Genomic DNA, 44518 nt, shown 5'->3' with positions numbered 1-44518 from the left:
CGCCGATGGTACTGCACCCGAGAGAGTGTGGGAGAGTAGGACACCGCCGGACCACCCGTACCAGTCGCAGGCCCCACCACCGGTGGGGCCTGCACTGCGTTAACCACCCCAACACGCCCAGCCAAACGCTCCCACCTGCACCGGTAGAGTCGGGGGCCCGAAGGACCGCCCCACAGGCGCCCCCAGCGGCACGGAGCTGCCACCAGGCTGCAGGCGCACCGCGCCGGCAGGGCCCGGACCGCGGCAGCGGCACAGCGTCCCGCCGGAGGGCAGGCGCCGGGGATCCATCGACCGGCGCCGTGCGGCGGGTCGAAGGCGTCCGTGGAACGTGATTGCATTGAAGCAAACGACTTATAGAACAATAGGGAACAGCGGAACGCGAGATGCGGCCGCTGTAGATGAGAGGATCTTCGCCGCCATGGCTGAGCAGGAACGCACGCACGGGGGCACCCCGGATAACGGAAGGCCGGCAGGCGAAGGAAGCCCGGGTAAATCCCAGGCCGCCGGCAAGCGGCATTCGTGGGGTTCGAAGGGGGCCGCCCCGCGGTCGTCGGCCGACGCCGGTGGCCGTGCCGAGGATTCCGGCGCCCCCAGGAGCAGCTCACCGCAGCGGCGGGGCCCCGTTTCCTCCCCGGGCAGCTCCGGCAACAGGTTTGGCGGGACAGCGCGGGGCCGTGACGGCGCCCGCGAGGGCCAGCGCGGATCGGATGACCGCGGGGGATACCGTGATGGAAACCGTGATGGAAACCGTGATGGAAACCGTGATGGAAACCGGGCTGGGGGCCGCGGGGAATACCGCGCAGGCGGCCGCCGGAATGCCGATGCGCCGTCGACCGGCGGCCGCTACGCTGACCGGCCCGGGCTCCGCCCGGAGGCTGGCAGTGAGGGGCGGAGCGGCACCCAGCGCGGTGCGGCAGGCCGCGGTACCGGCGAACAGCGCTCGGGTGGGGGCTACCGGGGAGGCGATTCCCGCGGTGCTCAGCTGAGGGGCGCGGCCTCACGGGGTGGTGCCTCCTCCGGAAACGCCTCAGACCGCCCCCGCAGCGGAGGTGCCGCAGGAGGGCGCGGCAGTGGCACGGCCGACCGCCCGTCATGGGCCAAGCGCACCGGCCAGGGTGAGGACCGGCGCCCCAGCGGGCCGCGGGAGGCTCCGCGCGGTGAGGGCCGGACCGGATCCCGCTTTGAGGACCGGCGGAATGGCCCCCGGGACGAGCGCGGCGGGAGCCGCGGTGCCGGTGCCCGGGGTGCCGACGAACGCGGCGGCGCACCCCGGCGGAGCTTCGGGGCCGGGGAGGGTGCCCGAAGCGGTCCGCCTGCAGGACCGCGCCCGCACAACGCCCGTGATCTGCGCAGCGCCAACCGGCCCGACCGGGAACGGTCGCCGGAAATCGACGAGGACGTCAAGGGGGACGAACTGGACCGGGTCACCCGCGCCCAGATCCGGAACCTTGAGGAGCGCAGCGCGCTGTGGGTCTCCCGCCACCTGGTGATGGCCGGACGCCTCCTCGCGGATGATCCCGAACTGGCGTTCCAGCATGCCCTTGCGGCAAGCAGGCGGGGTGGGCGGCTCGCGGCGGTGCGGGAGGCTGTAGGTCTCACGGCCTATGCCGCAGGCCACTATGGCGAGGCGCTGCGCGAATTCCGGACGTTCCGCCGGATCAGTGGTTCGAACGCCCACCTTCCCGTCATGGCGGACTGCGAACGCGGCCTCGGCCGGCCGGACCGGGCGCTTGACCTCGCCCGAAGCGAGGAGGCCGAGACCCTCGACGCGGCGGGCAAGGCCGAGCTCGCCATGGTCGTCTCCGGTGCGCGGGCCGATCTCGGTCAGCTCGACGCGGCCGTGGCCGCCCTGGAGATCCCGCAGTTGGATCTGCACCGCGCCTTCTCGTTCAGCCCGCGGCTGTTCCGGGCGTATGCGGACGCCCTGGATGCCGCCGGCCGCACCGGAGAGTCGGAAAAGTGGCGCAGGCAGGCCAAGGTGGCCGAATCCGCACTCGGGCTCGAGGATCCCGCCGAGCCCGACATCATCGATTTGCTGGGCGATGACGACAGTGAAGCCGTTGCCCGGCCGGTACCGACGGTGGCCGAGGTGCTCGGTCGGCCGCAGGGCCAGGCGGCCTCGGCGGATGGAACAGCAGGGGCACCCGATTCCGCGGACGAAACCGCGGACGAAACCGCGGACGTGACCGGGGATGTCTCCGGTGGGGGCCCGGGAGCATCCGATCGTGAGGGGGAGGATGTCCCGCCCGCTGCGGACAACGATTCCGCCAACGATCCCGACAGCGATTCGGACGGCGGCGAAGGTCCCGCACTGCCCGCTGCGGACAACGACGCGGACAACGACGCCGATAGCGACGCCGCCGACCCCGCTGGTGCAGCTCCGGGGGACGCGGCGGCCCCTTCGGGCACCGCAACGGGCGCTGGAGCTCCCAGCGGTTCCGCTCCGGTCCAGGCGGCCGAGGACTCCGTTGGAGGCTGACAAGGCACTGATCGGTTCCTATGACGCCGTGTTGTCGGACCTCGATGGCGTTGTCTACACGGGCCCCCACGCCCTCGGGGGCGCCGTGGAGGCGCTCACGAAGCTGGAGGAGGTGGGCGTCAAGCTCGCCTACATCACCAACAACGCGTCGCGTTCGGCCGAGGATGTCGCCGAGCACCTGCGCAGCCTCGGGGCGCCGGCCCGGGGCGACCAGGTCTTCGGTTCAGCCCTCGCCGGCGCCGAGCTTTTGGCCGGGCTCGTCCCGGCGGGGGCGAAGGTGCTGGTGACCGGCAGCAGGACCCTCGCCGAGGCGGTGCGCAGCCAGCACCTCCTGCCGGTCGCCTCCGCCGAGGATGGGCCCGACGCCGTCATTCAGGGCTTTTCCCCGGAGCTCGGCTGGAAGGACCTCGCGGAGGCCTCCTACGCCATCGCGGCCGGAGCGGTCTGGGTGGCGACGAACACGGACATGTCGATCCCGCAGGCCCGCGGCATCGCCCCCGGCAATGGATCGCTCGTAGCCGCCGTCGCGGCCGCCACCGGCAAAGTGCCGGTGGTGGCCGGGAAGCCCGAGGCTCCGCTGTTCACCACGGCGGCACGCCACCTTGGGTCCGAGCGCCCGCTCGTCGTCGGCGACCGCCTCGACACCGACATCCTCGGCGGGAACCGGGCAGGCATGGACACGGCACTGATCCTGACGGGCGTGGACTCGGTGCGCACCGCGCTTGCCGCGACCGCAGCCGAACGGCCCACTTTCCTGCTGGCCGACCTGGGTGGGCTGTACGAGGCGTACCCTCCCGTGACGGCCGCCGACGGCGCCTACGCCTGCGGCAGCGCATCGGCCCGGGTCGAGTCAGGCTCAGTCCGGGTCGATGGAAGCGAAGCCAGCCTCGACGCCTGGCGTGCCGCCTGCGCCGCCTGGTGGGCGGCCGCCCCCGGGCTGGAGACGGCGCGGATGCCGGAGATCCGCTTCACCGGCGCCGCAGGCTGACCGCGGGGGAGCGCCGATGAGGTCAGAACCGACGAAGGGAACAGGTGTGCACGAAGAGACCGGCGGAGTGTCCGCCGATTCAGCCCAGGGTGCCCGGGAACACCCGGCCGGCGATCCGGGGGAAGCCTCCGGTACCCGTACCGGGGCCGCCGCGCCGCCGGAGGTGCCCCCGACCGGTGATGCCGGCGTCGACGCCGTACTCGGCCGGCTCGCCGACCTCGACGGGCAGCCGGTGGGCGCCCACGCGGGGTTCTACACCTCGGTGCATGACGCCCTGCTCACCGAACTCAACCCGGAGGGCTGAACCCTGGGACGCCTCGACCAGGAACTCGTCGCCCGCGGGCTGGCACGCTCACGGTCCCACGCCGCCCAGCTCATCGCCGCCCGGCGGGTCTTCCGCGCCGGCGAGGTGATGCTCAAGGCCTCCGCCGCCGTCTCCGGGAGCCAGGACCTCACGGTGGCCGATGCCGGACCCGAGTTCGTGAGCCGTGCCGGCCACAAGCTCGCCGGGGCGCTCTCCGCCTTCCCGGACGTCCTGGTCGCCGGCCGGCGCTGCCTGGATGCCGGAGCCTCAACCGGAGGATTCACCGACGTGCTCCTGCGGGCCGGCGCCCGCGAGGTGGCCGCGGTGGACGTCGGCCACGGGCAGCTGGTGCAGGTGCTGCGGGAGGATCCCCGCGTCCACGTGTTCGAAGGGCTGAACGTCCGTTACCTCGACCCCGGGGACATCGGCGGACCGGCCGAGCTCACGGTGGCCGACCTGTCCTTCATCTCCCTGAGGCTGGTGATCCGCCCGCTCGCCGCGGCGACGGTGCCCGGCGGAGACCTGGTAGTGATGATCAAGCCCCAGTTCGAGGTCGGCCGCAGCGCCCTGAACGGCCAGGGCGTGGTGACCTCCGACGTCCACCGGAGGCGCGGCGTGCACGGCGTGGTCCGCGAAGCGCTGGCCTGCGGGCTCGAGGTGCAGGGCCTTGAGCAGAGCTCCCTGCCGGGCCAGGACGGAAATCTCGAGTACTTCCTGTGGGCAAGGGTGCCCCATCGGGCAATCGACCCTAGGATCGAAGAGGACCTGGACCGCCTGACCGACGGGCTGCTCGCCTCGAGCGCCGCATTCAGGGCGAAAGACAACGACGGAGCTGAATGACTAGGAAAATTCTGGTGCTCGCGCATACCGGCAGGCAGGACGCCATCGCGGCCGCCCAGCAGGCATGCACACGGCTCTCGGCCCTCGGGCTCACCCCCGTCATGCGGCCCGAGGAGATCGCCGGGCTGCGCACCGCCTACGGCGCCCTCGCGGCACCGGCCGAAACCCTGGGCGACGACGTCGCCCTCGACGGCATCGAGCTTGTCATGGTCCTTGGCGGTGACGGCACCATCCTGCGCGCGGCCGAACTGGTGCGCGCCGTCGAGATCCCGCTCCTGGGCGTGAACCTCGGCCACGTCGGCTTCCTCGCGGAGAGCGAACGCGCCGACCTCGACGAAGCGGTCCGCTGGGTCGCCGAACGCGACTACAGCGTCGAGGAACGGATGACAATCGAGGTCGCCGCCTGGCAGGGGGACACCCTGCTCGGGGAGACCTGGGCGCTCAATGAAGCCGCCATCGAAAAGGCGAACCGGGAGCGCATGATCGAGGTCGTCATCGAGGTCGACGGCCTGCCCGTCAGCTCCTTCGGATGCGACGGCATCGTGCTCGCAACCCCCACCGGGTCCACCGCCTACGCCTTCTCCGCCGGGGGCCCCATCGTCTGGCCCGAGGTTGAGGCGCTGTTGATGGCCCCCATCAGCGCCCACGCGCTCTTCGCGAAACCGCTGGTCGTGGCCCCGACGTCGGTGCTGGCGGTCGAGCTCTTGACGCGCACCGACGCCTGGGGCGTGCTCTGGTGCGACGGGCGCCGCAGCATCGACCTTCCACCCGGCGCCAGGGTGGAGGTCCGGCGCTCCGAGCACCCCGTCCGGCTCGCCCGGACCCGCCAGACCCCCTTCTCGGAACGGCTCGTCCAGAAGTTCCAGCTGCCCATCCAGGGGTGGCGCGGCCCCGTCGCCCACAGCGGAGGACGGCTCCCATGATCGAGGAGATGCGCATCCGCGACCTCGGGGTCATCAGCGACGCGACGCTGACCCTCGGCCCGGGACTCACCGTCGTCACCGGCGAGACCGGCGCGGGAAAGACAATGGTCATCACCGCCCTGGGCCTCCTGCTCGGTGCGCGCTCGGACGCCGGCTCCGTCCGCCTGGGGGCGAAGTCGGCCTCGGCCGAAGCCATCGTGCGGCTCGAACGGGGCAGCCCGATCGCCGAGCGGGCGGTGGAGGCCGGGGCGGTCCTCGAGGAATTCGACGGAGGCGCCGAACTGATCCTGGCGCGCACGGTGACCAGCGAGGGCCGCAGCCGGGCCTATGTGGGCGGCAGGACCGCCCCGGTGGGGGTGCTGGCCGAGCTCGGCGAGCACCTCGTCGTCGTGCACGGGCAGTCCGACCAGCTGCGGCTCAAGGGCGCCGCAGCCCAGCGCGGGGCCCTCGACAAGTTCGGCGGGCCCGGGCTCGCGGCCGCACTCGAAACCTATGCAGCGAACTACCACCGGTGGCGCGGCGCCATCGCGGAACGGAACCGGCTCCAGAGCGAGGCGCGGGAGCGGGCGCGGGAGGCCGAAAACCTGACGGCCGCCCTGGCGGAGATCGACGAGGTCGACCCCCAGCCGGGGGAGGACGTTGCGCTGAAGGCCGACTCGATGCGCCTTGGCAACGTTGAGGAACTGCGGACAGCGGCCATGACCGCCCACGCCGCGCTCGTCTCCGAGGACTTCGGGGCGGCCGTGGACGCCGTCTCCCTGGTCGACGAGGCCAAACGCCAGCTTGAGGGCGTGGCCGAGCACGACCAGGAGCTCGAGACCCTCGCCGGCCGGCTGGCCGAGGTGGGGTACCTGCTCGCCGACATCTCCGGGGAGCTCGCCGCGTATGGCACGGCCCTTGAGGGCGAGGGCCCGGCCCGGCTGGCCGAGGTGGAGGCCCGCCGCGCCGCGCTTGCCGTGCTCGTGCGGAAGTACGCGCCGAGCATCGACGAGGTGCTGCAGTGGCGCCAGGACAGCGCCCTGCGCCTCGAGGAACTCACCGGGGATTCCTCCCGCGTCGAGGAGCTCGAAGCGGAAATCGAGGAGCTCGACGCCGTGGTGCGCGCCGGCGCGGCCGCCGTTTCCGCGCTGCGGCAGGAGGCGGCGCAGCGGCTCGCGGAGCGGGTCAGCGATGAGTTAAGCGCCCTCGCCATGCCCAACGCCACCCTGCTCATCGAGGTTTCCCCGGCGGATTCGCTGTCGGCCCACGGCGGCGACGACATCACCTTCAACCTCCGCCCGCATCCAGGATCGGCGCCCCGGCCGCTGGGGAAGGGCGCCTCCGGCGGCGAGCTTTCCCGTGTGATGCTCGCCATCGAGGTGGTGCTGGCCGCCGTCGACCCGGTGCCCACGTTCGTCTTCGACGAGGTGGACGCCGGTGTGGGCGGAAAGGCGGCGGTGGAGATCGGCCGGCGGCTGGCGATGCTCGCTCAGCACGTCCAGGTCATCGTCGTGACCCACCTGCCGCAGGTGGCGGCGTTCGCCGCACGCCATGTCCGCGTGACGAAGAACGTCCATTCGGCCGGCGGCGACGGGGAGGACGGCGGGTTCACGGCAAGCGATGTGCAGGTGCTGCCCGAGGCCGAGCGCGTGCGCGAACTCGCCCGAATGCTTGCGGGCCAGGAGGACTCAGCCTCCGCCCGCGCCCATGCCGAGGAACTCCTCGCGGATGCGGCGCGGACCACTTCCAGATGATAGGCTCGAACTCCGTGGTGCAGCAAACAAACTCCCGGTTCCCAAAGTCCGCCAAGACGACCAAGCACATCTTCGTGACTGGTGGCGTCGCCTCCTCCCTCGGTAAGGGACTGACGGCGTCAAGCCTCGGTCACCTGCTTCGGGCACGGGGACTCGCCGTCACCATGCAGAAGCTTGATCCCTACCTCAATGTCGATCCCGGCACGATGAACCCGTTCCAGCACGGGGAGGTCTTCGTCACCGAGGACGGCGCCGAAACCGACCTCGACATCGGCCATTACGAGCGGTTCCTCGACGAGAACCTCGACGGCTCGGCGAACGTGACCACGGGCCAGGTCTACTCGAGCGTCATCGCCAAGGAACGCCGCGGCGAATACCTCGGCGACACCGTGCAGGTCATCCCGCACATCACCGACGAGATCAAGCGGCGCATGCGCCTGCCGGCCGAACCGGTGGCCCTGAAGAAGGTGCCCGACGTCATCATCACCGAGATCGGCGGCACGGTCGGCGACATCGAATCCCAGCCGTTCCTCGAATCGGCCCGCCAGGTCCGCCAGGACATCGGGCGCAACAACGTCTTCTTCCTCCACGTCTCGCTGGTTCCGTACATCGGGCCCTCCCAGGAGCTGAAGACCAAGCCGACCCAGCACTCGGTGGCGATGCTGCGCTCCATCGGCATCCAGCCCGACGCCATCGTGATCCGCTCGGACCGCGAGGTGCCGCTGGCGATGCGCGAGAAGATCGGGCGCATGTGCGACGTCGACATCGACGCCGTCGTCAACGCCGCCGACGCCCCCAGCATCTACGACATCCCCAAGACCCTTCACAAGCAGGGCCTCGACGCGTACATCGTCCAGGCGCTCGACCTGAAGTTCAAGGACGTCAACTGGACCAAGTGGAACAAGCTCCTCGACGCGGTGCACAACCCCAAGCACCAGGTCGAGGTGGCCCTGGTCGGCAAGTACATCGACCTGCCCGACGCCTACCTGTCGGTCACCGAGGCGCTGCGTGCCGGCGGCTTCGCCAACAAGGCCAAGGTCAACATCCGCTGGGTTCCCTCGGATGAGTGCGACACCCCGGCGGGCGCCAAGAAGGCACTGGCGGGCGTGGACGCCATCTGCGTCCCGGGCGGCTTCGGCATCCGCGGGCTCGAGGGCAAGCTGGGCGCCCTGCTGTACGCCCGGGAAAACAAGATCCCCACCCTGGGCCTGTGCCTCGGGCTGCAGTGCATGGTGATCGAATACGCCCGCAACGTCGTGGGCCTCGAGAACGCATCCTCCAGCGAATTCGAACCCGACACCAAGTTCCCCGTAATCGCGACGATGGCCGAGCAGCTTTCCATCGTGGCGGGGGAGGGCGACATGGGCGGCACCATGCGCCTTGGCCTCTGGGAGGCGCGCCTCGACGAGGGGTCCGTCGTCGCGGAAACCTACGGCAGGACCACGGTGACCGAGCGCCACCGCCACCGCTACGAGGTGAACAACGAATACCGCGCCCAGATCGCCGAGGCCGGGCTTGTCTTCTCGGGCACCTCGCCGGACGGCAAGCTGGTGGAGTTCGCCGAACTCCCGCGGGAGGTCCACCCGTACTACGTCTCCACCCAGGCCCACCCCGAGCTGAGCTCGCGGCCCACCCGGCCGCACCCGCTCTTCGCGGGCCTGGTGAAGGCCGCGCTCGACCTCCGGGGTGCCAAGGCCTGACATGAGCGATTCCCCCGCGGCCGGCCGCTTCTCCGATGCACAGAGCCCGCGCAGGCTCCACGGCTCCGCCGTGGTCCACCGCGGGTACGTCTGGGACGTCGTCCAGGAGACCTTCAGCCTTGACGACGGCGGGGAGCGGATCACCCGGGAGTACCTCGACCACCCCGGTGCGGTGGCGGTGCTGGCCATGGATGAGCAGGACCGCATCCTGCTCATCCGCCAGTACCGCCATCCGGCCCGGATGGTGCTGTGGGAAATTCCCGCCGGGCTGCTCGATGAGCCCGGGGAGGACTTCGTGGAGGCCGCGGCGCGGGAACTTGCGGAGGAGGCCGACCTGACCGCCGGCCGGTGGAACGTGCTGGCCGACATCTTCATGTCCCCCGGGTCCTCGAGCGAGGCCCTGCGGATCTACCTGGCCCGCGGCATCGGCTCCGTGCCCGACGCCGACCGGCACACCCGCACCCACGAGGAGGCGGAGATCGAGCTGCTGTGGGTCGGCCTCGACGACGCCGTCGCGGCGGTCCTCGAGGGCCGCATGCACAGCCCGTCGGCTGCGGCAGCCGTCCTGGCGGCCCACGCCGCCCGCGCCGACGGCTACTCACGCCTCCGGCCCGCGGACGCGCCCTGGCCGGAACACCCAAGCCAGCACCGCACCTGGCCGCACGGTGCGGTCCTGCGGGACTGAACGTGCCGGCAGCAGCGGAGAAAACCGCAGGGGACGAGTTCCAGGCCACCCGGCCGGGCCGGCGGATCAACGAATACCTCCAGCACATGGCCGTGGAGCGCGGCCTCTCCGCGAACACCCTCGCCGCCTACCGGCGTGACCTGCTGCGCTACCACCGCTTCCTGCAGGCCAACGGCATCGACGAGATCTCACGCATCACCCGCCAGGATGTGACCGGTTTCGCCCAGGCCGTCGCGACCGGCTCGGACGGCCAGTCGCCGCTGAGCCCGAGGTCGGCGGCCCGCACGGTCGTGGCCGTGCGCGGGCTGCACCGCTTCTGGGCCCTGGAGGGGATGAGCGAGGCCGACCCCGCCCGGGACGTCCATCCACCGGCCGCCGGGCAGCGCCTCCCCAAGGCCATCTCGGTCGACGAAGTCTTCCGCATCCTGGAGGCTGTCGACACCTCGACCCCCTCGGGCCAGCGCGACCGGGCCCTGCTCGAATTCCTCTATTCGACCGGGGCGCGGATCAGCGAGGCGGTCGGGCTCGACGTCGACGACGTGTCGGTCGATCAGGCGCTCAGCGGCCCCGCCGTCGTGCGGCTGTTCGGCAAGGGATCCAAGGAACGGCTCGTGCCGCTGGGCTCCTACGCGGCCAAGGCCATCGACTCCTACCTGGTGCGGGGACGGCCGGCCCTGTCCGCCAAGGGCAAGGGCGGGCCGGGCCTGTTCCTGAACATGCGCGGCGGCCGGCTGAGCCGGCAGAGCGCGTGGTCCATCCTGAAGGCCGCGGCCGAGAAGGCCCAGGTCACCCGGGAGGTCTCACCGCACACCCTGCGGCACTCCTTCGCAACCCACCTGCTCGAAGGCGGTGCCGACGTCCGCGTGGTGCAGGAGCTGCTCGGCCACGCCTCCGTGACCACCACGCAGGTCTACACGCTCGTGACCGCCGAGACGCTGCGCGAAGTGTACGCGGCCTCCCACCCCCGGGCCTTCGGCTGAACGGGGCGCCGGTGCCTTCAATCCGGGGTTCTGCCGCCCTGCCACCCGACCGCCTGCCAGCCGCGTCCGCCCCTGAGGTGCCGGTGCCCGGCGAGCCCCTGCCGGCCGGCGCCTTCCGCCCGGTGGCCCTGTGCTTCCTGTTCCGGACCGCCAGCGGGCGCCCCGAGGTGCTGCTGGGACTGAAGCAGCAGGGGTTCGGCACCGGGCGCATCGTGGCCCTCGGCGGCAAGCTCGAACCCGGGGAGACCCCCGCCCAGGCCGCCGTGCGCGAGGTGGCCGAGGAATCCGGGCTCTCGGTGGAGGAGGCCGACCTCGGCTTCCTCGGCGAGGTGACCTGGGATTTCCCCGCGAACCCGGCCTGGAACATGCGGGCCTGGATCTTCACGGCCGAACGGTTCACCGGCGAGGCCGGCGCCAGCGACGAAATCACCCCCGAATGGTTCCCCGTGGCCGCCCCGCCGTGGGACGCGATGTGGGAGGACGCCGCCTACTGGCTGCCGCACGTGCTCGCCCGGGAGTCCTTCCGCGCCGACATCGTGCTCGACGCACACAGCGTCGGCGTGGCCTCCGCCGCCGTCACCCCCGCACTGAACGGCCGGCCGGCGGAGGCGCAGGACGGGCAGCGCCCCTAGGGGACGTGGCGTTCCTCCGGCCCGTTGTAGGCGCTCAGCGGCCGGATCAGTGAGTTGGACTCGAGCTGCTCCATGATGTGGGCGGTCCATCCGGTGATGCGGGCGGCGATGAACAGGGGAGTGAACATCTCCGTGTCGAACCCCATCAGGTGGTAGGTGGGTCCGGCCGGATAGTCGAGGTTCGGCTTGATCCCCTTGGCTTCATCCATGGCGACCTCGAGTCCGCGGTAGAGGCCGAGGATCTCCTCCCGGCCGTAGAAGCGGATCATGGCATCGAGCGAGGCCTTCATCGTCGGGACGCGCGAGTCGCCGTTCTTGTACACGCGGTGGCCGAAGCCCATCACCTTCTTTTTCTGGGCCAGGGCGTCCTCCATCCACGCCTTCGCCCGCGCCGCCGCGGACTCCGCCGGCTCGTCCTTGCGGATCCCGATCTCCTCGAAGGTGTGCATGACGGCTTCGTTCGCGCCGCCGTGCAGCGGGCCCTTCAGGGCGCCGATCGCACCGGTGACCGCCGAGTGCAGGTCCGAGAGGGTGGAGGTGATGACCCGGGCGGTGAAGGTCGAGGCGTTGAAGGAATGCTCGGCGTAGAGCACCATCGACACGTTGAAGGCCTCCACCACCTCGGGGGGCGCCTCCTCGCCGAAGGTCATCCACAGGAAATTCGCGGCGTAGCCGAGGTCGTCCCGCGGCTCCACCACGTCCAGCCCGCGCCGGCGCCGCTGGTCGTAGGCGACGACGGCGGGGAAGGCGGCGAACAGCGCGGCGGACTTCGCGAGGTTCGCCTCGCGGGAGTTGTCCCCGGCCAGCGGGTGCCCGGCGCCGAGGACCGACACCGCCGTCCGCCCGACGTCCATCGGGTGGCTGGTCAGCGGCAGCAGGTCGATGACCTTCCGGACGTTCCCGGGCAGGGCCCGGCCCGCGCGCTCAAGCACCGTGAACCCGGCCAGTTCGTCCCGGCCGGGCAGCTCACCGTGCCACAGCAGCCACGCGACCTCCTCGAAGGAGCACTTCGCGGCGAGCTCCTGCACCGGGTACCCCCGGTACAGCAGGGAGTTGGTCTCCGGGTTCACCTTCGAGACGGACGTGGTGTCGACAGTCACCCCGGCCAGGCCCTTGTGGATCTCGGGCGCGGCCGGCGGAGCTGGCTGGGTGCTGGTCAAATCGGACTCCTTCGGGTGGGGCGGGCGCTGGGCGGAACCTCCGCTAGGGCCCGTCGGGAACCTGGAAATTGAAGACAGAAGAATCAAACCGGTTGTAGCCCTCGTAGTCCACCAGTTCGTACAGGCGGGCGCGGGTCTGCATCCGGGGAACGGCCTGCTGCTGCGTGCCGTCGGCCCGGATGGTGTCCAGCGTACGCTCCGCGGCCCCCATGGCACTGCGCAGCAATGTCACCGGATAGATAACAATATTGACCCCCGCCGCCTGGAGCTGGTCGGCGGTGAACAGCGCGCTCTTGCCGAACTCGGTCATGTTGGCGAGGATCGGCACGTCGACGGCCGCCCGGATGGCGCTGAACTCCGCCAGGTCGCGCATGGCCTCGGGGAAGATCGCATCGGCGCCGGCGTCCACCAGCGCCCGGGCACGGTCCTGGGCGGCCCGGAGGGAGTCCGTGCCGCGGATATCGGTGCGGGCCATGACCAGGAAGTTCGGGTCGCGGCGCGCATCGGCCGCCGCCCGGATCCGTTTGGCGGCGGTGTCCAGGTCGACGACCTGCTTCCCGTCGAGGTGCCCGCACCGCTTGGGGTTGAACTGGTCCTCGATATGGCAGCCGGCCAGGCCGGCGTTCTCGAGCTCCTGCACGGTGCGTGCGACGTTCATGGGTTCTCCGAAGCCGGTGTCGGCGTCCACGATGGCCGGAAGGTCGGTCATCCGGGCGATCTGTCCGGCGCGCTGGGCCACCTCCGTGAGGGTGGTGAGGCCGATATCGGGAAGCCCGAGGTCGGCCGCGAGGACCGCCCCGGAGATGTAGACCCCCTGGAAGCCCTTGTCTTCGATCAGGCGCGCCGAGAGCGGGTTGAAGGCGCCGGGGAACTGCTGGAGGGTGCCGGAGGCGAGCCCGGCCCGCAATGCGGCCCGCTTCGCCTCGGGGGTGGTGGCTGAATACAGCACGGGGGTTCCTCCTAGAACAGGCCGGCGGGCGCGGCGGTGGTCTCGAGCAGGCCCGGGCGGGCCCGCAGGTTGAGCGAGTGCAGCGAGCCGGCGGGCAGGTCGGGGAGCTGCTCGACGACGCCCAGGAAGCGTTCGACCTCGGCCTCCTCGGCGACGCCGGCCGCCAGGGTGCGGAATTTCTCGATGTACTGGGCCCTGCCGAAGGGGCGGGCCCCCAGCGGGTGGGCATCGGCCACCGCGATCTCGTCGGTGACCACCCGGCCGTCAGCCAGGGTGATGTCGACGCGCCCGCCGAAGGCCTTCTCGCTGATGTCCAGGGAGTGGTAGCGGCGGGTCCACTCGGGGTCCTCGGTCGTCTCGACCTTCCGCCACAGCTCGACGGTGTCGGGCCGGTTGGCGCGCTCCGGGGCGTAGGAGCGCTCGTGGTGCCAGGCGCCGTCCTGGAGCGCCACGGCGAAGATGTACGGGATGGAGTGGTCGAGCGTCTCCCGGGAGGCCGCCGGGTCGTACTTCTGCGGGTCGTTGGCGCCCGAGCCGATGACATAGTGGGTGTGGTGGGAGGTGCTGAGGAGGATGCTGCGCACGTTGGCCGGGTCGGCGAGCTCCGGGTGGGCGGCGGAGAGGCGCCGGGCCAGGTCGATCCAGGCCTGCGCCTGGTATTCGGCGGAGTGTTCCTTGGTGTAGGTGTCGAGGATGGCCCGCTTCGGCTCGCCCAGGGAAGGCAGGGGCACCTCGTAGCGGGCGTCGGGCCCGTCGAGGAGCCAGGCGATCACGCCGTCCTCGCCCTCGTAGATGGGGGTGGGGGAGGTCTGCCCGCGCATCGCGCGGTCCACGGCCTCGATGGCCATCTTCCCGGCGAAGGCCGGCGCGTAGGCCTTCCACGTCGAAATCTCGCCCTTCCGGGACTGGCGCGTGGCGGTGGTTGTGTGCAGGGCCTGCCCGACGGCGTGGAAGATGGTGTCCGGGTCGAGCCCAAGGAGGGTGCCCAGCCCCGCGGCGGCCGCCGGGCCCAGGTGGGCCACATGGTCGATCTTGTGCCGGTGCAGGCTGATGGCCTTCACCAGGTCGACCTGGATCTCATACCCGGTCACGATGCCGCGCAGCAGCGCCTCCCCGGAGGCCCCGGTGTGCTGGGCCGCGGCGAGCAGGGGCGGGATGTTGTCCCCGGGGTGGGAGTAGTCGGCGGCCAGGAAGGTGTCATGGTAGTCGAGCTCGCGCACCGCCACCCCGTTGGCCCAGGCGGCCCATTCGGGGGAGGAGGGGGTGTCCACCCCGAACACCGAGGCGCCGTGTCCCGAGGCGGGAGCGCTGTGGCTGGCCGCCTGGGCCCGGGCGGCGGCCACCGGTGCCCGGGTGAGGGAGGCAAGCGCCACCGAGGCGTTGTCGATGATCCGGTTGATCACCATGTCGGTGGCCTCCGGGGTCACCGCCACCGGGTCGGCGGCGACCTGCGCGATCCGGTAGGCGAGCTGGCCCTCCTTGGGAAGGTTCTCTTCGCTGCGGTGGACCCGAACGGGGTGGAGCTCCATCGTTGTGTTCCTTTCGACGTTTCAGGCGGTACCCGGCCCGGAGTCCCGGAGCTGGTGAAGGCTGTTGTGCAGGTGGATCGTGACGGCCGCTTCGGCCAGGTCGGGGTTGCCCCGGGCCACCGCCTCGGCGATCTGGCGGTGTTCGGCGGCGGAGGCGAGCAGCCGGTGCGGATTGTCGCGGGCCAGCCGGCGCGTGCGCAGCAGATGCGTGCGGAGCTGGCGCTGGGCCTGCACGAGGTAGGGGTTGCCCGCCGCCTCATCGACGGCGGCGTCGAGGTCGGCGACCAGCCGGTAATAGGCCCCCTGGTCGGTGCCGCCGGAGGAGATCAGCGCCCCTGCGGCCCCGAAGCGTTCCGCGAGCGCGTCGAAGACCGCCGGGTCGCGCCGGGCTGCGGCGAGCCGGACGGCGGCGCATTCGAGGGGGAGCCGGACGTCGAAGAGGTCGCCGATGCCGGCCAGGGAGACCTCGGTCACCACCACCCCGCGCCCCGCGTGCGGGGCCGCCAGCCCCTCGGCCACGAGCCGCGAGAGGGCCTCCCGGAGCGGGGTGCGCGAGATGCCGAGCCGGCGGGCCTGTTCGACCTCGGCCAGCAGGGTGCCGGGGGTGAGGCGCCACTCAAGGATGTCCGTGCGCAGCGACCCGTAGGCCCTGTCACTGGCGCGCATCGGCTTCCCTCCAGGTGTTCCGGCGGCGGGTGCCACCTCCGCACAATGTATACATAGGCGAGGTCGAACGGCAAGGAGGGGCGATCCAGGCCCGATTCCGGCGCGCCTATGTATACAGCGGCGCCGTTACCGGGCCCAGCGGTACTCGAACTCGGGCCGGCCGCGGGTTCCGTAGCGCTGGCTGCGCCGGACCGACCGGCCGTCCGCCAGGTATTCGAGGTAGCGGCGGGCCGTCACCCTGGACAGGGCAAGGGTCTGTGCCACCTCGGCGGCCGAGATCGGGTCCTCCAACGATTTCAGCCGCGCGACGATGGCCCCGAGGGTTTCCTCCGACAGCCCCTTCGGCAGGCTTGTCGGGGCGGGCCGGCGCAGCGTGGCGAACGCCTGGTCGACCTCCGACTGCGTGGTGGAGGCGGCCTGGCCGGTGAGGTTGAGGCGGAACTCGCGGTAGGCGCCGAGCTTGTCATGGAACGCCGAATAGGTGAACGGTTTGATGAGGTACTGGACGATCCCCGCCGAAATGGCCGAGCGCACCACCTGCAGCTCCCGCACGGCGGTGATGGCGATGACATCGGTGGGAAGGCCGAGCCCGCGGATGCGGCGGAGGAGGTCGAGCCCGTGGGCGTCCGGGAGGTTCATGTCGAGCAGGATCAGGTCGATGCGGGGCCCGGGGCCCTCCGGGCTTCCGCCGCCGGTCGAGAGCAGGGCCATGGCTTCGGCGCCCGAGCGGGCAACCCCGGCCAGGGCGAAGCCGTCGAGGCGCCGGACATACTCGGCATGGGCGTCGGCGGCGATCGGGTCGTCCTCCACCACGAGGACGGCGATGGGTTCCATCATGGCTGGGTTTCCTTCGCGGGAGCGGGCGTGCCGGCCGGAGCCGGGAGGAACACCGTGAACCGGGCCCCGCCGTCGTTGTCGACCTCGAGGCTTCCCCCACGGCGCAGGACGGCCTGGCGCACGAGGGCGAGTCCGATGCCCCGGCTGCGGGCACCCGGATCCTTGGTGCTGAATCCCAGCTCGAAGATGCGGGAGCGCTCGCCGTCGGTGAGGCCCGGACCGCTGTCGTGGACGACGATCCGGACGCCCCCGGGCCCGGTCCCGGGATTGCCCAGGGTGAGGCGGACCCGGCGGCGGGTCGAGGCCGCCGCGGCGTCGATGGCGTTGTCGAGCAGGTTCCCGATGATCGTAATCAGGTCCCCCGGGTCGAGGCCCTGCGGGTCCACCGGGCCGTCGACGCCGATGTCCAGTTCCACGCCGCGCTCATTGGCCTGCGCCGCCTTGCCCACCAGGAGCGCGGCGATGAACGGTTCATCGACCGCCGCCACGACGGAATCCGTGAGCTGCTGGGACTGCTGGAGGTCGCGGGTGGCGAACTCGAGGGCCTCCGCCCGCCGGTCGAGTTCGATCAGGGACACGATGGTGTGCAGCCGGTTCGAATGCTCGTGGGTCTGGGCCCGCAGCGCGTCGGTCAGGGTGTGCATGGTCTGCAGCTCGCCGGTCAGGGACTCGATTTCGGTATGGTCCCTCAGCGTCGTCACCGTGCCCAGGGGCTGCCGTGCGGCCGGGTTCCCGCCGGTGGGCGGCACCGCCGGTTCCTGGTTGACGACAAGGACCCTGTCGGCGGTGGCGTGGACCTCGTCCCTGGCCTGCCGGCCGCTGGCCAGCAGGTCGCGCAGGGACCCCGGCACGGGGAGCTTCGCCGCATCCACCGGCGCCGTCGGCCTGGGCTCGGGCAGGTGCAGCAGGCGCGCTGCCTGGTCGTTATAGAGCACGAGCCGGCCCTGGCGGTCGGTCAGCAGCAGCCCCTCCCGGACCGAGTGGAGCACCGAGTCGTAGAACACGAACATGCGCGCGAGCTCATCGGTACCCATCCCCAGGGTCGCCTTCCGAAGCCGGCGGCTGAGCAGGTAGGACACGAGCGAGCCGAAGAGGAGCGAGGCGAGCGCTATCAGCACCACCAGCGGGAGCTGGGCATTGCGGGCGATCGCCACCCGGTCGAGGGTGACCCCCGCGGCGACCATCGCCACCACCGTGCCGCGCCGGTCCTCGACGGGTGCGATGGCGCGCACCGACGGCCCAAGGGTGCCCGTCGAGGTTTCGGTGTGGCTGCGGCCCGCCAGGGCCTGGTCCACCGAACCGATGTAGTGCCGGCCGATCTGGTCCGGGTTCCGGTGCGTGTACCGCGTGCGGTCCGGCGCCATGATGGTGATGAAGTCGATGCGCAGCTCGTCCATCAGCGACACCGCGTAGGGCTGCAGGACGGTGGTGGGGTCCGGCCGGTCCAGGGACTCCAGCACCGCCGGGTCCCGGGCGAGGGTTGACGCCACGGCAAGCATCCGCTCCGCCGAGGCGTCGTAGGCATCGCGTTCGGCGTCCATGTACAGCACGAAGGAGAGGCAGGTGGTCAGGGCCGCGATAAAGACAAGCTGGCCGAGAAAGAACTGCCGGGCGAGGCTCCACCGCTTCACTGGGTCACCAGACTCCTTCTCGACATCCGTCCGAGTCTAGCCCCGACGCCGCGACCAGTATGAACGCAAGGGTGACGCCTGTCACTTACGGGTCCACGATGGGGGGACAGAATTTTACCTACGGCCACCTGGCCCGAACACCGCGCGGCGAAGAACGGACTTCCCGCACGGTAGCGGCGGGGCGCCGCGACCGAACCAGGAGCAGACCATGGCTATGGCGACACCCTCGACCAGCGCTGAACCGGCAGCGCCGCGCAAACCGGCCGATCGGACCCACTTCCTCTACATCGCCGTCATCGCGGCGGTGATCCTCGGCGCGATCCTCGGCCTCGCCGCACCCGAATTCGCCAAGTCCCTCAAACCCCTCGGCACCGGCTTCATCGCCCTGATCAAGATGATGATCGCCCCCATCATCTTCTGCACGATCGTGCTGGGCATCGGTTCGATCGCCAAGGCGGCCACCGTCGGCAAGGTGGGCGGCCTCGCCCTGGGCTACTTCCTCCTGATGTCGACCTTCGCCCTGGCCATCGGCCTGGTGGTGGGCAACCTCATCGATCCGGGCGAGGGGCTCGACCTCGCCGGCGCCGCCTACGAGGCACCCGAGGGAGCGGAGGAAGCCTCCGGAACCGTCGACTTCCTGCTGGGTATCATTCCTCCGACCCTGCTTGCCTCGCTCACCGGCGAAAGCATCCTCCAGACCCTGTTCGTCGCGCTGCTCGTCGGCTTCGCACTGCAGAAGATGGGCGCCGCGGGCAAGCCGGTGCTCCGCGGCATCGGCCACATCCAGGCCCTGGTGTTCCGGATCCTCATCATGATTATGTGGCTTGCGCCCATCGGGGCGTTCGGAGCCATCGCGGCCGTGGTGGGGGAGACCGGCGTCCAGGCGATCATCAGCATGTTCACCCTCATGATCGCCTTCTACATCACCTGCGCCCTGTTCATCGTGGTCATCCTCGGGGGGCTCCTCAAGGTGGTCACCGGGGTCAATATCTTCAAGCTCATGCGCTACCTCGGCCGGGAGTACCTGCTGATCTTCTCGACCTCGTCCTCGGAGGCGGCCCTTCCCCGCCTGATCGCCAAGATGGAGCACCTTGGAGTGTCCCGGCCGGTGGTCGGTGTCACCGTGCCGACCGGCTACTCCTTCAACCTCGACGGCACCGCGATCTACCTCACCATGGCCGCCCTGTTCGTCGCCGAGGCGCTCGGCAAGCCGTTGGCCCTGGGTGAGCAGATCTCCCTGCTCGTCTTCATGATCATCGCCTCGAAGGGAGCGGCCGGCGTCACCGGCGCGGGCCTTGCCACCCTGGCCGGGGGGCTCCAGTCGCACCGCCCGGACCTCGTGGAGGGCGTCGGGCTCATCGTGGGCATCGACCGCTTCATGTCCGAGGCGCGCGCGCTGACCAACTTCACCGGCAACGCTGTGGCCACCGTGCTCATCGGCACCTGGACCCGCGAGATCGACCGCGCCCGGGTGGATGAGGTCCTCGAGAAGAGGCTGCCCTTCGACGAGGCCACCATGAACGCCAACCCGCACGCCTTCGATGACGAGGACGACGTCGAGGACGGTGTCGCCGTGGTGACGGCGCAGGCCGGCGCCGGCGACGCGGCGGCCCGGACCATCCGGTAATCAGAGGCGCCCGCCGCGTCCTCCGGGAGCACGACCCACCAGGAAGGCCTGTCCCACCGGGGCGGGCCTTCCCGCCGTCCGGGTGGTGTTCCAGGGCGGGGGCCGGGGAGCGGCACCGCCCGGGAACAACTCTCGACCTCAGGTTGAACCTCAAGGCTCGCGCCCCTCCGGCGTCTTGGTGCACCGGGGGCACGCCGGCCGGTTGTAACGTTGACCAGAGGATTAGTTTCGAAGCAAATGTAGAGATACAAACGGAAGCGTGGAGAAATACGTGAGTAGCGAACAGGGTTCCACAACTCTGCAGAACGCCACCCCCGAACTAGGGCCGACCGGACGTCCGGTGACCTTATTTCCCGAGCCGGCGGTTCTGGAGTCCCACGGCCCGGCCCGCATCATCGCCATGGTGAACCAGAAGGGCGGTGTCGGCAAGACGACGTCCACGATCAACCTCGGCGCAGCGCTCGCTGAGGCCGGCAGGCGCGTGCTGCTCGTCGACTTCGACCCCCAGGGGGCACTGTCCGCCGGCCTGGGAACCAATCCGCATGAACTCGACGTGACCGTGTACAACGTCCTGATGGACCGCAAGGTCGACATCCGGGACGCCATCCACGCCACGGCCTTCGACAACGTGGACCTGCTGCCGGCGAACATCGACCTCTCGGCGGCCGAGGTGCAGCTGGTCAACGAGGTCGCCCGTGAACAGGTGCTCGACCGGGCCCTGCGCAAGGTGTCTGACGATTACGACGTCATCCTGATCGACTGCCAGCCCTCGCTCGGGCTGCTCACCGTCAATGCGCTGACCGCCGCCCACGGCGTGATCATCCCGCTGATCTGTGAATTCTTCGCCCTCCGCGCCGTCGCACTGCTGGTGGAGACAATCGAGAAGGTCCAGGACCGGCTCAACCCGAGGCTGCAGGTGGACGGGGTGCTCGCGACCATGTACGACGCGCGGACCCTCCACAGCCGGGAGGTCATCGCGCGGCTCGTCGAGGCCTTCGGCGAGAAGGTCTTCGAGACCGTCATCAAGCGCACCATCAAGTTCGCGGACGCCACGGTGGCCGCCGAGCCGATCACCACCTATGCCGGCAACCATCCGGGGGCCGACGCCTACCGCAGGCTGGCCAAGGAGCTCATCGCCAGGGGCGGCGCTCCCTGATGATCCGCCGCCATGGGCAGCGCGGCTGAGGGCATGCAGCAGGCTCCGCCGCTGACCGCGGGGCCGCCGGACACCGCGCCGGCGGCAGGAAAGCCGGTCTTCGAGGTCCGCCTCACGAACTTCACCGGGCCCTTCGACCTGCTGCTGGGACTGATCGGCAAACGTGAACTCGACATCACGGAGATCGCCCTCGCGGAGGTCACCGACGAGTTCATCGCCCACATCCGCCGGATGCAGGCCGAGCACGGTTCCTGGGCGCTCGATGAGGCGAGCGAGTTCCTCGTTGTGGCCGCCACCCTGCTCGACCTCAAGGCGGCACGGCTGCTTCCGCGCGGCGAGGTGGAGGACGATGAGGACATCGCCCTGCTCGAGGCCCGCGACCTGCTCTTCGCGCGCCTGCTCCAGTACCGGGCGTTCAAGGAGATCTCGCGGCAGCTCGCCGAACGGTTCGAGGTCGAAGGCGACCGGTATCCGCGCGACACGCCGCTGGAGCCGCAGTTCGCCGCAATGCTGCCCGAACTGATCTGGACGACCACGGCCGAGGACCTCGCGGCACTGGCGGCGGTGGCACTGCGGCCCCGCGAGGCGGTTCCGACGGGTGTGCGGGTTGACCACCTCCATGGGTCGGCCGTCAGCGTCCGGGAGCAGGCGGGCCTGTTGGAGGCCCACCTGCGGAACGCCGGATCGCTGTCCTTCGGGGAGCTCATCGCCGACGCCGAGGAGACCCTCGTGGTTGTCGCACGGTTTTTGGCCCTCCTCGAGATGTTCCGGGACGGGGTGATTTCCTTCGACCAGGATGCACCGCTCGGGGAGCTCCGCGTGCAGTGGTCGGGCGGGGACACGGCCTGGTCCGGGATCCGCGCCGCCGACGAATACGGACCGGAGTCACCGGGACCCGGTACCGTGGAGCCGGCGCCGGCTGTGGGCGGCGGTCCCCTTGAGCCGGATGGGGCCCCCCGAACGTGACGCTCCCACCCCCGGCACGCCCACCGGGAAGCCCGACAAGAAAGGAAAGCCAGTGACCAGCCAGGATCTCGACGAGGCCGCGGCCCCCGGGCCCAGCGCCCTGGCGGCCGATGCCTTCCACGCCGCCGCGCAGCCCGGCGGGCTGAAGGGCGCCCTGGAGGCGGTGCTGATGGTCGTGGAAAAGCCCGTGGGCGAGCAGGAGCTGGCGGCGGCGCTCGCCGTGACCGCCGAGGAGGTCCACGGAATGCTCGTGGAACTCCAGCACGAGTACGACGGTTATACTGGGGATGGCCCGAAGAGTGGCGATGATCCTCGACCCCGTGGCTTCGAACTGCGCAACGTTGGCGGCGGGTGGCGCATCTACTCCCGAAACTGGTTCGCTCCGGTGGTCTCGGCCTTCGTGCTGGGAGGCCAGTCATCACGGCTTTCGCAGGCGGCGCTGGAGACCCTCGCGGTGATCGCCTACCGCCAGCCCGTATCGCGGGCGCGGGTTTCGGCAATCCGCGCGGTGAACGTCGATTCGGTGGTGCGCACGTTGACCCAGCGTGCGCTGATCGCCGCCGTCGGAACCGATCCGGAGACCGGGGCGGTCCTTTATGGGACCACCCCGTACTTTCTGGAAAGATTGGGACTCGGCAGCGTCGCCGAGCTGCCGCGGCTCTCGCCCCACCTGCCCGGCCTCGAAAACCTTGGGGACTATGAAGACACAACGTACTAAGAACGCTGACCAGAAGGACTTTTAATGACACAGGCGCCAGGATCCGGCTCCGGACGGAACGACGCTCGACGTGGCGGCAAGTCCACTGGAAGGCCGTCCAGCGGAACGGGCCGCGGCAGGCCCGGCGGAGGCACCTCCGGCGGAGGCTACGACCGGTCCGCCGGTTCAGGCCGCCCGCAGCGCGACGACCGCCCGCAGCGCGACGACCGCCCGCAGCGCGACGACCGCTCCCAGCGCGATGACCGTCCGGCCCGCTCCGGAACCGGAGCCGGCCGCGGGCGCTCCACCGAGGGACGCCACGCTGCCGGACGCCCTGCACAGGGCCGTCCGACGGGTGAGCGTTCGGGCCGTCCGACGGGTGAGCGTGCCGGCCGTCCGACGGGTGAGCGTGCCGGCCGTCCGACGGGTGAGCGTGCCGGCCGTCCGACGGGCGAGCGTGCCGGCCGTCCGACGGGCGAGGCGCGGCGCGACTCCGGTTACCGGGGCACCGGGAACCCCGCCGCGGACCGGTACGCGGCCAAGAAGTCGGCAGCCGGAAAGCCGACGCGGCAGAAGCCGTCGGGCCCCCGGGCCTTCGGCGGTGAACGCTTCGGGAAGGACCTGGGGCCGGTGCGCCGTCCCAAGGCGGCCCGTGCCACCCGGCCCGCCGACGAACTCGACATGCACAACCCCGACGGCGTCCGGCTCCAGAAGGTCATGGCCTCCGCGGGAGTGGCCTCCCGCCGGGTCTGCGAAGAGATGATCCTCGACGGCAGGGTCGAAGTCGACGGCACCATCGTGCGCGAACTCGGCGTCCGGGTTGTCCCGTCCGAGGTGTCAATCCACGTCGACGGCATGCGCCTGCAGCTCAATGAGGACCTGAAGTACTACGTCTTCAACAAGCCGCGCGGCGTCATCTCCACCATGGAGGACCCCGAGGGCCGTCCGAGCATCGGGAACTTCCTCAAGAACAAGAACAGGAACGAGCGGCTGTTCCACGTCGGCCGGCTCGACGCCGAAACCGAGGGCCTGCTGCTCCTCACCAACGACGGCGAGCTCACCAACCGGCTCACCCACCCGTCCTACGAAGTGCCCAAGACGTACTACGTGCAGGTCCGCGGCCCAATGGGCCCGGGAATCGGCGCCCAGATGAAGGAGGGAATCGAACTGGAGGACGGTATCTCCAAGGTGGATTCCTTCAAGCTCATCGACTCCACGCCCGGACACATCCTCGTCGAGGTGGTGCTGCACTCGGGGAAGAACCGCGTGGTGCGCCGCCTGTTCGACGCCGTCGGGCATCCCGTTGAGCGTCTCGTCCGCACCCAGATCGGCCCGATCCGCCTGAACGACCAGCGGCAGGGAAGCATCCGCGTCCTGGGCCGCCAGGAGGTCGGCCACCTCCTCGCATCGGTGGGCCTCTAGCGGATGGAACCTGCAAGGGACAACGGAACACATCTCGCCGGTCCGGTGCTCGTCATCGGCACCGGACTGCTGGGGGCGAGCATCGGCCTGGGCCTTCGCGCCCGCGGTGTCGATGTTGCCCTGTCGGACATCTCGCCGTCCACCCAGGCGGTGGCCGTCGACATCGGCGCCGGCCGCGCCCTCGGTGAGGTGCCCGGCTTTCTGCCCGAACTCGTCGTCGTGGCGGCCCCGCCTGACGTCGCGGCGGCGCTCGCGGCCTCGGCCCTCGCCGACTACCCCGGCGCCGTCGTCGTCGATATCGCCAGCGTCAAGTCGGCCGTCCTGCAGGGGGTCGAGGCAGCAGTGGCGGACCGCGCGCACCTTGAGCGGTATGTCGGCACCCATCCGATGGCGGGCCGCGAACGCTCCGGCCCGGTGGCCGCAACCGCCGAACTGTTCACCGGCATGCCCTGGGTCCTGTGCCCCGGACCGGCCAGTTCACCCGCCGCGGTGCGCTGCGCCGAAGCGCTCGCCGTCGACCTCGGCGCGGTGCCGGCGCGCATGTCCCCGGAGGAGCACGACGAGACCGTCGCGCTGATCTCGCACCTTCCGCAGGTGCTCTCCTCCCTCGTCGCCAGCCGGCTCGCCGACACCCCGGCCCATTCGCTCGCCCTCGCGGGGAACGGGCTCCGGGACGTGACCCGCATCGCCGCCAGCGACCCGCGCCTGTGGGTGCAGATCCTCTCGGCGAACGCCGAGAAGCTCGTCCGCATCCTGTACGGCGTCCGGGAGGACCTCAACCGGCTCATCGGCACCCTCGAAAACCCGGTCGCCGCCGGCGCGCGCCTAAACATGGCGCAGCTGATGGCCGAGGGCAACGCCGGGCAGGCGCGCATCCCGGGCAAGCACGGCACCCCGCCGGGCTCCTTCGCCCGGCTCACCGTGCTGGTGGAGGACGTGCCGGGCCAGATCGCGCGCCTCCTCGCCGACATCGGCGACATCGGCGTCAACGTCGAGGACCTGCGCCTCGAACACTCACCCGGCCGGCAGGTCGGCATGGCAGAGGTCTGGGTTGTCCCCGGCCGTCGGAACGAGCTGGCGGAGTCACTGACCGGCCGCGGCTGGAAGGTCGTCCAATGAGCGAATCCACAATCCACTCCCACTTCCGGCTCGGCAAGTCGCTGGTGGTGGCCATCGACGGGCCCTCCGGGTCGGGCAAGTCGAGCGTCAGCCGCGAAGCCGCCCGCCGGCTCCGCGCCGCCTACCTCGACACCGGAGCCATGTACCGCGCGGTGACGCTCCACTGCCTCTCGACCGGCATCGACCTCAAGGACGCCGCCGCCGTCGAATCCGCAGCCCGCACCATCGAGCTGTACATCAGCACCAATCCCGACCGCGAGCTGGTCACCCTGGGCGGCGTCGACGTCACCACGGCGATCCGCGAACCCCGGGTCTCCTCGGCCGTCAGCGCCGTCGCCACGACCCTCGGTGCGCGGGCCGAACTGATCCGGCGGCAGCGGGCGCTGATCGCCGGCGCCGGGCACCGGATCGTCGCCGAGGGCAGGGACATCACCACCGTCGTCGCCCCCGACGCGGAGGTCCGGATCCTGCTCACCGCCAGCGAAACGGCGCGCCTGCGCCGGCGCGGCGACCAGCTCGGCGGAACCCAGTCCTCGTCCCAGCTGCAGCAGCAGGTGCTCGAGCGGGACGCCAAGGATTCGACGGTCGTCAATTTCCAGCAGGCCGCAGACGGGGTCGTTACCGTTGACTCATCCGAGCTTGACTTCGAGCAGACGGTCGCAGCCGTACTGGACGTCGTCCACACCGTCGCCCACTAGCAGTTAAGACTGAATTAAGGAAAACACTCATGAGCGGGAACCTCTCGCCCCAGGACCCGACCGGGCCCGACACCGATTTTGAACCCACCGGCGACGACCAGGTCGCCGAACGCCTCGAAGCGATCGACGACGCCGAAGCCGAGGTGCGCGCGGCCTCGCTGCGCGCCGGGCTGGCCGACTACGAGCTCGACGAAGAGGACGCCGCCCTGCTCGCGCAGGGGGACGAAGAGTACGACGAGGACGCCGAGCAGCGCCTCAACCCGGTGCTCGCCATCGTGGGCCGGCCCAACGTCGGCAAGTCGACCCTCGTGAACCGCATCCTCGGCCGCCGTGAGGCCGTCGTCGAGGACACCCCCGGGGTCACCCGCGACCGCGTGTCCTACCCCGCGCAGTGGAACGGGCGGAACTTCACCCTCGTGGACACCGGCGGATGGGAAGTCGACGCCAAGGGCATCGCCGCGCGCGTCGCCGACCAGGCCGAGATCGCCGTCGACATGGCCGACGCCGTCCTGCTCGTCGTCGACGCCACGGTCGGTGCCACCGCCACCGACGAGGCGGTCGTGAAGATGCTGCGCCGGAAGAAGAAGCCGGTCATCCTGGTGGCCAACAAGGTCGACGACATCCAGAACGAGGCCGACGCCTCCTTCCTGTGGGGCCTCGGCTTCGGCCAGCCCTGGCCGGTCTCGGCCCTGCACGGCCGGGGCACGGCCGACATGCTGGACCAGGTCATCGAGATCCTGCCCGAGTTCTCCGAGCACGGCGGCATCGAACGCTCCGGCGGCCCGCGCAGGGTGGCCCTGATCGGCCGTCCCAACGTCGGCAAGTCCTCGCTGCTGAACAAGCTCGCCGGCTCCAACCGGGTCGTCGTCGACCCGCTGGCCGGCACCACCCGGGACCCTGTTGACGAGATGATCGAACTCGGCGGGCGCACCTGGCGCTTCGTCGACACCGCCGGCATCCGGCGCCGGGTGCACATGCAGCAGGGTGCCGACTTCTACGCCTCGCTGCGCACCCAGTCGGCGCTGGAGAAGGCCGAGGTCGCCGTCGTACTCCTGGCCGTCGACGAGGTCCTCAGCGAGCAGGACGTCCGCGTCCTGAACATGGCCATCGAATCAGGCCGCGCCCTGGTGCTGGCCTTCAACAAGTGGGACCTGCTCGACGACGAACGGCGGCGGTACCTCGAGCGTGAGATCGAGCAGGACCTCGCCCACGTCGACTGGGCGCCGCGGGTGAACATCTCGGCCCTGACCGGATGGCACAAGGACCGCCTGGTGCCGGCCCTGGACACCGCCTTGGAGTCCTGGGACCGCCGCATCCCCACCGGACGCCTCAACGCCTTCCTGGGCGAGCTCGTGGCCGCGCACCCCCACCCGGTGCGCGGCGGCAAGCAGCCGCGGATCCTCTTCGGCACCCAGGCCTCGAGCCGCCCGCCCAAGTTCGTGCTGTTCACCACCGGGTTCCTCGATCCCGGGTACCGGCGCTTCATCACCCGCCGCCTCCGGGAAACCTTCGGTTTCGAGGGCACCCCGATCGAGGTCAACATGCGCGTGAGGGAAAAACGCGGACGCAAACGCTGAGCGTTGTCCGAAGCTCCCCGGAAAATGCTGTACAGTAATTGAGGTGGTTTGACCGGCTGGTCAAACCGATCGGGATGTGGCGCAGCTTGGTAGCGCACTTGACTGGGGGTCAAGGGGTCGCAGGTTCAAATCCTGTCATCCCGACAGAGAAATCAAAGGCCAGGGGCCGTTTCCGGAAGATTCCGGAAACGGCCCCTGCCGCGTTAATGCCCGACCGGTCGGCCGCGCCGGCCGGAAGCGCTCGGCAGCCCGGCTGCCGTTATCCGCCGCCGGTGCCCTCCTCGTTGCCGTCGGGCCCGGCCGTCTCCGGCCCGCTCCCTTCACCTTCGGTGCCGGTGCCCCCGCCGCCGGTGTTGTCGGTCCCGGTCGCCCCGGCGTCCGTCGCAGTGTCCGTCGGCTCGCAGGCGTCGGCGCCCCGGCCCGTGCCGGTCCCGCCGGCCGCCCCGGTTTCGGTGCCCGTGGCTCCGGTTTCGCCGCCGCCGGCCGCCCCGGTTTCGGTGCCCGTGGCTCCGGTTTCGCCGCCGCCGGCCGCCCCGGTTTCGCCGCCGCCGGCCGCCCCGGTTTCGCCGCCGCCGGGGCTGGTGGCCCCGATCGAGGGTTGAACGCTCTCGGAGTCCGTGGCGCCCGTCCCTTCGGTTTCGGTGCCCGTCCCGCCGGTTCCGCCGCCTTCGCCGCCGCGCGGCTCGCAGGACGGCGTGGTCCCGGCCGTGGCGGACTCCGCTGCAGGTACGGTCGGATCCTGGGTCACCTCTTCGACGGGGTTCTCCGGGCCCGGACCGCCGAGGCCCTCGCTGCACCCGACGAGGAGCAGCGCACTCACGCCGAGCGCCGCCGGAAGAGCCCTCAGATTTGTGGGGATCATGATTCTCACCTTCCGCCCTGATTCCGTGATTAACGGTAGGCAGGAGGAAATCGGGCGGGCAACAAAGTCAATAGCGCAGGGTTAACTTTCATGCCTTCGGCGCGGCGCGTATAAGTCATCCGATCGACCCGCCCGCGCGGTCGACGGATGTGATTTATGCCTATACTCGATCAGTATCGGCTGGGCGCTGCCGCCCCCTCCTCCACGTGGAAAGCACAACGAAAGGCAATCATGAGCAACGTCCCCGAAGGCCTCTACTACACTGCCGAGCATGAGTGGGTCACCGAGCCCAACGCCGCCGGCATCGTCCGCGTGGGTATCACCGACTTCGCCCAGGACGCCCTCGGCGACGTCGTGTACGTCCAGATGCCCGAGGTCGGCACCTCGGTCACCGGCGCCGACGTCGTGGGGGAGGTCGAGTCGACGAAGAGCGTCAGTGACATCTACGCTCCGGTCACCGGCGAGGTCGTTGCACGCAATGAAGGGCTCGACGACGATCCCGCGCTCATCAACTCCGATCCCTACGGTGAGGGCTGGCTGATGGAAATCAAGGTCGAGAGCGCCGCGGTGGTCGAGGACCTGCTGAGTTCAACGGAATACTCACAGCAGGTAGGCTAGACACACCGGCCCTGGCAGTACTTCACGGCCAACCGGCATTGTCCGGTTGGCCGCCTAATGCGGGAGGAAACACCAATGGTTGGCGACGACAACGCAGCCGTAAACGAAGGAGGGCACCAGATGCAGTCTCCGGAAACGACGTCCATCGGCCTGCCCCCGCAGGCGGTCTTCGCGGAGGTCGAGCGACACCTCACCAAGGAGGAACAGTCGTCCGTTGCGGCGCTGCCAGCAGGATCCGCCCTCCTCGTGGCCCACTCCGGGCCCAACGCAGGCGCGCGGTTCCTCCTCGATGAGGACGTCACCAAGGCCGGGCGCCACCCCAACGCCGACATTTTCCTCGACGATGTCACCGTCTCCCGGCAGCACGCGGAGTTCCGCCGCACCCCCAACGGGTTCATGGTCGTCGACACCCGGAGCCTCAACGGCACCTACGTGAACAACGACCGCGTCGACAGCGTGGTGCTGCGCAGCGGCAACGAGGTCCAGATCGGGAAGTTCCGGCTCACCTTCTACGCCGCCCGCGCCACCACCACCGGCCAGGCCCCTTCCGAGCCCGCGGCGCAGGCCTGATCCACTTCATGCCGACATCCCAGCCCAGCCGGCGAACCGTCGGTATCGCCCCGGCCCATCCCAGCCCCGGAGTCCTCAATATCGGGGAAGTCCTCCGGGAGCTGGCGGCGGAGTTCCCCCAGGTCACCGCGTCGAAGATCCGGTTCCTCGAGGAGAAGGGCCTGATCAGCCCGCAGCGCACCCGGGCTGGGTACCGCAAGTACGCCCCGACCGACGTCGAACGCCTCCGCTTCGTCCTGGCCCTCCAGCGCGACCAGTACCTGCCGCTGAAGGTCATCAAGGACTACGTCGATGCGATCGACCGGGGCGAGCGGCCCGAGTCACTGCCCGGGGGCATGAGCCTTTCCCCGCGCATGGTCTCGGACCAGCTGGCCCGGGAACTCAGCTCCCACGCCCGCAGGCTCACCGCGGAGACCCTCGCGGCCGAGGCGAAGGCCCCGCGCCGCCTCGTGGACGACCTGGTCAGCTTCGGGCTGATCGCCCCGGTGGAGGGCCGGTTCGACGAGCACGCGCTGAAGGTCACGCAGGCCTGCGTCCAGCTCGAGAGCCACGGCATCGAACCGCGCCACCTGCGCCCCTTCCGGGCGGCCGCCGACCGGGAGTTGGGCCTCGTCGAACGGGTCGTCGCCCCGGTGGCCTCCCGCCGCGACGTGGCCTCCAAGGCCCGGGCGGCCGAGACCGCCCGGGAGATCAGCGAATTGTGCCTTAACCTTCACAGCGCCCTGGTTTACTCTCAGATAGCCAGGATGGACAGTTAGGCCGGCCATGATCGAAGTGGAAGTTGTCGGGGTTCGAATCGAACTGCCCTCCAACCAGCCCCTTGTGCTGCTCAAGGAACTGGCGGGGGAGCGGCACATTCCGATCTGGATCGGGGCGCCGGAGGCCAGCGCCATCGCGTTCGTCCAGCAGGGGATCGTTCCGCCCCGGCCGATGACCCACGACCTCCTGGTCAGCGTCGTCGCCGCAGCCGGGCGCGCGATCTCCGAGGTCCGCATCGTGGCCGTGCAGGACACCGTCTTCCACGCTGAGCTGGTGCTCGACGACGGCACGAGGGTCAGCTCCCGTGCCTCCGACGCCCTCGCGGTGGCCCTGCGCGTCCCGTGCAGCATCTACTGCGCCGAGCAGGTCCTCGACGCCGCGGGCGTCGAAATCGCCGACCCGGACGTCGATGACGAGGAAGCCGGCGACCAGCAGGAAACCGCCGAAAAGGAACTGAAGCAGTTCCGCGAATTCCTCGCCGACGTCGAACCCGAGGATTTTGAGCCCTGACGGCTCGACACGCCAATCTTTGAGGGCCCGCATCTTTGACCTTGTGTCCCGGGCGATCTAACGTCAAAGCATACGGTTCCCATTGCAACGGAGAGGAACTCGGGGCACACTGGAAATGAGCCCTGAGATCCGGCCTCCCGAGGCTACTTCCCCGGGAACCCAATGAGGAGGCACGCGTGAGTCCGAAGGGTGACGCCGGCAAGCTGAAAAGCCCGGCAGCGGCGGGCACTGGCATACCCCCCAGCGCCCAGGGCCTCCTGTTCACCGAAGACCTCCCAGTGCTCGACGAAGACGCCGGATACCGCGGTCCCACCGCGTGCAAGGCAGCGGGCATCACCTACCGCCAGCTTGATTACTGGGCCCGCACCGGCCTCGTCGAACCCGCCGTCCGCGGTGCCTCGGGATCGGGCACGCAGCGGCTCTACGGCTTCCGCGACATCCTCGTCCTCAAGGTCGTCAAGCGGCTCCTCGACACCGGCGTCTCGCTCCAGCAGATCCGCACCGCCGTGGAGCACCTGCGCGAACGCGGCGTGGAGGACCTCGCCCAAATCACCCTGATGAGTGACGGCGCCAGCGTCTACGAGTGCACCTCCGCCGATGAAGTCATCGACCTCGTCCAGGGCGGCCAGGGTGTCTTCGGCATCGCCGTCGGCCGGGTCTGGCGCGAGGTCGAGGGCAGCCTTGCCGCGCTGCCCAGCGAGCACGCCGCCGACCAGGACTTCCCGGACGACGAGCTCAGCAAGCGCCGCACGGCCCGCCGGATCGGCTGAGGCCCGACCCGCACCCACCGCCCGGCAGGCGCCCCTGGGAGCGCCCCGGACCTGACGCCGCGCCCGGTTCCCAGCGGCGGTACCCGCCCCTTCTTCGCCCTCATCGCCCGGGCAGGCTCTTGCCCGCAGCCTCGTCATGCCTGCCTGATGGGTCCACCATGGGAGCCGGCCGATCGAACCACCCGGGCGCGCCGGGGCGTGCCGTCCCGCGGACGTCAGCGGCGGGCGACGCGGCTGCGCAGCCTGCCGGAGCCCACGAGGGTCCGCAGCAGTTCGTCGAAGTACTCCGAGGCCTGGCGGGCCGATTCGCCCGGCCAGTGGTGGACCGCGTGCGCGGCGCCCTGGATCTGCTGCCAGTTGGCCTGCTCGGAGATCGTGGGGCTGAGCAGCAGTTCGTTGAACATCTGCTTCATCTCCGCGAGGCGGAACGTGTGCTCGTTCGAGGTTGAGCGCACCCGGTTCGCCACGATGCCGGCGGTCTGCAGGCCGGGCGCGTATTCGGCCTTGAAGAGCTCGATGGCGCGCATCGTGCGCTCAGTCCCGGCCACCGAGAAGAGTCCGGGCTCGGCCACCAGCAGGACCCGGTTGCTCGCCGTCCAGGCCATCCGGGTGAGTCCGTTGAGCGAGGGCGGGCAGTCGATGAGCACCAGGCCGTAGCCGGTGACCCGGGAGAGCAGCGTCGAGAGCCGGCGCAGGTCGCGGCGGCCGAGGTCGGGCCGGTCGTAGATGCCGGAAAAGGCCGAGCCCATGGCGACGTCGAGGACGGGTTTGGCGCCGGAGCCGGTTGGGTTCTGCTCCAGCGCGGTCTCGACCCAGCCGCTGGGCACGGTGTTGGCGGCGAGGTCGCCGCGGCGGGCGTTCTTCAGGAGCCGCCCGATGTCCAACTGTCCGCCGGCCCTCACCCCCAGGCCGGTCGTCGCGTCGGCGTGGGGGTCGAGGTCCACCACGAGGGTCGGGATGCCAGCTGCGAGTGCCGCCGATGCCAGCCCCAGGGTTACGGAGGTCTTCCCCACGCCGCCTTTGAGGCTGCTGATACTGACTACTTGCACTGGTTGAACCTCTACCTTAAATCGCGGGAATTCCGGCTCCGGGCACGGCGGGGCGCTGATGCGCTTCCCTATTCTAAGGTCCCGCGGGAGGTAATTCCGTCCGGCATGCCGCACGGACCGGCGGGGCCAGTATTCGGACGTAATTTGAGCGGGTCCGGCCATCCGACTGTAGGCTCGTGCTGAAACGATGCGAAGACCCGCCGCAGGGCGGAAAATCGAATTACCGGTACATTCGCCAGCATTTGAACCGTAATAAAGCAGGAGCGGCATGTTCTCCAAAATTCTTGTAGCAAACCGCGGCGAAATCGCCATCCGGGCCTTCCGTGCGGGGCATGAGGCGGGGGCGAAGACTGTCGCCGTGTTCCCCTACGAGGACCGCAACTCCATCCACCGGCAGAAGGCCGACGAGGCCTACCTGATCGGGGAGCAGGGCCACCCCGTGCGGGCCTACCTCGACGTCGCGGAGGTGGTGCGGGTCGCCAGGGAGGCCGGCTGTGACGCCATCTACCCCGGGTACGGATTCCTGTCGGAGAACCCCGACCTGGCTCGGGCCGCGGCCGAGGCCGGCATCACCTTTGTCGGACCGCCGGCGGACGTGCTCGAACTCGCCGGCAACAAGGTCAAGGCGCTTGACGCCGCCCGGCAGGCCGGCATCCCGGTCCTGAAGTCCTCACGGCCAAGCGCCGACGTCGATGAGCTGATCGCGGCGGCCGACGAGATCGGGTTCCCCGTCTTCGCCAAAGCCGTCGCCGGCGGCGGAGGGCGCGGCATGCGCAGGGTGGACACCCGCGAGGCCCTCCCGGGAGCGCTCGAGGCCGCCATGCGCGAGGCCGAGTCGGCCTTCGGCGATCCGACGATGTTCCTTGAGCAGGCAGTGCTGCGCCCCCGCCACATCGAGGTGCAGATCCTGGCCGATGCCGAGGGCAACGTGATGCACCTGTTCGAGCGCGACTGCTCCCTCCAGCGCCGCCACCAGAAGGTCATCGAGATTGCGCCGGCGCCGAACCTCGACGACTCGATCCGCCAGGCCCTCTACCGCGACGCCGTCGCCTTCGCCAAGGCCCTGAAATACGTCAATGCCGGGACCGTCGAATTCCTCGTCGATACTGTGGGCGAACGTGCCGGCCAGCATGTGTTCATCGAGATGAACCCGCGCATCCAGGTCGAACACACGGTGACCGAGGAGGTCACCGACGTCGACCTCGTGCAGTCCCAGCTGCGGATCGCCGCGGGGGAGACCCTTGCCGATCTCGGCCTGAGCCAGGACACGGTGCAGCTGCGCGGTGCCGCGCTGCAGAGCCGGATCACCACCGAGGACCCGGCCAACGGGTTCCGCCCCGACGTTGGAAGGATCACCGCCTACCGTTCGGCCGGCGGCGCGGGGGTGCGCCTCGACGGCGGCACGGTGTACGCCGGCGCCGAAATCAGCCCGCACTTCGACTCGATGCTCGTCAAGCTGACCTGCCGGGGGCGCGACTATCCCATGGCGGTCACCCGCGCCCGGCGTGCACTGGCGGAGTTCCGGGTACGCGGGGTCTCCACCAACATCTCCTTCCTCCAGGCGGTGCTCGACGACCCTGACTTCATCGCCGGCAATGTCGCCACCTCCTTCATCGATGAACGCCCCGAGCTGCTCACCGCGAGGGTCCCTGCGGACCGGGGAACCAAGCTGCTGACCTGGCTGGCCGATGTCACCGTCAACAAGCCCAACGGGGAACGCCCGGCGCACCTCGACCCGCGGGAGAAGCTGCCCGCGGCGCCCGAGGGCGGGCAGGACCTGCCGCCGGGGTCGCGCCAGCTGCTGCAGGAGCTCGGCCCGGAGGGGTTCGCCGCCAGGCTGCGCGCCCAGGAGGCCGTCGCCGTCACCGACACCACCTTCCGTGATGCCCACCAGTCCCTGCTCGCCACGCGCGTGCGCACCCGCGACCTCGCGGCCGCCGGCGGGTCCGTCTCACGCCTGACCCCGCAGCTGCTGTCGGTTGAGGCCTGGGGCGGGGCCACCTACGACGTCGGCCTGCGCTTCCTCGGGGAGGACCCGTGGGACCGGCTCGATACGCTGCGGCGGGAGATTCCGAACATCTGCCTGCAGATGCTCCTGCGCGGACGCAACACCGTCGGGTACACCCCGTACCCGGAGGCCGTGACCGAGGCCTTCGTGAAGGAGGCCGCGGCCTCGGGCATCGACATCTTCCGGATCTTCGACGCGCTCAACGACGTGTCCCAGATGGAACCGGCGATCCGGGCGGTCCGGGCCACCGGCACGGCGGTGGCCGAGGTGGCCCTGTGCTACACCGCGGACATGCTCGACCCAAAGGAAACCCTTTACACCCTCGACTACTACCTGGGGCTGGCCGAGCGGATGGTGGCCGCCGGGGCGCACATCCTGGCCATCAAGGACATGGCGGGGCTGCTCCGTCCCGCCGCGGCCGCGAAGCTCGTCACCGCCCTCCGCGAGCGTTTCGACCTGCCGGTGCACCTCCACACCCACGACACCGCCGGCGGGCAGCTCGCGACGCTGCTTGCCGCCGTGGACGCCGGGGTCGACGCCGTCGATGCCGCCAGCGCCCCGCTGGCCGGCACCACGAGCCAGCCCTCGGCGTCCGCCCTGGTGGCGGCGCTCGCCCACACCCCGCGCGACACCGGCATCGACCTGGACGCCGTCAGCTCCCTCGAACCGTACTGGGAAGCCGTGCGGCGCACCTACTCGCCGTTCGAATCGGGACTGCCGGGCCCCACCGGCCGCGTGTACCGGCATGAGATCCCGGGCGGGCAGCTGTCCAACCTCAAGCAGCAGGCCATCGCCCTGGGCCTCGGCGAGCGGTTCGAGGCGATCGAGGACATGTACACCGCGGCGGACCGCATCCTCGGCCGGCTGGTGAAGGTCACCCCGTCCTCCAAGGTGGTCGGTGACCTGGCGCTCCAGCTGGTGGGCTCGAACGCCGATCCGGCCGACTTCCAGGAGAACCCGCAGAACTACGACATCCCCGACTCGGTGATCGGGTTCCTTAACGGCGAACTCGGCGACCCGCCTGGCGGCTGGCCGGAACCGTTCCGCTCCAAGGCGCTTCAGGGCCGGGCCGTTAAGCCGCGCATTGTTGACCTGGAGGCCGCCGACGAGCAGGCCCTGGCCGGGGATTCCGCCCAGCGGCGGACCACGCTGAACCGCCTGCTGTTCCCGGGGCCGGCCGCGGACTTCACCCGGACGCGGGAGACCTACGGTGACGTCTCGGTGCTGAACACCGCCGACTACCTGTACGGACTGCAGCAGGGCGGCGAGCACGTCATCGAACTCGAGAAAGGCGTGAGGCTGATCGCGACGCTCGAGGCCGTCTCGGACGCCGACGAGAAGGGACTGCGCACGGTGATGTGCACCCTCAACGGCCAGATGCGGCCCGTTTCGGTGCGCGACCGCAGCGTCCAGAGCGAGGTCAAGGCGGCGGAGAAGGCCGACCCGTCCAATGCCGGCCACATCGCGGCACCCTTCGCGGGCGCCGTCACGGTGACCGTTACGGAGGGCGCCACGGTGAGCGCCGGCGACACCGTCGCCACCATCGAGGCGATGAAGATGGAAGCCAACATCACCACCCCGACCGCCGGCACCGTGCAGCGCATCACCGCCGACGGTGCCCAGCAGGTCCAGGGCGGCGACCTGCTCGTCGTCATCAGTCCCGCCTGACCGAAGCGGCTCCGGCCCGGTGCAGCCTGCACCGGGCGGGAGGTGCTGCGCTAGAGTTCATCGATGATGCCCCGCCGCGCCCGGCGCCGTGGCACCTTCCAGCACGAAGCCCCCCGCCGGAGGTGCGCCGACCGCGCTGCCGCCGCACCCCCCGGCGGCCGCTGCCGGATCCAGGCAGGCAGCCCTTCCCGTGGCCGCGCCGGAGGCGCACATCCCGACGGCCGGCCAGGACCCCTCCGCCCTGTGGAACGGCGTGGTGCAGGTCGGCCCGGTGCCGGTCATCCAGGCGCCGCTGCCGCCCACGCTTATCCCGGAGATCGGTGCCACCGCCGCCCCCAACCTCCTCTCGGTCCCCGTCAGCGCCGAACCCACCGGCTGGCGCCCGAGCGGATCCCCCGAGCCGCCCGCCGCCGACCCTTCCGGCGCCGAGGCGTCCGGAGCCGCAGCCGCGGTGGCCGATGAGGCCGCCAGCGCCCGCCGCGGACACGGGACCGGCCCGGAACCGGCGTCGGCCCTGACCGCCGACCGCCTCCTGACCGGCACCGAACGCCCGCCCTCCGGCGGCTGGCGCCGCTGGGTGTACGAGGCGACGCTGGGGTACGTGAACCTCGGGGACTCCGATGCCGTGCGGATCCGCAGGGCGACCGAGCACCGGATCGCCGTGCGCCTGGGCGGGCGCACCCGCTATGTGCCGGTCCTCTCCCGCAAGGGGGGCGTCGGAAAGACCACCGTCACAACGCTGCTCGGCATGGCGCTCGCCGACATGCGCGAGGACCGCATCATCGCCATGGACGCCAACCCCGACCGGGGAACGCTGTCCGACCGTTCACCGGGCCGCGCCGACTTCACCGCCCGCCAGCTGGTGCAGAACCGCTTCATGGTCGACTCCTTCGCGCAGCTCGCGCACTACGTCACGCGCGACGGGTCCCGCCTGCACGTGCTGGCCTCGGATACCGACCCCGCCGTGGCGCAGGCGTTCGACGACGCCGACTACCGGGCGGTGACCGACATCCTCGGCCGGTACTACTCGATCGTGCTGACCGACTCCGGCACGGGGATGGTCCACTCGGTGATGAAGGGCACCCTCGAGAAGGCGGACACCGTGGTGCTCGTCTCCGGCGGCAGCGTCGATGAGGCACGGCTTGCCTCCGAGACCCTTTCCTGGCTCGAGGCACACGGCAGGCACGACCTCGTGGAGAAGGCCATCGTGGTCATCAACCTGTCCTCCGGCACCGGAACCCAGGTCAAGGTCGGGGAGATCGAGGAGCACTTCCTGTCGCGGGTACGCACCGTGGTGCGCATCCCGTACGACCGGCACCTGGCCGAAGGCTCCCGCATCGACCTGGCGAAGCTGCAGCCGGCTACGCGCAACGCGGTGATCGAGCTGGCCGCCTTGGTCGTCGACGAGCTGCACGACTGACCGCAGCGGCCGGCGCGCCCGGAAACGACGAACACGCCCGGAAACGACGAACGCACCCGGTTAACCGGGTGCGTTCGTCGTTTTCGGGCGGGCTGAGCGCCGGGCGGTACTGCTAGACCCGCGGGGAGGCGTAGATGTCCTCGACGATGTCGGAGTAGTCGGTGAGCACCTGCGCGCGCTTGATCTTCAACGACGGCGTGAGGTGCCCGCTGGTCTCGGTGAAGTCGGTGGGCACGATGCGGAACACCTTGACGGCCTCGGCCTGGGAGACCGTCTTGTTCGCTTCGTCGACGAGGGCCTGGACCTCGGCGAGCACGGCCGGGTGGCTGACGGCTTCCTCCATCGACGTGCCGGCGGGCAGCTGGTGCCGCTCCAGCCAGCCCGGCAGCGCCTCCTCGTCGAGGGTGATCAGCGCCGAGATGAAGGGGCGCTGATCACCGACCACCACGCACTGGGACACGATGGCATTGGCGCGGATGGTGTCCTCGAGCATGGCCGGCACCACGTTCTTGCCGCCGGCGGTGACGATGATTTCCTTCTTCCGCCCGGTGATGCGGAGGTATCCGTCGTCGTCGAGTTCCCCGATGTCGCCGGTGCGGAACCAGCCGTCCACGAAGTTTTCCGCCGTGAGGTCCGGCCGGTTGAAGTACCCCCGAAGCACGGCGACACCCTTGGCGAGGATCTCCCCGTCGTCGGCGATCTTCACGGCTATGCCCGGCAGCGGGGCGCCGACGGTGCCGATCTTGATCTTCTGCGGAGTGTTGACGGTCAGCGGCGCAGTGGTCTCCGTGAGCCCGTAGCCCTCGAGGACCAGCAGCCCGATGCCGTGGAAGAAGTGGCCGAGCCGGTCACCGAGCGGCGCGCCGCCGGAGACCGCGTACTTCACCTTCCCGCCCATGGCGGCACGGATCTTGCCGTAGAGGAGGCGGTCGAACAGGGCGTGCTTGGCGCGCAGGGCCAGCGGGACCTTTCCGGCCTGGTCGGCCTTGGACCAGGCGATGGCGACATCGACACCGGCATGGAAGATCTTGCCCTTGCCGCCGTCCTCGGCCTTGAGCATCGAGTTGTTGTACACCTTCTCGAACACCCGCGGCACCGCCAGGATGAAGTTCGGCTTGAAGCTCTGCAGATCCGGCAGGAGGTTCTTAACGTCGGAGGTGTGGGCCACGGTCGCCCCGGAAGCGACGCACAGCACGGAGATGAACCGGGCGAAGACGTGCGCCAGCGGCAGGAACATGATGGTGCGCGCACCCTCATGGGCGACCTCGGACAGCGCGGCCGCGGCGTTTTCGGAGAGCTCGACGAAGTTCCCGTGGGTGAGCTCGCAGCCCTTGGGGCGCCCCGTGGTGCCCGAGGTGTAGATGATCGTGGCGATGTCGTCGAGGTCCGCCAGCGACCGGCGGTCGGCCAGCGTTGAGTCCTCCACCAGGGTCCCGGCGGTCTTCAGGGTCTCCAGGCCGGTGCCGTCGATCTGCCATACGTGGGCGAGGGCCGAAGTGCCTGCGGAGGCGGCGGCTTCCCGGACGACGTTTTCGTGCCGGGCCGACTCGACGAAGGCCGCGACCGCGCCGGAGTCGCTGAGGATCCACGCCACCTGCGCCGGGGAGGAGGTCTCATAGACCGGGACCGGGACGGCGCCGGCGAACCAGATGGCGAAGTCGGCAAGGGCCCACTCGTAGCGGGTGCGGGCCATGATGGCCACCCGGTCACCCGGCTGGACGTTCGAGGCGATGAGGCCCTTGGCGACCGCCTCAACCTGCTCGCGGAACTCGGTGGCGCGGATGTCATTCCACTGGCCGGCCCCGTCCTGAACGGAGAACAGGGCCGGGTTGGACGTCTTCGCCGCCTGCCGCACCACGAGATCGGTAGTGTTGCTGTTGCGGGGGACGTCCACCAGGACGGGAACACTGATTTCGCGCACAATAGCTCCTTTGATATCGCCGACTTTTTCAGGCATTTTCCTAAGACTATAGGGTGCCCGAGGCTTCGTTACTGTCCAGTAATGTACGAAATGGTAACGGTGGTGGAAAATGCGCACCGGCTCCCACGGCGGAATTCTTCAGGAGGATGAGATGGCAGCTGGAGAGCAGCCGGTACCCTTGCAGCTGCGGCGCCGCAGCACCCTTCCCTGGCCGGCCCGGCAACCGCCGGCGGCCCGCCGGGCAGGACTGCCGGTCCGTGCCGGACGCCCCGGACTGTCCGCTCCGGCCCGGCGGGGACTGGCGATCGGCATCGATATCGGCGGGACCAAGGTCGCCGCCGGCGTGGTCGACCCCCACGGCCGCCTCCTCGCCCAGGCCCGCCGCTCAACGCCGGGCAGCGACGCCCGCGAGGTCGAGGCGGTCATCGTCGACCTCGTGGGGGAACTGGGCCGCGGGCACCGGATCCGCTCGATCGGCATCGGGGCCGCCGGCTGGATGGACCTCTCCAACGGGACGGTGCTCTTCAGCCCGCACCTCGCGTGGCGCAACGAACCGCTGCGCAGGAACCTCGAGAAGCTGCTCCGACGGCGGGTGACGGTTGTCAACGACGCCGACGCCGCCGCCTGGGCCGAATGGAAGTTCGGCGCCGGCCGCGGAGAGCCGCGCCTTGTCTGCGTCACCCTGGGGACGGGGATCGGTGGGGCGATGATCCTTGACGGGCGGGTGGAGCGCGGCCGGTACGGGGTGGCGGGGGAGTTCGGACACCAGGTCATCATGCCCGGCGGCCACCGGTGCGAGTGCGGCAACCGCGGCTGCTGGGAGCAGTACGCCTCGGGAAATGCCCTGGGCAGGGAGGCCCGGGAACTGGCGGCGGCGAACTCACCCGTGGCGCAGGCGCTCCTGGCGTCGGCCGGAGGCGATCCCCGGCGAATCACCGGTGCGCTGGTGACGAGGCTCGCCCTCGAGGGGGACGCGGCCTCGAGGGAACTGGTCGAGGAGGTCGGACAGTGGCTCGGACTCGGACTGGCGAACCTTGCGGCAGCGCTCGACCCGGGCACCTTCGTCGTCGGTGGTGGGCTCAGCACCGCGGGCGGGCTGCTCCTCGACCCGGCCCGGCGGGCGTTCGCACGCAACCTGACCGGACGGGGTTTCCGGCCCGCCGCCGCCATCGAGGCCGCCGCGCTGGGCCCGTCGGCCGGCCTGATCGGGGCGGCCGACCTCTCGCGCGCCATGCCGCGCACCCGCTAGGCCCGCCCGGAGGGCCGGACCGGAATCAGACTTCGGCGCCGTCGTCGCCGTAGTCGCGCTGGCGGGGCAGCCGCAGGACCAGGAACACAACACCGGCCAGGAAGGCGCCAAGCAGCCCCAGGGTCACCGGCGTCGGGGCGTCCCGCCAGAACATCGCGAACAGGAGGAGCAGCACCGGCCCGCCGGCCGCGCCGAGCCAGGCGAGGACCACCAGGGGATCGCCAACCCCGAGCGGCGGAGGATCCGGGGGCACATACCCGGCACCGCCCTCCGGATCCTCCTCGTCCTCGGGTTCCTCATAGTCCCTGGGCCCGGCCGGCCGGAGCGGCTGGTTCCGGAAGATGGCCTCGACCCGGTCCCGGTCGCTGGGCTCCGGATCATCGGATCCGCTCGGTTCGGGGGCTCCGGGGGTGCTTTCCAACCGGGCCACGAGATCCCGCCAGACGGCGTCGTCGGTGGACTCGTTCGGCTCTCGGGGGGTCATACGCTGGTACCTGCGCTCACGTGCCTGATGAAGTCCGCGGACCGGTCAAAGATGAAGGGTGCATCATGGTCCATCGTGGCCACATGGTAGCTGTTCGTCAACCGGATAATCTCGAGCTCAGCGCTGCCCAGGCGCTGCTCGAGAAGCGCGATGCTCGACTCGGGGACCACCGGGTCGGTGTCGGAGCGGAAGATGAGGGTGGGGGCCGTGACCCGGGGCAGCAGGGCCACCGTGTCGCGGAAGAGCCCGCCGAGCTGGTGCACCGCGGCCACGGGGGTCCGCGGGTAGGCACCCTCGTCCTGGCCCTCGAGCCGGATGTTGTTGCCGATGGCGGGCACCGACCTCATCACGTACTTGAGGACGCCCGCGTACCGTGCCCGGGGGTCGGCGAACGTGAGCCCGGGGTTGACGGCGACGACCCCGGCGACGTCGTGGTGGGCCGCCAGGCGCAGTGCCAGCGCACCTCCCATGGACAGCCCCGCGGCGATGATCCGGTCGGTGCCGCCGGCGAGGTCCTCATAGGCGCGCTCGTACTCGCCGTACCAGGCCCGCCAGGGGGTGCGGGCAAGCTCTTCCCAGGAAGTGCCGTGCCCGGGAAGCAGCGGCAGCCGGACGGAGAAGCCCTGGGCTGCGAGGTGGTCGGCCCAGGCCCGCATGCTGACCGGCGAGCCGGTGAACCCGTGGCTGAGCAGCACGCCCGTCCTGCCCGCCTCACCGGTGCCGTCCTGGGTGAAGGCAACGGCTCCGGGAATCGATGTCATGCGTCAATGGTCGCACCCGTCCACCGCGTCGTACCAGCCGGCGGGATCCTTAGAGTAATGTCACAAAAGGAAAAGCGTGCCGTCCGGTGGGAGCCGGGCGGTCCCTGCAGGGAAGGCTGGCAGCGTGTTTTATTGGGTCATGAAGAGGATCATCGTCGGTCCGATTCTGAGAGTGCTTTTTCGGCCCTGGGTCAAGGGCCTTGACAACATTCCCGCCGAGGGGCCCGCCGTCCTGGTCAGCAACCACCTTTCCTTTTCGGACTCCATCTTCCTTCCCGTCGCGGTGCCCCGCCCCGTTGTCTTCCTGGCGAAGTCGGAGTACTTCAACGGCAGGGGCATCAAGGGCCGGCTGACCGCCATGTTCTTTCGGCTCTCGAACCAGCTGCCGATGGACCGCTCCGGCGGCGCGGCATCCTCCTCCTCGCTGACGGCCGGGATGGACATCCTCAATGACGGAGGGCTCCTGGGCATCTACCCCGAGGGGACCCGCAGCCCCGACGGACGCCTGTACCGCGGCAAGACCGGCGTGGCCAAGCTGGTCCTGGCCACCGGGGTCCCCGTCATCCCCGTCGCCATGATCGGCACCGACAAGGTCCAGCCCATCGGGCGGCGGATCCCGAACATCCGCAGGGTCGGGATCATCGTCGGGGAACCCCTGGACTTCAGCCGGTACTCCGGCCTTGCCGACGACCGTTTCATACAGCGCTCCGTCACCGACGAGATCATGTACGAACTGATGCGCCTTTCCGGCCAGGAATACGTCGACGCCTACGCCAGCAGCGTCAAGGAGCGGCTGGCCGCCGAGAAGGCAGCGGGCAGGAAGCACCACCGGCCCGGCGCCGACACCCGCCGTGCGGCGGTGAGGATCCCGCCGCCGGAGGCGCCGCGCGCACCGGCTCCCGGTGCCGTGACCGAGGTGGGCAGGGCGGATCCGCCCGCAGGACGGAAGAAGGACACAGCCTGACCGGACCGGTCCGACGCCGGTCCTGATGGGGCGGCCGTGGCGTATGTGACAAAGCGGGACGGCTGCGTGACGGGCGGCGACGGACGTCAACCGAGGAACCAGTAGGCTTGAGAAGTGACCGATACTGCAGCCTCAGCGTTATTGCCTCCATTTCCGCTTCCCGCCGCCGGTTCAGCAGGGCTGGACACCTGGCGGGGCCTTCCCATCTCGCAGCAGCCCCAGTGGCAGGATCCGGCCGTGCACGCCTCCTCGATCCGGGAGCTCTCCTCGCTGCCCCCGCTGGTGTTCGCTGGTGAGGTGGACGTCCTGCGGGAACGACTCGCGGCGGCGGCCCAGGGCAAGGCGTTCCTGCTCCAGGGCGGCGACTGCGCGGAAACCTTCGAGGGCGCGACGGCCGACCGGATCAGCGCCCGCGTTAAGACGATCCTCCAGATGGCGGTCGTCCTCACCTACGGCGCGTCGCTGCCGGTGATCAAGATGGGGCGGATGGCCGGCCAGTTCGCCAAGCCCCGCTCCTCCAACGACGAGACGCGCGACGGCGTCACCCTTCCCGCCTACCGCGGTGACATGGTCAACGGCTACGAATTCACCCCGGAGAGCCGCGGCCACGACGCCTCACGGATGGTGAAGGCGTACCACACCTCGGCGTCCACCCTGAACCTGATCCGTGCGTTCACGCAGGGCGGGTTCGCCGACCTGCGGCTCGTGCACCACTGGAACAAGGGGTTCACCGCCAACCCGGCGCACTCCCGCTACGAGTCGCTCGCCCGCGAGATCGACCGTGCGGTGCGGTTCATGGATGCCTGCGGAGCCGACTTCGAAGCACTCAAGCGGGTCGAGTTCTTCGCCAGCCACGAGGCGCTGCTCCTTGACTACGAGCGGGCGCTGACCAGGATCGATTCGCGCACCAACCTGCCCTACGACACGTCGGCGCATTTCCTCTGGATCGGGGAGCGCACGCGCGACCTCGACGGCGCCCACGTCGACTTCCTCTCCCGCGTCCGCAACCCCATCGGCGTGAAGCTGGGTCCCGGCACCTCCGGCGACGACGCGCTCGCCCTCATCGACAAGCTCGACCCGAACCGCGAGCCGGGCCGCCTGACGTTCATCACCCGGATGGGGGCCCGGAACATCCGCGAGAAGCTGCCCCGGCTCGTCGAAAAGGTGACGGCCTCAGGAGCGCAGGTGCTGTGGGTGACCGATCCGATGCACGGCAACACGGTGACTTCGCCGAACGGGTACAAGACCCGGAACTTCGACGACGTCATGGACGAGGTCCGCGGGTTCTTCGAGGTGCACAACGACCTTGGGACGTTCCCGGGCGGGCTCCATGTCGAAATGACCGGAGACGACGTCGCCGAGTGCCTCGGCGGGGCGGACCCCGTGGACCAGGAATCCTTCATCGAGCGCTACGAATCGGTCTGCGACCCGCGGCTGAATCACATGCAGTCGCTCGAGATGGCCTTCCTCGTGGCCGGAGCGCTCTCCAAGAGCTGACCGCCGCCGCAACCGGACGCCGCGGCGGACTGTGCCGCGCCGGCGGGGACGCCGGACCCGGGCTGGTTGATCCCTAGCAGCCAACCCTCGGCAACAACCAAGAAGGCCCG

The 44518-nt window shown here is 70.3% G+C and carries 39 protein-coding genes and 1 tRNA gene; 29 read left to right on the top strand and 11 right to left on the bottom strand.

Features of this window, described 5'->3' with window-relative positions; all coding sequences use genetic code 11:
- Positions 1-418: 418 nt before the first annotated feature.
- From ACX80W_RS15030 to ACX80W_RS14985, 10 genes are all read left to right on the top strand, one after another.
- A complete protein-coding gene (locus tag ACX80W_RS15030) occupies positions 419-2479 on the top strand; it encodes a hypothetical protein (RefSeq protein ID WP_459284669.1) in 2061 nt (686 codons plus the stop codon).
- The gene (locus tag ACX80W_RS15025; RefSeq protein WP_459284667.1) at positions 2469-3467 is read left to right on the top strand and encodes an HAD-IIA family hydrolase; all 999 of its coding nucleotides are present in this window, start codon (positions 2469-2471) and stop codon (positions 3465-3467) included. Before ACX80W_RS15030 ends, ACX80W_RS15025 begins: the two co-directional genes overlap by 11 nt.
- Positions 3468-3513: 46 nt before the next feature.
- Entirely contained in the window at positions 3514-3771 is a 258-nt protein-coding gene (locus ACX80W_RS15020) for a hypothetical protein (RefSeq protein ID WP_459284665.1), read from the top strand.
- A gap of 3 nt (positions 3772-3774) precedes the next feature.
- The gene (locus tag ACX80W_RS15015; RefSeq protein ID WP_459284675.1) at positions 3775-4611 is read left to right on the top strand and encodes a TlyA family RNA methyltransferase; all 837 of its coding nucleotides are present in this window, start codon (positions 3775-3777) and stop codon (positions 4609-4611) included.
- A complete protein-coding gene (locus ACX80W_RS15010) occupies positions 4608-5534 on the top strand; it encodes an NAD kinase (RefSeq protein ID WP_459284663.1) in 927 nt (308 codons plus the stop codon). The genes ACX80W_RS15015 and ACX80W_RS15010 overlap by 4 nt, the downstream gene beginning before the upstream one ends.
- Positions 5531-7267, top strand: a complete 1737-nt coding sequence (gene recN / locus ACX80W_RS15005) for a DNA repair protein RecN (protein WP_459284660.1) — start codon at positions 5531-5533, stop codon at positions 7265-7267. The genes ACX80W_RS15010 and recN overlap by 4 nt, the downstream gene beginning before the upstream one ends.
- On the top strand, positions 7264-8967 hold the full coding sequence (gene pyrG, locus ACX80W_RS15000; RefSeq protein WP_459284658.1) for a CTP synthase: 1704 nt from the start codon (positions 7264-7266) through the stop codon (positions 8965-8967). The genes recN and pyrG overlap by 4 nt, the downstream gene beginning before the upstream one ends.
- Before the next feature lies 1 nt (position 8968).
- Positions 8969-9652, top strand: a complete 684-nt coding sequence (locus ACX80W_RS14995; protein ID WP_459284656.1) for an NUDIX domain-containing protein — start codon at positions 8969-8971, stop codon at positions 9650-9652.
- Positions 9653-9654: 2 nt separating this feature from the next.
- A complete protein-coding gene (gene xerD / locus ACX80W_RS14990; RefSeq protein ID WP_459284654.1) occupies positions 9655-10632 on the top strand; it encodes a site-specific tyrosine recombinase XerD in 978 nt (325 codons plus the stop codon).
- An 83-nt stretch (positions 10633-10715) separates the two neighbouring features.
- Positions 10716-11264 (top strand): 8-oxo-dGTP diphosphatase, encoded by a 549-nt coding sequence (locus ACX80W_RS14985; protein WP_459284652.1) that lies wholly within the window; start codon positions 10716-10718, stop codon positions 11262-11264.
- On the opposite strand, the gene ACX80W_RS14980 is transcribed toward ACX80W_RS14985, so the two are convergent.
- From ACX80W_RS14980 to ACX80W_RS14955, 6 genes are all read right to left on the bottom strand, one after another.
- Positions 11261-12424, bottom strand: a complete 1164-nt coding sequence (locus ACX80W_RS14980) for a bifunctional 2-methylcitrate synthase/citrate synthase (protein WP_459284650.1) — start codon at positions 12422-12424, stop codon at positions 11261-11263. The genes ACX80W_RS14985 and ACX80W_RS14980 overlap by 4 nt on opposite strands.
- A gap of 43 nt (positions 12425-12467) precedes the next feature.
- On the bottom strand, positions 12468-13373 hold the full coding sequence (prpB, locus tag ACX80W_RS14975; protein WP_459284648.1) for a methylisocitrate lyase: 906 nt from the start codon (positions 13371-13373) through the stop codon (positions 12468-12470).
- Between the two features lie 11 nt (positions 13374-13384).
- On the bottom strand, positions 13385-14902 hold the full coding sequence (locus tag ACX80W_RS14970) for an MmgE/PrpD family protein (protein WP_459284646.1): 1518 nt from the start codon (positions 14900-14902) through the stop codon (positions 13385-13387).
- A 21-nt stretch (positions 14903-14923) separates the two neighbouring features.
- Entirely contained in the window at positions 14924-15568 is a 645-nt protein-coding gene (locus ACX80W_RS14965; RefSeq protein WP_459284644.1) for a GntR family transcriptional regulator, read from the bottom strand.
- Positions 15569-15694: 126 nt separating this feature from the next.
- Entirely contained in the window at positions 15695-16402 is a 708-nt protein-coding gene (locus tag ACX80W_RS14960; RefSeq protein WP_459284673.1) for a response regulator, read from the bottom strand.
- On the bottom strand, positions 16402-18036 hold the full coding sequence (locus ACX80W_RS14955) for a sensor histidine kinase (RefSeq protein ID WP_459284642.1): 1635 nt from the start codon (positions 18034-18036) through the stop codon (positions 16402-16404). Before ACX80W_RS14955 ends, ACX80W_RS14960 begins: the two co-directional genes overlap by 1 nt.
- A 214-nt stretch (positions 18037-18250) precedes the next feature.
- Between ACX80W_RS14955 and ACX80W_RS14950 the strand changes: the two genes are divergently transcribed.
- From ACX80W_RS14950 to ACX80W_RS14910, 9 genes are all read left to right on the top strand, one after another.
- Positions 18251-19663 (top strand): cation:dicarboxylate symporter family transporter, encoded by a 1413-nt coding sequence (locus tag ACX80W_RS14950; protein WP_459284671.1) that lies wholly within the window; start codon positions 18251-18253, stop codon positions 19661-19663.
- A 271-nt stretch (positions 19664-19934) separates the two neighbouring features.
- Positions 19935-20819 carry a ParA family protein gene (locus ACX80W_RS14945; RefSeq protein WP_459284640.1) on the top strand — a complete coding sequence of 295 codons (885 nt, stop codon included), beginning with the start codon at positions 19935-19937 and terminating at the stop codon, positions 20817-20819.
- A gap of 12 nt (positions 20820-20831) precedes the next feature.
- On the top strand, positions 20832-21785 hold the full coding sequence (locus ACX80W_RS14940) for a segregation and condensation protein A (RefSeq protein ID WP_459284638.1): 954 nt from the start codon (positions 20832-20834) through the stop codon (positions 21783-21785).
- 52 nt (positions 21786-21837) lie between these two features.
- Positions 21838-22503 carry an SMC-Scp complex subunit ScpB gene (scpB, locus tag ACX80W_RS14935; RefSeq protein ID WP_459284636.1) on the top strand — a complete coding sequence of 222 codons (666 nt, stop codon included), beginning with the start codon at positions 21838-21840 and terminating at the stop codon, positions 22501-22503.
- A gap of 24 nt (positions 22504-22527) precedes the next feature.
- Positions 22528-23904, top strand: coding sequence for a pseudouridine synthase (locus ACX80W_RS14930; protein WP_459284634.1), 1377 nt, complete (start codon positions 22528-22530; stop codon positions 23902-23904).
- A gap of 3 nt (positions 23905-23907) precedes the next feature.
- The gene (locus ACX80W_RS14925; RefSeq protein ID WP_459284632.1) at positions 23908-25023 is read left to right on the top strand and encodes a prephenate dehydrogenase; all 1116 of its coding nucleotides are present in this window, start codon (positions 23908-23910) and stop codon (positions 25021-25023) included.
- On the top strand, positions 25020-25721 hold the full coding sequence (gene cmk, locus ACX80W_RS14920) for a (d)CMP kinase (RefSeq protein WP_459284630.1): 702 nt from the start codon (positions 25020-25022) through the stop codon (positions 25719-25721). The genes ACX80W_RS14925 and cmk overlap by 4 nt, the downstream gene beginning before the upstream one ends.
- Positions 25722-25750: 29 nt before the next feature.
- Positions 25751-27298 carry a ribosome biogenesis GTPase Der gene (gene der, locus ACX80W_RS14915; protein WP_459284628.1) on the top strand — a complete coding sequence of 516 codons (1548 nt, stop codon included), beginning with the start codon at positions 25751-25753 and terminating at the stop codon, positions 27296-27298.
- A 70-nt stretch (positions 27299-27368) separates the two neighbouring features.
- Positions 27369-27442, top strand: a tRNA-Pro gene (locus ACX80W_RS14910).
- Positions 27443-27557: 115 nt separating this feature from the next.
- Here the strand turns inward: ACX80W_RS14910 and ACX80W_RS14905 are convergent.
- Positions 27558-28160 carry a hypothetical protein gene (locus ACX80W_RS14905; protein WP_459284626.1) on the bottom strand — a complete coding sequence of 201 codons (603 nt, stop codon included), beginning with the start codon at positions 28158-28160 and terminating at the stop codon, positions 27558-27560.
- Positions 28161-28391: 231 nt separating this feature from the next.
- On the opposite strand from ACX80W_RS14905, the gene gcvH reads away from it, so the two are divergent.
- From gcvH to ACX80W_RS14880, 5 genes are all read left to right on the top strand, one after another.
- A complete protein-coding gene (gene gcvH, locus ACX80W_RS14900) occupies positions 28392-28778 on the top strand; it encodes a glycine cleavage system protein GcvH (protein WP_459284624.1) in 387 nt (128 codons plus the stop codon).
- 75 nt (positions 28779-28853) lie between these two features.
- Positions 28854-29348: an FHA domain-containing protein gene (locus ACX80W_RS14895; protein WP_459284622.1), complete on the top strand. Its 495-nt coding sequence runs from the start codon at positions 28854-28856 to the stop codon at positions 29346-29348.
- An 8-nt stretch (positions 29349-29356) separates the two neighbouring features.
- Complete coding sequence (gene ftsR, locus ACX80W_RS14890) at positions 29357-30106, top strand: transcriptional regulator FtsR (RefSeq protein WP_459284620.1); 750 nt, start codon at positions 29357-29359, stop codon at positions 30104-30106.
- Between the two features lie 7 nt (positions 30107-30113).
- Positions 30114-30617, top strand: coding sequence for a bifunctional nuclease family protein (locus ACX80W_RS14885; protein ID WP_459284618.1), 504 nt, complete (start codon positions 30114-30116; stop codon positions 30615-30617).
- 176 nt (positions 30618-30793) lie between these two features.
- Positions 30794-31387, top strand: coding sequence for a MerR family transcriptional regulator (locus ACX80W_RS14880; RefSeq protein ID WP_459284616.1), 594 nt, complete (start codon positions 30794-30796; stop codon positions 31385-31387).
- 215 nt (positions 31388-31602) lie between these two features.
- Here the strand turns inward: ACX80W_RS14880 and ACX80W_RS14875 are convergent, their stop codons facing one another.
- A complete protein-coding gene (locus ACX80W_RS14875) occupies positions 31603-32436 on the bottom strand; it encodes a ParA family protein (RefSeq protein ID WP_459284614.1) in 834 nt (277 codons plus the stop codon).
- A gap of 268 nt (positions 32437-32704) precedes the next feature.
- Between ACX80W_RS14875 and ACX80W_RS14870 the strand changes: the two genes are divergently transcribed.
- Positions 32705-36112, top strand: a complete 3408-nt coding sequence (locus tag ACX80W_RS14870; RefSeq protein ID WP_459284612.1) for a pyruvate carboxylase — start codon at positions 32705-32707, stop codon at positions 36110-36112.
- Positions 36113-36302: 190 nt separating this feature from the next.
- A complete protein-coding gene (locus tag ACX80W_RS14865) occupies positions 36303-37532 on the top strand; it encodes a MinD/ParA family ATP-binding protein (protein WP_459284610.1) in 1230 nt (409 codons plus the stop codon).
- 112 nt (positions 37533-37644) lie between these two features.
- On the opposite strand, the gene ACX80W_RS14860 is transcribed toward ACX80W_RS14865, so the two are convergent.
- Positions 37645-39453, bottom strand: a complete 1809-nt coding sequence (locus ACX80W_RS14860) for an AMP-dependent synthetase/ligase (protein ID WP_459284608.1) — start codon at positions 39451-39453, stop codon at positions 37645-37647.
- A gap of 151 nt (positions 39454-39604) precedes the next feature.
- Between ACX80W_RS14860 and ACX80W_RS14855 the strand changes: the two genes are divergently transcribed.
- Positions 39605-40702, top strand: a complete 1098-nt coding sequence (locus tag ACX80W_RS14855; protein WP_459284607.1) for an ROK family glucokinase — start codon at positions 39605-39607, stop codon at positions 40700-40702.
- A 25-nt stretch (positions 40703-40727) separates the two neighbouring features.
- On the opposite strand, the gene ACX80W_RS14850 is transcribed toward ACX80W_RS14855, so the two are convergent.
- Positions 40728-41186: a hypothetical protein gene (locus ACX80W_RS14850; RefSeq protein WP_459284605.1), complete on the bottom strand. Its 459-nt coding sequence runs from the start codon at positions 41184-41186 to the stop codon at positions 40728-40730.
- Entirely contained in the window at positions 41183-41947 is a 765-nt protein-coding gene (locus tag ACX80W_RS14845) for an alpha/beta hydrolase (protein ID WP_459284603.1), read from the bottom strand. Before ACX80W_RS14845 ends, ACX80W_RS14850 begins: the two co-directional genes overlap by 4 nt.
- A gap of 124 nt (positions 41948-42071) precedes the next feature.
- Here ACX80W_RS14845 and ACX80W_RS14840 point away from each other — a divergent pair, with 124 nt between their 5' ends.
- Both ACX80W_RS14840 and ACX80W_RS14835 read left to right on the top strand, forming a co-directional pair.
- A complete protein-coding gene (locus ACX80W_RS14840) occupies positions 42072-42911 on the top strand; it encodes a lysophospholipid acyltransferase family protein (protein ID WP_459284601.1) in 840 nt (279 codons plus the stop codon).
- A gap of 114 nt (positions 42912-43025) precedes the next feature.
- Positions 43026-44408 (top strand): class II 3-deoxy-7-phosphoheptulonate synthase, encoded by a 1383-nt coding sequence (locus tag ACX80W_RS14835; RefSeq protein ID WP_459284599.1) that lies wholly within the window; start codon positions 43026-43028, stop codon positions 44406-44408.
- Positions 44409-44518: the final 110 nt, after the last annotated feature.

Source organism: Arthrobacter melezitosi, assembly GCF_054511055.1.
This window is presented reverse-complemented; position numbering and strand designations above follow the sequence as displayed.

Bases quoted from the DNA above. Each gene is read 5' to 3' on its own strand.
- cmk (WP_459284630.1), top strand. From the start codon at position 25,020: ATGAGCGAATCCACAATCCACTCCCACTTCCGGCTCGGCAAGTCGCTG.
- ACX80W_RS15010 (WP_459284663.1), top strand. From the start codon at position 4,608: ATGACTAGGAAAATTCTGGTGCTCGCGCATACCGGCAGGCAGGACGCC.
- ACX80W_RS15030 (WP_459284669.1), top strand. From the start codon at position 419: ATGGCTGAGCAGGAACGCACGCACGGGGGCACCCCGGATAACGGAAGG.
- ACX80W_RS14895 (WP_459284622.1), top strand. From the start codon at position 28,854: ATGGTTGGCGACGACAACGCAGCCGTAAACGAAGGAGGGCACCAGATG.
- ACX80W_RS14965 (WP_459284644.1), bottom strand. From the start codon at position 15,568: ATGCGCGCCAGTGACAGGGCCTACGGGTCGCTGCGCACGGACATCCTT.
- ACX80W_RS14960 (WP_459284673.1), bottom strand. From the start codon at position 16,402: ATGGAACCCATCGCCGTCCTCGTGGTGGAGGACGACCCGATCGCCGCC.
- ACX80W_RS14950 (WP_459284671.1), top strand. From the start codon at position 18,251: ATGGCGACACCCTCGACCAGCGCTGAACCGGCAGCGCCGCGCAAACCG.
- ACX80W_RS14995 (WP_459284656.1), top strand. From the start codon at position 8,969: ATGAGCGATTCCCCCGCGGCCGGCCGCTTCTCCGATGCACAGAGCCCG.
- ACX80W_RS14970 (WP_459284646.1), bottom strand. From the start codon at position 14,902: ATGGAGCTCCACCCCGTTCGGGTCCACCGCAGCGAAGAGAACCTTCCC.
- ACX80W_RS14855 (WP_459284607.1), top strand. From the start codon at position 39,605: ATGGCAGCTGGAGAGCAGCCGGTACCCTTGCAGCTGCGGCGCCGCAGC.
- ACX80W_RS14925 (WP_459284632.1), top strand. From the start codon at position 23,908: ATGGAACCTGCAAGGGACAACGGAACACATCTCGCCGGTCCGGTGCTC.
- ACX80W_RS14850 (WP_459284605.1), bottom strand. From the start codon at position 41,186: ATGACCCCCCGAGAGCCGAACGAGTCCACCGACGACGCCGTCTGGCGG.
- ACX80W_RS14845 (WP_459284603.1), bottom strand. From the start codon at position 41,947: ATGACATCGATTCCCGGAGCCGTTGCCTTCACCCAGGACGGCACCGGT.
- ftsR (WP_459284620.1), top strand. From the start codon at position 29,357: ATGCCGACATCCCAGCCCAGCCGGCGAACCGTCGGTATCGCCCCGGCC.
- ACX80W_RS14930 (WP_459284634.1), top strand. From the start codon at position 22,528: ATGACACAGGCGCCAGGATCCGGCTCCGGACGGAACGACGCTCGACGT.
- gcvH (WP_459284624.1), top strand. From the start codon at position 28,392: ATGAGCAACGTCCCCGAAGGCCTCTACTACACTGCCGAGCATGAGTGG.
- ACX80W_RS14905 (WP_459284626.1), bottom strand. From the start codon at position 28,160: ATGATCCCCACAAATCTGAGGGCTCTTCCGGCGGCGCTCGGCGTGAGT.
- recN (WP_459284660.1), top strand. From the start codon at position 5,531: ATGATCGAGGAGATGCGCATCCGCGACCTCGGGGTCATCAGCGACGCG.
- der (WP_459284628.1), top strand. From the start codon at position 25,751: ATGAGCGGGAACCTCTCGCCCCAGGACCCGACCGGGCCCGACACCGAT.
- ACX80W_RS14940 (WP_459284638.1), top strand. From the start codon at position 20,832: ATGGGCAGCGCGGCTGAGGGCATGCAGCAGGCTCCGCCGCTGACCGCG.
- pyrG (WP_459284658.1), top strand. From the start codon at position 7,264: ATGATAGGCTCGAACTCCGTGGTGCAGCAAACAAACTCCCGGTTCCCA.
- ACX80W_RS14885 (WP_459284618.1), top strand. From the start codon at position 30,114: ATGATCGAAGTGGAAGTTGTCGGGGTTCGAATCGAACTGCCCTCCAAC.
- ACX80W_RS14870 (WP_459284612.1), top strand. From the start codon at position 32,705: ATGTTCTCCAAAATTCTTGTAGCAAACCGCGGCGAAATCGCCATCCGG.